The sequence below is a fragment of the Lentimicrobium sp. L6 genome, from assembly GCF_013166655.1.
Taxonomy (GTDB): domain Bacteria; phylum Bacteroidota; class Bacteroidia; order Bacteroidales; family UBA12170; genus UBA12170.
Map to the genome: position 1 here is coordinate 57,672 of NZ_JABKCA010000003.1, position 57,671 is coordinate 115,342.

Below are 57,671 nucleotides of genomic sequence, written 5' to 3' on the forward strand. Positions count from 1 at the left end.
ATGCTTCCTGTTTTCGATATTTCGGCAGGTGCTTCCAGAGGAAATTTCTTAGGAGCTGGCAATAAAATGTCAGCTGCCGATAATTCGTTTTATGTGACACCTTCGCTTTCTTGGGAACTCGATTTCTGGGGGAAGTATAGGCGGTTAAGCGAAGCTGCTCAGGCAGATCTGTTAGCCTCTGAATATGGAATGAGAAGTATGCAGATTTCTTTAATCTCTGATCTAAGTACTTTGTATTTTGAGCTATTGGATTATAGAAAACGCCTCGAAATTTCTAAGATTACCGTTGAACTCAGAAAGAATTCCTTAGATATAATTCAAATGAGGTTTGATGAGGGAATTGTTCCTGAAATCGATGTGAACCAAGCTGAAGCTCAATGGGCTGTGGCCTCTGCAGCGGTTCCTTCCTACGAAAGAGCAGTTATTCAAACTCAGTACGCATTAAGTGTTTTGGCTGGTGAAAATCCACGATTATTAGTTCAGTATACTAATTTAGAAGATCAGGCTTTACCTATTGAAATACCAACAGGGTTGCCTTCAGAACTGCTAAGAAGACGCCCTGATATTGCACAAGCTGAGGCTCAATTTAAATCACAAAATGCTCAAATTGGTGCAGCTATTGCTGCTCGCTTTCCAAGTATTAGCATTACTGGTTTATTTGGCGCAGCTAGTAACGACTTAGCATCTCTCACTACCGGAGGAATGGCCTGGTCAGCAGGAGCCAGCCTTTTGAGTCCTCTTTTTAATTTTGGAAAAAATAAAAGGAGAGTAGAGGTAGAGAGATATAAAGCTGAAGAAATGATACTCAACTACGAAAATGTAGTATTGTACGCTTTTAAAGAAGTAGAGGACGCATTAATTAATATTTCAAGCTATACTGATGAATTGGAAGCTAGGGAAATTCATTTTAAAGCTACTGCTAACGCTGCTAAATTGAGTGCACTTCGTTATGACAAAGGTGTGACGAGTTATTTGGAAGTTTTAGAGAATGAAAGATCTGCTTTTGAAGCAGAACTTAAATTAACTGAGATTAATCAAGAGCTTTTAAATTCTTATGTTGCGCTGTATAAATCACTTGGTGGAGGTTGGTTAAATAGTGAAGAAGAACAGGCTTATCAAGCTGAACAAGCAAAATAGTAATAAGACTTAGGTTAAAAAAAACCGACATTTTTATGTCGGTTTTTTTATGATTAAAATCTTTTTTCTTTTAGTTTTCTGTGTATGTACAGATGCAATCAGCACTGTTACCTTCAGATTCAAATCTATAAGAAGTCCAAGTGATGATTGAGCCTGTAAGTTTTCCATTTCCACTCACAGAATATCCGCCTCCAATATCTTGGCTTTCAACATAGATAGAGTTTCCAGCTATAACTGCTTCTGCTGAGTATCCTAAATTGGCGAAATTTGAAATGATGACTTGGGTAGAATTGAATTCGTCAAGTACAATATTCACTCCATAAGTTTGCTTGGAACATTGATCGTTTGCTGTCCAATCTCCAACATATTCTTCTCTCACATCTCCGTCGCCAAAAAGATCATTTTCTTTGGTGCATGATTGGAAAATCCAGATCGCAGATATTAAAAGGCTTAAAATGATAATCCCTTTTTTCATGTATTTAAATTTTTACAAGCTTTTCGGAAGCAATGATTTGGCTTTTATGCCTTATCTGAATGAAATATAAGCCTTCCGAATAGGCTTCAAGGTTTAATTTAATGATTTGTTGATGCGAATCAAGATATATGGGGAAGGAATTTAAAATTTGGCCACTAATATTGAGTAATTCTATTTTGAAAGACCCTGAGAATTCTACCTCTAAATATAGATTTGTATGCTGATTCACAGGATTTGGGCTTATTTCTATCCTGTTTCTTTGGTTGTTTAATTCTGATGTTCCAACACTGCAGTCATACAATTCAGCTCCTAAGCTAAGTAAAAGTGAATTGAGAGAATCGCGAGTTGGAAAAGCATTGGGACCGTAAAATTGACCTGCAATTTCTCCATCGGGCATAATCACTAAACAAGTAATATGAGAAGCTATCTCATAAAGCTCATTTACTTCATTCCCTGTCCCCTGAGTTCCACTTGCACAAGGGTATCCAACGGCATGAGCTGAAATAAAATCAGTGACACCAATATTATTTGCTCCCCAGTTGATTCCAAGGAAAAAAACATCGCCTTGATTACAACCGAAATCTTGGTGAGATAATACTATTTCAGGAGTATAAATATTGCATGAGCCGCAGGTGGTGGTGAAAAATGGAAGAACTACAATTTTCCCTTGTTCCAAATAGGAACTTAGAAAATGCATTTCTCCCGTTACATCTTTCACCGAAAAATCTTCAGCTTCACTTAAGCCAGATTGAGCATTTAGCTGAGAAAAGCTAAAAACCAAAAAGAGGATGATATAGTTTTGAAGATTCTTCATTTGTTATCTTACTTGATTAAATCAAATACTTTATTGGCTAAACGAGAAGCTCCGATTCTGAATAAATGATTGTTTAACCAGTCTTCTCCAAGTATTTCTTTCACTAATACGTAATAGTCGATAGCCACTTCTGGTTCTGAAATACCACCAGCAGGTTTTATCCCAATTTTCTTGCCAGTTTTTTCATAATACTCTTTTATAGTGTCGAGCATTACCAACATAGCTTCTAAAGTGGCAGCTACTGGTATTTTTCCTGTGGAGGTTTTAATGAAGTCACCACCACCTAAAATACTCAATTCGCTCGCTTTTCTAATATTCTCAACGGACTTTAACTCGCCTGTTTCGAGAATTACTTTTAAATGGGCAGCACCACAAACTTCTTTAATAGACTTTACTTCTTTTTGGACCTCCTCCAGCTTTCCTTCTAAGAATTTACCTCTTGAAAGCACCATGTCAATATCGTCAGCACCTTCTGTAACGGCATATTTAACCTCGGCTACTTTTATTTCGATTGGAGACATGCCGGCGGGAAAAGCACCTGCCACACTTGCTACGCCAATATTTTTATCTGTAAGGTTCTCTTTTACCACTTTCACTAAAGTAGGATATACACAAACTGCAGCCACATTGGGAATGTTCATTTCCGCATTGGCATAATTGCATGCCTGTTTGGCTAAATTGGCCGCCTTTTCGTTGGTGTCGGCGCCTTCTAAGGTAGTTAGGTCGATAAATGATAATATCTGACGATAGGCTTTTTGTTGATCAAAATCTTGTTTTCCTTTATTCAAGATGTTCTGAATTCTTTCTTGAATTTCTTCTGAAGTATATGAATAGGTATTGAACATGTGTTTCTTTTTTTTTGCAAAAATACAATATTTCCTTAATACCGTGTTTTATACACTTCAGACTGTTCTTATTCAAAATGAATCCGAATCTAGCTATTGACCTTTGAACACCGGTTTTCTTTTTTCTAAAAAAGCATTTCTTCCTTCAAGAAAATCTTCACTACTATAGGCTTGGTTTCTTAAATCGTTAATTTGTTCGAATACAACAGGATTCATAGGGCGAGATTTTCCCAAGGTATTCAATTGTTTTTTAATAATAGAGATAGCTAGAGGGGAGTTTAGTGATATTTCTTCGGCCATTTTAAATACAAAAGCTTCAAGGTCTTCCACATCAACTAGATGGTTGAGGATGCCTAAATTATAGGCTCTTTTTGCACTAATGGGTTTGGCAGTAAAAAACATTTCTTTGGCTACATTCATTTCCACCAGGTTTAAGAAATGGATAAGTCCGGCTGCATTATAGGGTACTCCAATTTTGGCAGGAGTAATAGCAAATGATGATTTTGGAGTCCCAATGAGAATATCAGAACTGAAAGCCAAATCACAGGCTCCTCCCCAAACTGAACCTTCTATCATGGCTATAACTGGACCAGAAAAGTCTTCAATTTTTCTCATGAGCATCTCTAAGGGATGATTAAAAGGAAGAGGATCTTTTCCGGGCTCAGGAAGCTCATTTATGGCTAGTCCAGCCGACCAAACTTTAGAGCCTTTATTGCTTCGTATGATAACCACTCTGAGTTGCTTTTCTTCAAATTCATCAAAGGCTTTGGTAAATTCTTCAAGTAATTCAACATTCAGTGAATTTCGCTTCGCATCATTATTAAATGTAATGATTCCTATTTGGTTTTGGATTGTTTTTAGAATATATGCCATCTTCAAGATTCTTTAGTGAATCTCAAATTTAGTGAAAACTCTGAATTAATACAATTGAAAAGGAAAATGTCTTTGTTGTCAATCTACCTATTCCACTCAAAGCTCTCAATAAGTCTCGCCATATCTTTTTCAATGAATTCGATAACAGGTTTTAATGAGTCGTTATTGGGGGAGAAGTTAAAGTATAGCGCTCCTCTAAGAAAATGGGAGGTGCTATCTGTTAAATAGAATTGATAGGGGGAGGCGGCTTCCGAACCTAATATTTGATAGGTGATTCCATAAACATCTAATTCCGGGTTCAAATACATTTGTTCATTAATGGCATTGGCTTTAGGAATATGTTTATTCATCATTTTATGAACATCATTTAAAAGAGTATCCAGATTATTAATGATGGGTTTGTAACTGATATGTAATTTTGCTTTGAACTTTGGGTAACTGATATTGATCCAATATTTTTCAGGATCAATTCTTGGCGGAATAATATTGGCATAGGTAGAAACATCGAAGCTATAGGGATAGTTAGTAGCCTGAAATCTTTGATATTTATTGGCAGGTAACTCTATTCTGAAATATCCCCTAGGTTTAGGCTGGTAGTCGTTTTGGCAATTCGAGAATACGAGTATAATAACCAATCCGATAATAATATTTCCAAATGCTTTCAATTTATTCCTCCTTATGCTCAATGAATACTTTAATCTTTTTTATTCTTTTGTAATCTAGTGTAATAACCTCAAAAGTATATTGATGGTGCATCACTTTCATTCCTTTCTTGGGAATGTTTCCATATAACTCCAAAACAAGCCCAGCTATTGTGTCGTAGTCACCTTCAACTTCATCAAAAATATCATCGTCAATCTTTAATACTTTACAAAAATCGTTGATAGAAGTTTTGGCTTCAAATACATAAGTGTAATCATCAATTTTTTCAAAGTCTACATCTGATTCTAAATCATCAAATTCATCATTGATTTCGCCCACTATTTCTTCTAGAATATCCTCTAAAGTTACTAAGCCTGAAGTTCCTCCATATTCGTCTACAACAATAGCAAGGTGGATCTTCTTTTGACGGAACTCTTGTAGCAATTCGTTTATTTTTTTGTTTTCAGGAACGAAGAATGCTGGTCTTATCAATTCTTGCCATTCAAAATTAGGTTTTTCATTTAAATATGGAAGTAGGTCTTTAATATAGAGGATGCCTTTAATCTGGTCTAGTGATTCTTTATAAACAGGAATTCTACTATATCCAGATTGTATCAGTAATTTCAATATGTCAGCATATTCATCTTCTAGATCTATGGCAGATATGTCAACTCTCGCTTTCATGATTTCAGAGGTTTCCATATCGGAGAATTTTACAATTCCCTTTAGCATGCTTTTTTCTTCTTCGTAGGTGATGTCACCACTTGTCAACTCAATAGCATCATCCAATTCGCTTTTGCTAATGTCATGACCTTTTTTTGAGATTCTTCGGTCAACTACAGAAGTGCTAAAAGCCAATATTCTGCTAAGTGGTTTTATGGCATTATGAATGATGTAGATAGGATTTGACACCTGAAGCGCAAATCGTATATTGTATTGATTGGCGTATACTTTTGGTGTGATTTCTCCCAATAGAAGTAAGAGAAAAGTAACAATGACCACTTCAATAATAAACCCAAGAATTGGAAAGCCAGAAAAATTAAATACCATACCAGTGATATAGGCAGATAAGATTACAATGGCCACATTTATAAAGTTATTGGCTATTAAGATGGTGGCTAGTAATTGTTTAGGTTTGTTTAGAAGTTTGATGATTCTTTGACTTTTGCTGTTGTCCATCACATATATTTCTTCTAATTGGCTACTGCTTAAAGAAAAGAATGCGGTTTCGCTACCCGAAATTAATGCGGAAATCATTAAAAGAAAAAACAGTCCCAGTAGGGCAAAATATAGGCTAAAGTCCGTGGGAGCGTGAAAAATAGAATTCAGTAGGATAAATAAACCCGGTAAAGGATCGTCAATTTGTTCCAATGTAATTGAGTGTTGATTATGAATGCAAAAATAAGTGTTTTTATATTAGATTTCTTAATGCAGGAAAAAAAATATGAATTCTTTTTTTTTAATGGGAGAAGTACCTATTTGCCTAGTACAAAGTAGGCTGTGGTAGTTAAGAAATCACGTAAATAGGGGATGCCAGATATTATAGCAGATTGTTTTCGAGCCTGTAGACCAAATTTATATTTATAATTGGGGTTGATCAGGTAAAACTGTTTTTTGAGTACTTTGAGTTGGGCTTTTTTTGAAATTCTATAAAATCTGTTGATGCTTATCTGGGTATCTTTCACTTCTAGTAATCCGTCAACAACTCCTTGTCTTTTATCACCCATCTTTAACATGGTTTTGTATATTGGCCGTGGTAAGATATGATAGTAAGGGAGTTTTGAAAGCCACTTGTTTTGTAACATCTGCTGGTGACCACCAAAAGGCATACACCAAGGTGGCATTCCTATAAAAATAATTCCATTTTCATTTAACAATGAAGCCAACTGCTTTAGCATTTTCTCCTGATCATGAACATGTTCTATCACATCTTTGAGAATAATTAAATCAAAACCTTGTCCCAATTCTTCTTTGGTGATATCATGAATGTCTTTATTGAAGAATCGTACTTTATTTTGAGAAATTTCCTCAGCCATAAACTCTTTGGCTAGTTTTACTCGTCCACTACTTAATTCTATACCTACGGCATGATGTCCAATTTCAGTAAAAGCCTTTAACACGCCAGCCTCCGCAGAACCTACTTCACAAATGCTTAATGGTTTCTTTTCTCCAAGAAACTCCTCCACAAAAGGAATGATATAATCTCTACTGTGCTCAAATTGCTGATTGAAATAAACTGCTTTCTTGGTATGGAAATCGAAGGCCATGATTCATTATTGTTTGCAGCAAAAGTAATCTTTATTTAGAATTTACAGTTAAGATAGACATGCCGAATTATTCAAAATCTTGTTAATTCTTATTAGAAAGAATAATAAATTCACTTTTTAGAAATTGAATCCGATTACAATAGGAGTAATTAATACCTCGAAAACAGTTTCTTCTATTGATTGTTGATGATTCCCATCGTTGTCGTATTCATTATGATAATCATAGTACATTACTCCATGAATTCTTAATCCAAACTGAAATCTTTTATAATGGTAAAATCCTGCTGCACTAAAGCCATAATTTAATCCAATAATATCATTGAAACCATCCATGGTTCCTAATGATATCTCAGGACCTATATCAATATGGAATTTTTCTGGAAATAAAAACCTGTATTGAATTTGTAATGTGATGAGGTCAATAATATCAAAATCAATATATGTGGAAATTGGAAATCGAAATCCTATACCCGTTTTTAATCGGGCACCTACTCCAAATTGTTCAGAAAATCTATAGGTGTAATCATATGAAACTGCTAATGGCTCTAATGAAAAACTATGTTGATTTTTTTGTGTGAAAAATGAATAATCTTTATCCTGTGAATAGAGGTTAATAGTAATGATACTAAACAGAATTAATAGTGTTTTTTTCATGTTATTCCTTTTCAATAATATCAAAAGTAGAGAAAAATGACGGGTTTGTTAAATCAGGGATGAATATTAATAAATTATTGGCTATTATCAGCTCAATGAAGTCATTTCTAGATTAGAAATTATTATTCGCGTTTTCAAGGCTTTTATATTAAATTTGCGCCCTTAAAATAGACTACAATCAGCTATTTAAATTTCTTAGTGCTTCTTTGTGCCTTAGTGCCTTAGTGGCAATAAAAGTAGATTAGCTAATAATAAAGATAATAACAGCATGGAGTATAACTTTAACGAAATAGAAAAAAAGTGGCAAGCCTATTGGGCAGAACACAAGACTTTTAAAGCAGAAATAAAAAAAGACAAGCCTAAGTTTTATGTCTTAGATATGTTTCCTTATCCTTCTGGTGCTGGACTACATGTGGGCCATCCTCTAGGATATATTGCCTCTGATATTTATTCTCGTTATAAAAGAAACAAAGGTTTCAATGTTTTGCATCCAATGGGATATGATGCTTATGGTCTTCCTGCTGAGCAATATGCCATTCAAACAGGAACACATCCTGCTGTTACTACAGAAAAGAATATTGCTCGTTATCGTCAGCAGTTAGACCAAATTGGTTTTTCTTTCGATTGGGATAGGGAAGTAAGAACATCCGACCCACAATATTACAAATGGACACAATGGACTTTCATTCAATTATTCCATTCCTATTTTAATAATGAGACCAATAAGGCTGATAAAATTGAAACTCTGGTTGCGAAATTTGAAGCTGAAGGAAATAACAATGTAAATGCAGCCACTTCTCAAGAAGAGATTTTTACTGCTGAAGATTGGAAAGCAAAATCAGAATTTGAGCAGCAAGAATTATTGATGAATTATCGTTTGGCTTATTTGGCCAATACAACTGTGAATTGGTGTCCAGCTTTAGGTACCGTACTTGCTAATGATGAAGTAAAAGAAGGATTATCAGAAAGAGGAGGTCATCCAGTTGAGAAACGAATGATGAAACAGTGGTTGCTACGAATTACTGCTTATTCTCAACGTTTGCTAGATGGTTTAAATACCATCGATTGGAGTGATTCTTTAAAAGAAACGCAACGCAACTGGATTGGTCGTTCCGAAGGAGCTTCTGTAGATTTTGAAGTAAAGGGAGTTGAGGAGAAGATAGAAGTATTTACTACTCGTCCTGATACTCTATTTGGAGCAACTTATATGGTTTTAGCTCCTGAACACGAATTGGTATCTCAAATCACCACTGATGAGCAAAAAGCAGAAGTAGAAGAATATGTGACCTGGGCTAAAAATCGTTCTGAAAGAGAGCGTATGTCAGAAGTAAAAACCGTAAGCGGGAAATTCACTGGTGGTTACGGAATCAATCCTCTAACAGGGCAAGAAATTCCAATTTGGGTAGCTGATTATGTATTGATGGGTTATGGAACGGGTGCTATTATGGCGGTTCCTGCACACGATACTCGCGATTTTGCTTTTGCTAAACATTTTGAATTACCTATTGTTCAAGTGGTGAGCCAAGAAGGAGAAGAACCAACTGACCCAGCAACTTGGGAAGATTCTTACGATTCTAAAGATGGAATTTCTATCAATTCTGGTTTCTTAACCGGAATGAAAACGAAAAAAGCCATTAAAGCTGCCATCCATAAAGTAAAAGAAATGGGAATTGGCGAAGGCACCATCAATTACAGATTGCGTGATGCTATTTTTAGTCGTCAAAGATATTGGGGAGAACCATTCCCAGTTTATTATAAAGATGGAATGCCTCAAACCTTAAATGAGGACCAACTTCCATTAGAATTACCAGAAGTAGATAAATATCTTCCTACAGAAAGCGGTGAGCCACCATTGGCCCGAGCTACCAATTGGAAAACTGAGGAGGGTTATCAGTTAGAGACCAATACTATGCCTGGTTTTGCTGGTTCTAGTGCCTACTATTATCGCTATATGGATCCTAATAATCAGAATGAGTATTTCTCAAAAGAAGCTATCGATTATTGGCAAAATGTAGATTTATATCTAGGTGGTGATGAGCATGCAACTGGACACTTATTATATTCTCGTTTCTGGGGAATGTTTCTTTTCGATTTAGGTTTAACTGTAAAAGCTGAGCCTTTCCAGAAATTGATTAATCAAGGGAAAATTCAAGGACGTTCAAGCTTTGTGTATAGAGTGAATGGTACCAATAAGTATGTCAGCTTTGGATTAAGAAAAGAATACCAAACTACTCGTTTACATGTAGATATCAGTTTTGTAAATAATGATGTGTTAGATACAGAGGCTTTCAAAGCATGGAGAGCAGAGTATGCCGATGCAGAATTTATTTTAGAGGATGGTAAATATGTTTGTGGTTGGGAAGTTGAGAAAATGTCCAAGTCCAAATATAATGTTCAGAATCCTGATGATTTAATTGAGAAGTATGGCGCTGATACTTTCCGTTTATATGAAATGTTCCTCGGGCCTCTAGAGAGTCATAAACCTTGGGATACCAATGGGATTGAAGGTGTCTTCCGCTTTATGCGTAAGTTCTGGAGATTATTCCACAATGAGCAAAACGAGTTTGAGGTGAGTGATGCTGAGCCAACCAAAGCTGAGTTGAAAATCCTTCACCAAACCATTAAGAAAGTAGCCGACGATATTGAGCGTTTCTCGTTTAATACCACAGTGAGTCAGTTTATGATTTGTACCAATGAGCTTACAGATTTAAAATGCAATAAGAAGGCTATTCTTGAACCACTTACCATTTTAATTGCAAGTTATGCGCCTCATATTGCTGAGGAATTATGGCAGAATTTTGGTCATCAAGAAAGTATTTCAGAAGCGGAATATCCAACATTTGTTGCAGAACATGTAGCTGAAAATAATTTCTCTTACCCTGTTTCCTTTAACGGAAAAATGAGATTTAAAATGGAATTAGCAGTGACCATGAACCCAAAACAAGTGGAGGAGGCTGTGTTAAATAGCCCAGAAGCTGAAAAGTGGTTACAAGGAAAAGCTCCTAAGAAAGTGATTGTGGTGCCTAAGCGTATTGTGAACATTGTGATTTAATTTGTTTTGCTCCCTGAGCTTGTCGAAGGGCGCAAAGCTATAAAGGCACAAAAAAAAAGAGATGTCATCGCAAAAGTCGATGGCATCTCTTTTTGCGTTTTATTACTTGAAACTGAGGGGTCAAAGTCTTGAGTAAAGCGAAAGGATTGAGGCCCTAGGATATGAAAGATAAAACCAAGGATGCTGCCCCTTCGTGTATTTCTACTAAGTTCAATGTAAACCTCAGGGCTATCACCCTTTACATCAAACTAAGGGATTAAAGCCTTGAATATGCGAAAGGAAGTTTTACCCTGAATTTAGGAATCTGAAAAGAAACAGTAGCTCGATATTTTGTTAGTATGTAATAAAAAACTTACTAATAAAAAACTTACTAATAAAAAACTTACTAATAAAAAACTTACATATATTACTTGATAATCCATGTTGAATGACCTATCTTTGTGATAAATATTTGATAGATGAAAATTCCTTTTGTATATGGTAAGTTAGCACTTTTTTCTGATTTCACTGACAGAGAAACGGAATTAGAAAGGCTTGTAAATAACTTTAAATCAGGCGTTAATACTATGCTTATTTCTCCTAGGCGATGGGGTAAGTCTTCTTTGGTGGTGAAGGCTGCAGATCGAGTTATTGCTAAAAACAAAAAAGTAAAGGTTTGTTTTATTGATGTGTTTGAGGTAAGAACTGAAGCTCAGTTTTATCAAGTTTTGGCAGAGGCCGTTATGAAGGTGACTACATCTAGAATTGATGAAATAGGGGGGTATTTGCAAAGATTCATGTCGAAACTACTTCCTAAAATTAGTTTCAGTCCGGATAATATGCAAGAAATATGCCTAGCATTCGATTGGAAAGATTTGCAAAAACATCCGTCAGAAGTTTTAGATCTAGCCGAAAAAATGGCCATTGAAAAGAAAATAGAAATAGTTTTGTGTTTTGATGAATTCCAAAATATAGCTGCTTTTGAACATCCTTTAGCATTTCAGAAGAAACTACGCTCTCATTGGCAAAAACATCAAAAAGTGAGTTATTGCTTATATGGTTCTAAGCGACATATGATGATGGATATATTTACTTCTCCCTCAATGCCATTTTATAAGTTTGGAGATGTCTTTTTTTTAGAAAAGATAAAAGAAGATAAATGGGTGCCTTTTATTCAAAGTAAATTTTTAGAAAGCAAAAAAAAGATACATGAAAAAGATGCTCGACTAATAGCACAATTAGTAGAGAACCATCCATACTATGTACAGCAATTGGCACAACTGACTTGGCTAAGAACCATAAACACCTGTAAATCTCCATCTATACACGATGCTCATGATACCTTGATGCTTCAATTATCGCTATTGTTTCAAAATATCACGGATTCATTGTCAATAATGCAGGTTCATTTTCTGAAGGCTTTGGTAAACGGAGAAACAAGATTAAGTTCAAAAAAAATTTTGGACACTTATGATTTAGGTTCCTCAGCAAATATCTCACAGCTTAAAAAAGCCTTAGCAAATCGTGAAATCATTGATATTGTTACAAACGAAGTGAATTTTACTGATCCCGTTTATAAAGCTTGGTTAAAGAAATATTATTTTAAAATAAAATAGGCAAGATTTAGTGATGGAATATATGGATTACTTGGAATTCCAAGGACACTATCTCTAGCTATAATCCAGTTGAACCAAAAGGGAATTGAGGCCTTAGTTTCCTATAACACTCATCAAAAATATCAAGGACGCTATCCCCTCATGCTTTAAGGTAACTTAAGGGATCAAAGTCCCAAAGGGGATTGAAGCCCTGGTATCAGGAAGACAAATCAAGGACACTATCCCATCGTACCTCAGGGCTATCATCCTTTAGTTAATACATATTAAAAAGAAAAAATCCACTCAACATAGGCTAAGTGGATTTTCTAGATTTAAAATGATGGTGTAATTAAAACAAACCGTCAATCAATTTCTCATCAGTAAAATTTGGTAGTGTAACCTTCAGGTCTGGATTTACATCCATGGCACGTTTAATAGCAAATACAGCTTCTTCGTTTCTGGCCCAGCTTCTTCTGCTGATTCCATTATTTACATCCCAGAAAAGCATGCTTTTTAATCTGCGCTCTGCATCGGAAGAACCATCTAATAGCATGCCAAAGCCACCGTTAATTACTTCTCCCCAGCCAACACCACCACCATTGTGGATGCTTACCCAAGTAGCTCCTCTGAAAGAATCGCCAATGACATTTTGAATCGCCATATCGGCAGTGAATGAAGAACCATCATAAATATTTGAAGTTTCGCGGAAAGGGCTATCCGTACCAGAAACATCATGGTGATCACGACCTAAAACTACAGGAGCTGTAATTCTACCTTCTTCAATTGCCTTGTTAAATGCAGCAGCAATTTTTATTCTTCCTTCTGCATCGGCATAAAGGATTCTAGCTTGAGAACCCACCACTAGTTTGTTTTCTTGTGCTCCTTTAATCCATTGAATATTATCAGCCATTTGGCCTTGGATTTCCTTAGGACTACTGGCCATGATTTCTGCTAGAACATCACTAGCAATCTGGTCAGTGATTTCTAAGTCTTTAGGGTCGTTTGAAGTACAAACCCAACGGAAAGGACCAAAACCATAATCAAAAAACATAGGTCCCATAATATCTTGAACGTAAGAAGGGTATTTGAAATCGATACCATTTTCTGCCATCACATCTGCTCCAGCGCGGCTAGCTTCTAGGAGGAAAGCATTACCGTAATCGAAGAAATAAGTTCCACGAGCGGTATGTTTGTTAACTGCAGCAGCATGACGGCGCAGCGTCTCTTGAATCTTTTCTTTGAAAAGCTCGGGCTGTTTGGCCATCATCTCGTTAGACTCTTCATAACTCATATCCACTGGATAATATCCTCCAGCCCATGGGTTGTGTAATGATGTTTGGTCTGAACCCAATTCAACAAAGACATCCTTCTCTGCAAATTTCTCCCAAACATCAACAATGTTTCCTTGGTAAGCAATGGAAACCACTTCTTTATTTTCTTTAGCCTTTTTTACTCGGCTTACTAATACATCTAAATCATCAATCAGCTCATCAACCCAACCTTGAGAATGACGAGTATGTGTTGCTTTAGGATTAACTTCTGCACAAACAGAAACCACTCCAGCAATATTTCCAGCTTTTGGTTGTGCACCAGACATACCACCTAAGCCAGCAGTTAAAAATAGTTTTCCTGCAAATGGATTTTCACCTTCTTTAGCTACTTTTCGAGCTCCATTCATTACGGTAATGGTAGTTCCGTGGACAATTCCTTGAGGACCAATATACATAAATGAACCTGCTGTCATTTGACCATATTGAGATACGCCTAAAGCATTGAATTTTTCCCAATCGTCTGGTTTGCTATAATTAGGAATCACCATTCCGTTCGTTACCACAACTCTTGGTGCATCTTTGTGGGATGGAAATAATCCCATGGGATGTCCGGAATACATGGTCAATGTTTGCTCATCAGTCATTGTGGCTAAATACTGCATAGTGAGCAGGTATTGAGCCCAGTTTTGGAAAACGGCACCGTTTCCACCATAAGTAATGAGCTCATGAGGATGTTGAGCAACTGCATAATCCAAATTGTTCATAATCATAAGCATGATAGAAGCTGCTTGTTTGCTTTGGTGCGGAAACTCATCGATATGACGGGCATGAATAGCATAATCAGGACGAAAACGGAACATATAAATACGACCATAATCTGTTAATTCTTCAGCAAATTCTGGAGCCAAAATAGCATGATGTTTTTCCGGGAAATAGCGTAATGCATTTTTTAATGCCAACTTCTTTTCTTCTGGACTTAGAATTTCTTTACGAATAGGAGCATGATTGATATCCTCGTCATACTTCTTTACAGAAGGTAATTGCTCAGGGATACCTTGTAATATTTGTTGCTTGAATGTTGCTATTTCCATGTCAATCTTGTTTTGAAAATTTTTGCAAAGGTAAGCAATCAACTTCTATTTGCCGATGTGAGAAATACCTAATTTGCTAATGGCGAAATAGTTGTTTTTAAAGAATATGTCTCAAATTTCATTTTTGAATATCTCAAATTTATTGTCTATATTTGAGTAAACCAAAATCCCCATGATATGAAAGGCATAGTATTTACAGAATTTATTGAATTTGTTGAAGATAAATTTGGTTTCGAAATTAGTAACGATATTATTATTGAGTCACAATTAAAATCAGGTGGCGTATATACTGCTGTAGGGACTTACGATTTCCAAGAAATGTTAAGCCTCTTGATGAGTCTTCACGCAAAAACTAAAATTCCAATTCCTGATTTATTAGAAGTTTTTGGTAAGCACTTGTTCTATCGGTTTGTAGATTTATATCCAGACTTTGTGCACAAATCATTAGGGTTGTTTGGCTTTATTGAGAAGATAGATGATTATATTCATGTGGAAGTAAAGAAGTTGTACCCTGATGCTGAGCTGCCCAAATTAACTGTGAAAGCAAAGACTAAAGATGCTATGGTGGTGTTATATAAATCGGAACGAAAGCTAGGGAATTTTGCTTTAGGTCTTTTGAAATCTGCAGCTGAGTTTTTTAATGAACCCTTGTCCATCAGTATGCAAACTTTAGAGGAGGATGGTTCTGTTGTTCAATTTACACTAAATAGATCCGATGGCTGAAGATCCTAAATATGATGCTATATTACAAACTCTGAAAAGAGAGCGATTGGCAAGGAAAGCTGCAGAAAGAGTCATTGAAGAGAAAAGCAGTGAGATTTTCCGAGTCAACCAGGAATTACTAGGCCTCAATCAGAACCTAGAAAGAAGAATAGAGGAGCGTACTAAAGACATTGAAAAGAGTAATAAAGAGCTCGGAATAGCCATGAAAATTGCTGAGGAAGCTACTGCTTCAAAGTCATTGTTTTTATCAAATATGAGTCACGAAATTAGAACTCCTCTTAATGGGATTATAGGAATTACTGAGTTGCTTCTTCAAGATAATCAGGATAGTAAGCTTCTAAAGATGCTAGATTCTATTAAATATTCAGCAGATAATTTAATTAAAATTATAAATGAGATTTTGGATTTTTCTAAAATTGAAGCAGGGAAAACAGATTTTGAGAGAATAGATTTTAACTTGAAAAGATTGTTGAACCAGCTGGTGAGTAATATGGAATTCGCTAGTAAAGGAAAACAGATTGATTTGAGATATGATATTGGCAAAGAAGTTCCCGATTTTGTAAATGGAGATCCTGTGAAACTGACTCAGGTTTTAACTAACTTAATTGGAAATGCCATAAAATTCACTGAAACTGGATATGTAAAACTCATAGTGAAAGCCCAGAGACCTTATGAATATGAGCATATTGAAGGAGTCTATTTTTCTGTTGTGGATACTGGAGTTGGGATACCTAGCAATAAACTCGATAGTATTTTCATTAGTTTCCAGCAAAGTGATTCAAGTACAACGCGGAAATTTGGAGGAACAGGATTAGGGCTGACCATCAGTAAAAACTTTGTAGAGTTGCAAGGAGGAAAAATGTATGTAGAGAGTGAGTTGGGTAAGGGATCTAATTTCCAGTTCATATATCCTTGTAAGCCATTGAAGAGGAAAGCCCAAGAGTATAATATGGCTGCTCAAGAATATAAATTCTCCAAACTCGATGTAAACATTCTTGTTGTAGAAGATAATAAACTAAATCAATTTGTAGCTTCTCAGTTTCTTAATAAATGGGGTGCTAGAGTTGATATTGCTAATAATGGATTGGAAGCGCTGCACTTATTGGCGAGGAAAAAATATCATATTGTATTAATGGATATTCAAATGCCAGAAATGAATGGCCTGGATGCCTCAAGAGAGATTCGAAAAGAAAACACTTCGGTTCTCCAAAGAGATATTCCAATTATCGCACTTACCGCAAACGCATTTCAGGATACCAAACGCGAGATATTTCTAGCAGGAATGAATGCTTTTGTGTCGAAACCCTTGATACCAAAAGACCTTCATTTAAATATTAAAAATTTGATTTAAAAGGAAGAATATGAAATTTGAAGAATTTGATCAAGAAGATATTTTGCATTTGTTCAATTGCATTTCACAAGAAGTGGATCAGTTATTCTTTTTGGTGGATCATGCATTTAGAGTTCAATACATCAATAAGGCTTTTAGTCAATATGTTAGAAAAAACATCTCCGAAATTATTGATAAGGAATTTGGGGATGCATTAGGATGCTCAAATATAGAAAAAGATGCTGCTAGATGTGCCTTCACCAGTTATTGTGGATTTTGTGAAATCAGATCCAATCTTCATCAAGTTTTTGACAAGAAATTAGAACGTGCAGAATTTGAATTGGTTAGAGAGTTTATGATTGTGGATGAAGTATTAGTGAGGCGTCTAAAGTTTAAAATTATTCCCATGCAATTGCATTCAAGCTCATTTGCTTTAATAATCATGGACGATATTGGCTCAAAAAAAGTGTAGTATTCATTTGATAGTTCAAAAAATAACTCAATTATATTTTAAGTAATTTCATTCCAAAGCATTTCTTATTTTTGTGGTCAAATATTCCAATAATGAAGTTTTTATATTTAGCCTTAGGAGGAAGTATTGGGGCAATACTTCGATATTTAGTCTCACTCTATTCCATTAAGTTTTTAGCTTGTGGTTTTCCCATTGGTACATTATTGGTGAATCTGATTGGGTCTTTTTTGATAGGTTTTGCCTTTGTGCTTTTAGGACGAGAGCAGATAGCGCCAAACTTAAAAATATTTCTTTTTATTGGTATCTTCGGAAGCTTTACCACTTTCAGTACTTATATGTTTGAGTCTTATGAGTTTTTTAAAATGGGCGATATAAAAATGGCCTTATCCTATATTGCCATTTCTAATATTTTAGGTTTGTTAATGGTGTATTTAGGTTTTGTATTGGCTGAGTATATTGAATAAATGAATGCTTAATGTTTTCTTTAGAACCTCACTATAATTGGCGGAAAGTATATACCGCAGAAGAAGACCCCAACTCTCCATTTTATGGTAGAGTTTATTCTGAGTTTGAATTTAGAAATGCCATTTATGATACTGTTATTCACCCTCAGTGGGATGAGTTTGGCTCTTTAACACTGTATACAAAGATTCTGTTTACAGATTATGATATGGGATTCGTTATTATGGAGTTTATTGGTGAATGGAACGATTTGCTCTATAATGATATTATGTATTTATATAGAAATGTGATTGAAGAATTGATAGAGCAAGGTATCAATAAGTATATTTTAATTGGTGAAAACGTTCATGCTTTTCATGCTGATGACGATGCCTATTATGAAGAGTGGTTTGATCAAATAGAAGATGGCTGGATGGTGGGGCTCAATTTCTTTGATCATAATATGTCGGAAATAGAACAAGCTCGTATTGACAATTATATTAGTTTTGAAGACGAGTCGGAATTTGAAAACTGGCGAACTTATCAGCCAAAGAAGCTATTTGAGAAAATAGATAAAATGATGACATATAGACTAGGTGAATAAATTTTTGATAAAATGAGAACACTACAGATTAAAGTATTAGGTCGAGTTCAAGGAGTTGGATTTAGATATTATACAAACAAACGAGCTAATGAGTTCAATCTAAAAGGTTATGTGAAAAATATGAGTGATGGTTCTGTTTACATTGAAGCCGAAGGAGAGAATTCTGTTATTAAGACATTTGTGTCCTGGTGTGAAAGAGGCCCAGCATGGTCTAGGGTTTCTGAATTAAAAATCTCTGAAATACCCTTTGTAGGGTACGAGAGCTTTGAGATTAAATAGTGTTCGTCTATAATGCCCAATTTCATCGTTATTGCTCAAAATTCAAATCCTCAAATACACTAGTATTCTGCGTTTTGAATTATTCACATGCCTAGAACCTGGACTTCATGGTTCAAACACTCTGCTTTGTTGATTTTAAATTGTTTGTCTTATTGCATTTAATATCTCCCTCTTCCCTGGAGGGCCTGGTTTTTTCTCAATCTTAAAGCCGCAAGATTTCAGAGCTCGTTTTACTATTCCCTTGGTACTATAGGTACTCAAAACACTTTCAGGTTTCATTGAACAATAGATTTTCTCAAACAATTCTGAGGTCCATAATTCAGGCTCCAAATCGGGATTGAAAGCATCAAAATATACCACATCATATTCTTCGTTAGGGAGATTAGAATCAATAATAGACTCCTCCATTTTTGTTAATGAGAAATTAGAATCTAATTCAAAAGTTTCATTCCATTTAGAATCATGAATTTTTGAAAATATTTCTTCTGATTCTGGCATGTTGACTTGGGCAGAATAATTGAGCTGATTCCAAATATCCTTTTCAACAGGATAGGCTTCAATAGCATGATAGTTTATTTTAAGTCCATTTTCTTTGGCATAAATCCAAGTGAGTAAAACGTTGAGCCCAGTTCCCATTCCAACTTCTAAAACAGATATGGTTTTGATGTTTTGTAATACTCGTTCCAAGCCGTTTTTGATATAAACATGATTAGATTCTTGAATGGCTCCATGGGTGGAATGATACTGCTCATTCTGGCCTATAAGTTCAATGGTATGTGAGCCATCTTCACTGGTAATGATTCTTTTCTGATACATTCGGCAAAATAACGAAATCATTTCTTTAAAAGGTACTCTGTTTTTCGATTCTTAACAGATTGTTTATTATAAATGAATTTGACAAGCTTGATTTGACTTGAGTTTTGCACTACATTTGCCAGATGATGTTAAAGAAAATTACAGCATTATTCTTTGTTTTGTTTTATTTGCTTATTTCGGTAGGTTTTACCGTGTCTCTGCATCATTGTATGGGTGAAACTACGGTGAATATTGGAGAAGCAAAGTCTTGTTGTTGTGATGGTGAGGAAGCTAATAACAGATGTTGTTCCGATGTGGAGAAACTAATTGTTTGGGATTCTGACCACCAACTATCATCTGCTTTTAATTTCGAAATGAATGTCTCATTTGAAATAAAGACCCCTTTCGTTTTTTCTTTTGAAGAGCCTATTTTGGATGAAGTGACTCATCTCTTTTTAGACCTACCACCTCCAAAACTCCAGAAAATATTTCTTTTAATTCAACGATTTACATTTTACGAATAATACTTTGTGCCATTTAATTTATGAATGGGTTTTTATCTATTTATAAGACTATGTGTGCAATAATAATTTTTAATAAATGTAAAAATGAAGAATATAATTTCAGTATTGGCTCTTACATTATTGGTATTAATGATGATTTCTCCTGCCGATATAAATGCTCAAAAACCTAGTTCCAAAACGATTATTACCGATAGCCTTTTTGTTAGAGGTGTTTGTAATAGTTGTAAAGAGCGCATAGAGAATGCCGCCTTAATTAAAGGAGTAAAGAAAGTTTCCTGGAATAAGAAAACTCAATATTTAACAGTTATCTATAAGCCTTCAAAAATAAGTCTCAATAAGATTGAAGATGAGGTGGGGTTGGCCGGGCATGATACAAAAGACAAAAAAGCATTAGACAAAAACTATAACAAATTACCTGCATGTTGCGCCTATAGGTCAGGTATTGCTCCTCATTAATGAGGATAATAGTATTTATTTGTTCGTTTTTCTTTGTGTTGGGATTATTTGCGCAACAAAATCCTGTACTAAAAGGAAAAGTTACCGAACAAAATAGTGAAGCCTTGGTTGGTGCTAATGTTTATTGGTTAGGGACTAATATTGGAGGAAGTTCTGATGTTAATGGTTTATTTGAAATTGAGGAGTCTGCAAAATCGAGGACTCTTATTATCAGTTTTACTGGTTTTGTTAATGATACCATCCTCATTCAAAATCAATCCTTTGTGGAGGTGGTTTTGCAGTCCTCTGTTGAGTTGAACGAGGTAGAAGTAGCTGCACGAGTGAAAACTACGAGTATCAATTTCATGGACCCCATAAAAGTAGAAACCATTGGAGAAGAAGAACTCTGCAAGGCTGCTTGTTGTAATTTGAGTGAGAGTTTTGAAACTAATCCTTCTGTTGATGCATCATTTACCGATGCTGTGACCGGAACAAGGCAAATTCAAATGCTGGGATTGGCTGGTCCATATACTCAAATCACTCGTGAAAACATCCCCGATATTAGAGGATTGTCGGCCATTTATGGCTTAGAATATACACCAGGCCCTTGGGTAGAAAGTATCAGTTTGATAAAAGGAACTGGAACGGTTGTAAATGGATATGAAAGTATTGCCGGTCAAATTGATGTTTCCTTGAGAAAGCCTCAAACCATGGATAGACTTTATGTGAATCTGTTTGCAAACCAAGATGGAAGACTAGAGGCTAATGTGAATTTAAAAACTGATTTGAACGATAAGTGGTCTACAGCCTTATTACTTCATGCCAAGAATAATTATAATCGACATGATAAAAATGAAGATGGCTTTTTAGATATGCCTTTAGGTCATAGTTTGATTGCTTTAAATAGATGGAACTATAATTATAATGGAGTAGTTTGGGATTTTGGAGTAAAAGCAACTATGATTGATCATATTGGAGGGCAGAATAATTTCTATAAAAGTGATATCGGCTCCAATGAAATTTGGGGAATGCATACCAATACAAAAAGGGTAGAAGCTTGGAGTAAATCAGGATTTGTATTTGCAAATCACCCCAATAAAAGTATGGGCTTGCAGTTGTCTGGAATTTATCATGACTTTACAAGCGATTTTGGCTTACGAGAATATGATGCCAAACAACAAAGCTTTTATGCCAATTATATATTCCAAAATACTTTGGAAAACGATGCTCACATGTATAAAATAGGAGCAAGCTTTGTTTATGATGATTATCAACAATCTTTGGCTCAAACTCCATTTAATCATACAGAAATAATTCCAGGTGCTTTTGCTGAATATACTTATAATTGGGAAGAAAGGTTGAATATTGTAGCGGGTTTGAGAGGAGACTATCATAATCATTATGGCTTTTTTATGACACCGCGTTTACACATGCGATACTTGTTGACAGATGATTTAGTCATACGAGCATCTGCCGGAAGAGGTCAAAGAACAGCACAAATAATTTCTGAGAACATTGGTGTTTTAGCTAGTAATAGAGCTGTTTTAGTAAGTGCTGTTGATAATGATAAGCCCTATGGATTAGATGCTGAAGTGGCCTGGAATTATGGTGTAAATCTGAGTTATGAATTTGAACTGGATTATAGAACTGCTGTAATTAGTTTTGACGTTTATAGAACACAATTTGAAAACCAAATCATTGTGGATTTAGACAGCGATGTTCGTCAAGTACAGTTTTATAATCTCTCCGGAAATTCCTTTTCCAATAGTTTACAAGCCCAATTTGATTATGAGTTAATAAACAGGTTCGATGTTCGTTTGGCCTATCGTTGGTACGATGTTAAGGCAACCTATGGAGGTGAACTTATGGATAAGCCATTTGTATCTACTCATCGTGCTTTTGCTAACCTAGCTTATGAAACTAGAAATAGCTGGAAGTTCGATGCGACCCTAAATTGGCAAGGGCAGAAGCGATTGCCTTCAACTATGGATAATCCTGTTGAGTATCAAAGAGCGAGTCAGTCTCCTGATTTCTACTTGCTCAATGCACAGATTACAAAGGTGTGGAACGATAAATTGGATATTTATCTTGGAATAGAGAATATTCTAGATTATAAACAAAATGATCCAATTGTAGCTGCTGACCAACCCTTTAGGGAGAATTTTGACGCTTCTATGGTTTGGGGACCAGTCTTTGGTAGAAATATATACATAGGTTTAAGATATAGAATTAAATAAAGTGGAGAAGTAAATTTGAAGGAGCTGAGCAATTTATTTTGTTCAGCTTTTTTAGTTTCTTAGGGCAACTATCTTCTTGAAAATTACGGTATCTCATACTAATAAAATTAGTAATTTAGCTGTGAAACACATTTATCTCGCAATAAATCAAATCTATATGAAAACTTACCCCCTAAAAACGATCATTGCACAAGCCAAAATGCTATCTCCATTTTATAGAGATTTATATAAAAATCTTAAAGACGATGGATTTTGGACATTGAAAGATTTACCTTTAACAAAGCAAAAGCCCTTTTGGCAAGCCAATCAAATAAAAGACAATCAACTCCTTACTGGTAAACTCCACGATGGAATCGTGTTTAAGAGTGGAGGAACCACTGGAGCCCCTAAGTTTTCAGCCTATACTAAAATGGAATGGGAAACCATGACCACTTCTTTTGGTCAGTATTTTGGTTCAAATGGTTTGAAAACAGGCGATAGAGTAGCAAACCTATTTTATGTAGGAGAGTTATACTCTAGTTTTATTTTCTTGAGCGATACTATAGAAAGGTGCCCTGTGGAGGTGACTATTTTTCCCATTTCTGGTGCAGCGCCAGCAGAATTCATTATCAATACCATGAAAGACTTTGATATTAATGTAATTCTTTGTGTTCCTACTACTATCATGGCCTTGGCCGATCATATTAAAGCCAATCATATAGAGGGTATAAAGCTGGACACCATATATTTTGGTGGAGAAACCATGTATGAGGATCAAAGATTTTATTTGAAGGAAGTTTTTCCAGGAGTAGAGATTCGTTCTGTTGGCTATGCTAGTGTAGATGCTGGCTTATTAGGTTTTGCTGATGATAGCTGTGCCTTTAATGAACACCGTCAATTTGATGATTATAATATTATCGAGATTATTGATGAGGACACTGGGCAGCCTATTGATGAAGTTGGGAAACATGGTAAAGTTTATAGTACTAATCTTAGTCGTTTGCTCATGCCTATTATCAGATATCCAGTTGGTGATAATGGCTTTTGGGTGGAAGAAAAGGGTAGTGTAAACAGAAAGTATAAAATTCTAGGACGTTCAGAAGAAGGAGCGAGAATAGGCCCTGTCACTTTTTATGTGGAGGATTTTCAGCATATCTTAAGTCAATTCGAAAGTGAGTTCTCTGTTTCTAATTCGCAAATGCTAATAGAACATTTCGATCACAAAGATTGCTTGACGCTAAAAATAGCCGTTCATGAAAAACCTAATGATATTCACCTGATGAATGAGGCTATCATACAAATGGTTTACAAGGAACGTCATATGTTTGAAGAGGAAATTGCTAAGAGAAAAATACAACCTATCAAGATAGAGTGGCTGGATTCAGATCAATTAGAAATCAATAAGCGAACTGGGAAGCTCATCCAGATTATTGACAAGCGATTCAAGTAGTATAAAGCATTAAAACCAAAACAGATGAGTGAAAATAATAAAGAATTAAAAGTGCCAGATCATTCTGCCTTATCAAAAGTGCAAGACTTATGCGATATTCCTCAACCTTATTTGCAGTCTGAGGAAATGGATACTCTGTTCCTAGATGCTATGAAACAAAGTGTAGAATGGCATAAAAGTAGAAATCCTTTCTATGACAAATTATTAAAATTAAATCAGATTCAATCTGAGGATTTAAAGAATCTTGAGGATTTACAAAAGCTTCCCTATATCCATGCTAATTTCTTTAAAACGCATGAAGTACCAACGGTTTCTAAAGAAGATGTTGCCATAACATTAACCTCCTCAGGGACCACTGGACAAAAAAGTCAGATGTTTTTCGATGATTGGTCCATCAATTCTGGACGGAGGATGGTAGATTTCGTTTATGATTATTATGGTTGGAATACTCCTGAAACTAAAACCAATTATATAGTTTCCAATTATGAGCCAGAACCAGATTCTACTCGTGGAACCACAAATACAAGTAAATTCTTAACCCATTATGCTCCTGCTAATGATATGTTTTATTTGCTTCGTTCCAATGGGCGAGGAGGTCATGAATTTGATGCCTTTGGAGCCATTGAAAAATTAAAGAAGTACGAGAAAGAAGGATTACCTGTTAGAGTGGTCGGATTTCCATCTTTCTTTTATTTTGTGATTAAGCAAATGATGGATTTAGGAATGCCTCCTCTAAAACTCAATCCAAAGTCATTGGTTTTTACCGCCGGTGGATGGAAAGGATATGCCGACCAGCAAATATCTAAAGCTGATTTTGCAGCATTAGTAGAACAGCAATTAGGAATTCCTGAGAGTCAATGCCGCGATGGATATGGTTCTGTTGAGCACTCAGTGCCTTATATCGAATGCCCAAAGCATCATCTGCATGTTCCAATATGGTCAAGAGCCTTTATTAGGGATACTAAAACGCATGAGGTTATCGGTTATAATAAACCTGGGTTTTTATGTTTCGTGACTCCTTATATCACATCTGTGCCTGCCATTAGTGTAATGATGGGTGATTTAGCTATGTTGCATCCAAGTGATGAATGTAGCTGTGGTATTGAAACTCCTTTTATTGAAATACTCGGTAGAGCAGGTGTTTCAAAGAATAAAAGTTGTGCAGTATCAGCATCAGAGTTATTAAAAAAGGAAAGTGTTTAATTCAAGAGGAAAAACAATGAAAAAAGAACATTTATATAGAGGAGAATGGATTTCTGAATCAGAATTAGCCACTTCATTGAATAGATTAGAGGAGGTCATATCTCAAGATTTATCTATTAAATTTAATCCACTAGTATTATTAAAAGCAGCAGAAAAAGTAAAATCAGATATTGAAAAGGAAGTGCCTCAAGAATGGATGGCTTCCTTAATGCTGTCTGGTCAGACTGAACAAGCTGCTCAGCAAACCATATCCGTGATTGCAAATTTCTTTAATCAAGACGATTTAAAGAAGAAATATATCAGAGAATTAGGAAGTTTAGAACCGTTTATTCCAAAGCGTTTTGATTTTAAGACCAACGTGTTCGAAGCTTGGGCTCCTCTGGGTGCTCTTGTTCATATTGTTCCAGGAAATGCTGCCACCGTTGCACCACTTAGTGTATTGGAAGGCCTAATGTCCGGAAATATAAATCTCTTGAAAAACTCCAGCAAAAATGGGAATTTCCCTCAATTGGTTTTAAAAGCATTAGTGGATGCTGATGGAACAGGACATCTTAAATCATTTGTTTATGCTTTTCAAATCTCATCAAAAGAGGAGGTGCTTTTAGGGAAATTATATCAAGTTGCCAACGGAATTGCAGCTTGGGGAGGAGAAGAGTCTGTTGCTGCTGTTAAGAAAATGGCTGCTCCATCTGTTAGAATTATTGATTGGGGGCATAAGATTAGTTTTAGTTATGTGGCGAAAAGTAAAAAAGATGATAGACCAAGTTTAGAGGCCATTGCTTATGATATCTGTGTGATTGAACAGCAAGCCTGCTCCAGTCCACAGTGTTTGTATTTAGATACTGATGATCAAACAGAACTGGATGAATTTGCCAATCATTTTTCTGAGATTTTAGAACAGGTTTCCAATACTTTTCCGCAAAAGAATCCAAGCATACAAGAGAGTGCTGAAATTTCTGGAATTACTCAAGTCGCTCGTACTTCTGAAGCTCTAGGTGAATCAAAAGTGATAGAATCAAATGATCATATTTGGAGAATTATTGTTGATTATAAATCCTCATTACGTCCCTCTCCTTTATACCGTACTATTTGGGTGAAACCTTTGTCCTCGAATAAAATAGTTTCTGTTCTAGAACCATTTAGAACCTATTTGCAATCGGCTGGATTGGCATGTCAGAGAGAAGAATTGTATGACTTGTCTACCAAATTGTTTCAAGCTGGAGTAACAAGAGTCATGCCTCCAGGTAAGATGCTCAATGGATATGCAGGGCAGCCACATGATGGAGTGTATGCCTTACAAAGATATTCCCGAAGAATAAGCTTAATGGCAGAGGAATTAACAAAGGATATTAGTGACTTTTCTGAATTAAAAACTCAAGATGTATTGCCTTTTTCAACAAATACAGCTGTGACTACCAAAGAGGATTATTTAGCCCATCATATTTCAGAAGAAAATGCTCAATTATTTTTCAAAAGTGGTGGTACTACAGGTAAGCCTAAAAAGGCAGTTTACACCTATGATGATTATCATGTGCAAATGAAAGCAGGTGCTGAAGCCTTGTTTTCGGCGGGCTTAAATCCTGAAACGGATAGATGTGCCAATCTGTTTTATTCAGGGCATATGTACGGTGGATTCATTAGCTTTTGGAGTATTTTGGAATTTCTCCAAGCCAAGCAATTTCCTATCACCGCTATCCCCGATTTTGATCAATTAACCGAAAGTATAATAGATAATAAAATTGATACCCTTTTGGGAATGCCGTTTTACTTATCGCAGCTGTTTGAGCATTCTTTTGAAGAACTGAAAGCTTATGGAGGTTTGGAAAAAATATTCTATGGAGGCGAACATTGGCCCGAAGAGCAATGTATAAAGTATCAGAAAGCTTTCGGAATAGAAATGTTTAAATCCGCTGTCTATGGTAGTAATGATGCTGGACCTTTGGGCTATGCTTGTTCTCATACGCAAGGAAGTGTGCATCACTTGCTCACCCAGACTCAATATTTAGAAATACTCGAATTAGATAGTTTAAAACCTGTTGAAAAAGGGGAGGTAGGAAGATTGATTTTTACTTCCAAATACAGAAAAGGACAGAACCTTAATAGATACGAAATTGGCGATTTGGGTAGGTGGATTGAAGGAGATTGTCCTTGTGGAAGAAAAGCACCTCGCTTTGAATTATTAGGTCGTTTTGGCGATATTTTCAAGATGGGACCACTATTTAATTATAATGAATTTGTGGCGGTTTTGGAGAAGGAGTTTCATTATGCTGGACAATTGCAACTTGTTCTTGATGTTGCAGATGATGGCCCTCAATCCATATTGATGAGGATAGAACAGAAATATAAATTGAAAGAAACTGATGTTCTAAATGCTATTAGAAGGGCATTTCCAACCATTGATGTAGTGAATGAGAATCAAGTTCTGATAGATTTAAAAGTTGATTTTATTGACGAAGAGCAATTTGAGCAAGTGTCCACCACTGGAAAATTAAAAAGGATTATTGATAAAAGAACTTTGTAATCATGTTGAGGGAAGTGAAAATACATATTCCAAATGCTGTAGAGAGTATTTCTATTAGTTCTGCCTCCATAAAAGAGTATGCGCACCTTGTTGGTTTTAGGAGGAGGGATGCTAATAAAATTACCCAAATCACGGAGGAGGTTTTGAAACAAATCATAAAGTGTTTTTATTTGGAAGAACAAGTGGACGAGATCATTGTGCACTTGGAGCACATTACAGAAGGTTTGAGAATTACAATCAACGATCATGGTATTCCAATGGATGTCGAGAAGATTCAATCTTGTGATGATCATGATCAACAAGGTTTTGGTATGGTCAGGAAAATGCTTCATCAATATATGAATGTGGTGAGTTTTGAGGCGAAAGGGTTTGCTGGGAATGAAACCATCTTTGAAAAGCATTTGAAACCAAAGAAGCAAATTTCAGAAACCGATGAACATTCTATTCTCCAAGAAGAATTAGAACATGAAACCCATAAGGATATTTCTGTTCGTTTATTAGACAAGGAAGAATCCAATGCCATCTCAAAGCTCGCATACATTGCCTACCATTACAGCTATCCATATGAATTAATCTACATTCCTAAGAAGGTACAGAAGGAAATAGAACGTAAACACATGTTTTCAGCAGTTGGTATCCTTGGAGATGATAATAAAATCATTTCACATACAGCTTTGGTCTTGTCTGACTCTAGTTCTAAAACTGCTGAAATAGGTATTGCTTTCACCGACCCTATGTATCGCGGTTATGGTTGTATGCAAAAGCTATGGACTTATTTAATTGATGATGTTGCAGCTAGCATGAAATTGTTTGGTGTTTTTGCTATGGCGGTTTGTTCTCATCCTTATTCACAAAAGGCTTGTCATAAGATGCAATTATTAGATACTGCTTTATTGGTTTCAAGGGCTCCAGTTTTAGGTTTTGAAAGCATAGAGGTGGAGGAAAAGCAAAGAGAAAGTTTAATGATTGCGTTTCGAGTTCTGAACCAACCTGAAAAGGTGACTTTCTATGTTCCAAAGCATCATAAGAAAATGGTTCTGGCTATTTCGAAGCAATTGGGATTGAATGCTGTTATTGCTAAACATCCTCTTTTTTCTTTTGATAGCAATCATACCTATTCTAACTTGGAGGTTTCTAATGATGATGTATTTAAAGTTTCAAATATTGTGCTTAATCATATAGGTAGAGATATAAAGCAGGTATTTGAAGAGAACCTACAAAAATTAAAAAACGCTCGATATGAATCTATTTATCTATTCTTAGATTTGGCAGATTATCATACTGAAAAATATACCTCTTATTTTGAAAGTAAAGGATTTTTCTTCGCAGGAATCATGCATAAAGAAAATAGGATGAATTTGGTTTTACAATATTTAAATAATCAGGATTATCATTTTGCTAGTTTACAAATTGCTTCTGATTTTGGTCAGGTGTTGGCAAATTATGTAGAGGCTGAATATGAAAAGAATAGAATTTAGAAATTTTTTAGTCTTAGTTAATAAAATAGAAAGCTGAATATGAAAAATTACCGCTAAATATTAAAATCTATTTAAAGAATTAGCGTGAATAATTATGATATGAAAATGTCATAAGCTGCTTTTGCTTGATGAAATAACCATTTTTCTCCTGAGATAAGTGTAAATTCTTTTTCTTTTTGGAAAGGGATAAATTGAGAATTTGGATAAATAGCATCCAAGATGATATGATGGTTTTGTAGATGTGAAGTTTGAATTAAGCTGAAAGGACTCGGAACAGTATTTATTATGAGATGAAACTCTTCAATATTGATGTTTTCTTTGGAATTCATTGAAAAATCTTCAGCAAGACTTTTGGCTTTAGAGTAGGTGCGATTAAGGATAGTAGTATTTACATCAATAGAATTCATGGCAAAGGCTGCTGCTCTAGCTGCACCACCTGCACCAATGATTAAACAATTTTGAATTTCTGAGACAGCGATTACTTCCTTAATGGAATTCAAAATCCCAAGATAATCAGTATTGTCTCCATACCATTGCATCTCTTTTTTGAACACGGTATTTACGGCTCCTATGCTTTTTGCCGAATCCGATAATTCATTAAGAAATGGAATGATGTTTAGTTTAAACGGAGCAGTTACATTAAAGCCATCATAAAGATGCTGTAGCTCCTTTAATTCTTCAATTTGCTCTAGCTCAATTTTCTCGTAAACTCCATTTATCCCATTCTCCTCAAAGAATTCTTTAAACAAAACAGGACTTTTTGAATGAGCGATTGGATTTCCTAAAACGGCTAATTTTATTGATTTCCCTCCTCTATAATTCATATAGGCCTTTTGAAAACCATCATAATCTAATTGACCTTTAGCAGTTGATTTACTTAAATCATAAGCTGTAAAAGTAAAGGCTCCTCCATTTAGAATACTTTTTATTCTACTTTCAGTTGCTAATTCACCCATGCCAAGACAAATGATATTTTGATGAGAATTCTGAGTCTTAATTAGTGTATCAATATCATCTGGACTATGAAGCAGTGTGGCAATCTTTATTAAATCGGCTTTAGAGGATGCCATTTTAGAAATCCTCTCATCTAGTATTTTTGGAGATGGAGTCTCATTATAATTATGGTAAGAGAGAATGAGTTGACAAGATGATTGAGAAAGAGGAGCATAAAGAGAAGGGAGCAATGTTCCATCATGTTCAAGATCGATGTCAATATAACTATAGTTTGATTCTATGGCCTTTAAATAGGCTTCTAATTGAATATCATCAGAAAAATTTCCGCCACGACACGTGAAAATTAGTGCATTATCTGTACTGCTTTTAATGGGTTCGATATCATCAATTCTTAGTTGACTCAAGTCGAATCGTAATTCTCCCAAACTTTTGATTTTCTCAACAACATCTATAGCTGCACTCAAATCATCTGTAAAAAAGCTTTCACAAACTCTTCCATCTAAACTTCTGTTCCTCATGCTGCAAATCTAGATACTTTTTGCTTTCCATTCCTCATTTTCTCGTATCCATAATTCCTTTATTCCTAAACGTCGAATCAGTTCTAAGGTATTTTGATATCCAAGGTCAATATCTGACAACTTGTGAACATCTGCATTCATCTGGAATTTTATATTTTTATTCTTGAGGATGTTCAAAAAGGAGAGGTGTGGGTAAGTAGTAGGTTGTTGTGATAATTTCAGTCCTTTAGTATTGATTTCAACAATCACATCTGATTGCTCCAATGTATTTGCAAAATCTTCCAATAGGTCTCCATACCATTTTTTGGATAAAATTGTGGGGTCATTTTTTAAGGCGTGGCTGATTATTTTATCTGGATGACCAATTACATCAGGAGCATCGTTTAGAATCATTTTTGTACTCAATTCAAAATAATGTTCCATAGCAGCTCTCAAATTATTATCGTAATGTTTGGCTAAACCATCAAGAAATTTTGAGTATGGGCCATCCATTTCAAATAATTCAGATATTGGGCCTTTGCCTATAAAGTGAATACTTCCCACTGTATAATCTAATAAATGTGCATAGGAGGAAGGACCTTGAACCTCATCAATAAAATCCACTTCAAGGCTTTTAAAGATTTCAATTCGACTGTTGTATTTTTCTTTAAGGCGATCTACTTCTTTCAAATATCCTTCGAGCATTTCAGCCTTCATATTCCAAACGCTTCCCCCAGGAATAGGAGCATGGGAGCTGAATCCATAAGATTGGTATCCTTTATCAATACAGGCGATAATATAATCTTCTAATTGATGAGCGCCATCACAATACTTGGAGTGGCTATGGTAATTATATGGAAAAGGAGAAGTCATATTTATCATATTTTAGAAGTAAAAAGGATTTGCTTAACTTTGACCGAAAATACGAAAAATGGAAGAACAGATTATAAAAAATGGAAAGTTACAGTGGGAGCCTGGAACTATGGTTTATCCCATTCCTGCTGTAATGCTGAGTTGTGGTGATCACAAGGATAATTATAATATCATTACCATCGCTTGGACCGGGACTTTGAATACCAACCCTCCCATGTTATATGCTTCCATTAGGAAGAATAGACATTCACATGAAATAGTTTCTAGAACTAAAGAATTTGTAATCAACTTAACCAATAAAGATTTGGCTTTTCAAACAGATTGGTGTGGTGTTAAAAGTGGAAAAGACTATGATAAATTTAAATCCATGAAGCTGACCCCTAGAAAAGGAGAAAAAGTAAATGCACCTATTATAGTGGAGTCTCCTGTAAATATTGAATGTAAGGTCACTGAAATAAGAGAACTGGGTACCCATGATATGTTTGTAGCTGAAGTAGTCAATATACAGGCAGATGAGAAATATTTAGATAAAAGAAGTGGCAGTTTTGAGCTATTCAGAGCAAATCCACTCGTCTACTCTCATGGCCATTATTATGAACTAGGCGATCATCTTGGTAAATTTGGTTTCTCGGTGATGAGCGAAAAGGCTAAAAAGAAACAGCCTCAGGTGAACTATAATAGGCGAAAATAATTATTAGCACAAATAATTGGTAGAATAGGTAGTATTGTGCAAAAGGCTTCAAGGTCGAAGTTTTTGCAGGTTTTAAATTCGGGAGTTTACAATAGTAAATGACTGGATTTGAAAGCAAAAAAGACGAAGAGATTGGCGCTTTTTGCAAATACTAAGAAAGCCTCCTCTAAAACGAATTAGAGGAGGCTTTTATATATTTAGAAATAAGTATTATTTCTTCTTCATTTGTTTAGGATCTAAACCTCTTTGTTTGGCCATATCTTCCATCTTTTGTTGGAATTTAGACTTCTTAACAGGCTTTTTCTTATTGGCTTGTAATTGTGCATGTATTTTATCCTCATTAATGGTCATTCTAATTAAGTACATTTGGAGGAAGGTGAACATATTAGCTAAGAAATAGTAATAACTCAAACCAGATGCATAGCTGTTAAACATTCCTAAGAACATAATAGGCATCATATACATCATGGTTTTCATACCTGGCATTTGATTAGAGCCAGTCCCCATCATATCATTATTTACTTTGGTGTAAATCAAAGTAGATATAGTCATTAATAATGTAAATAGACTTACGTGATCACCATAGAATGGGATTTCGAAGGGGAGATCTAAAATACTATCATAAGAAGATAAATCGTGAGCCCAAAGGAAAGATTTCTGTCTTAACTCAATAGAGGAAGGGAAGAAACGGAAAATTGCAAATAAGATAGGCATTTGCAATAGCATAGGAACACAACCCGCTAGAGGATTTACCCCCGCTTTTTTGTAAAGATCCATGGTGGCCTGTTGTTTCTTGACCGCATCTTTGTCTTTAAACTTCTCGTTTATCTCATCTATCTCTGGTTTTAAGACTCTCATCTTTGCAGAGGAGGTATAGGTTTTGTATGCGATTGGGAATAGTACCAGTTTCAATAAAAGCGTAAGAACTAAAATGACGATTCCATAATTCCATCCCCAGTGACCTAACCAGTCGAATACATTAATTACAATGTATTCATTAATCCATGCCAATAAGAAGAAACTCCATCCAATTGGGATTTGCTTTTCAAGTTCAAGGTCAAATGACTTTAATCTCTTAAACTCATTGGGACCCATATAAATCTGCATACCAAAATCCATATCCCTAGTATTACTCACCGGAATACCAAGAACAGTAGACATGGTCATTTCATATTTAGGATCGTTTGATGGCATATAATACTGATTGATCTCGCCATTCATGAAAGCCTTGTCAGCAATAATACTAAGACTAAAGAATCGTTGTTTAAAACTGACCCACTTTACCTTACTGGCTAATTTTTCTGCTTCTTCTTCATTGTCAGAAAGCCAATCTACATCATCCTGAAAGTATTTATAATAAATAGCAGAACCATTAAAGCGGTCTACAATTTTTTCTTGATTTCTAACATTGGCACTCCAGTTGAAGTCTATATATCCACTTCTACTATCCACCAAAGTTTCCATGTTCTTCATTCTTACATTGAAGGAATACATGTATTTGTTTCCATAGATGGTATAAGCATACTCAATATATTGGTGTTGATTATATCCTTGATTGGCATCGGGAAATAAGCGCATACTTATAGTTACACTATCGTCACCAGAAACTTCAACTTTTTGTCCTTGGTAAGGTCTGCCATCAATAAATGCTTGAAAATTATGATCTTGAGTGTGTATTAGACGATTGGCAGCAGAAAACACAAATCCAAATGTGGCAGTATCGCCTTTGAATAGAACTAAAGGAAGGCTGTCGTTGGTTTGATAATTTATTAACTCAGCTTGTCTCACTCTACCTCCCAATGACTGGAAGTCGAGTTTCATCACTTCATTTTCTACATTGATGATTTGATTCTCCCCAACTGAGGAATTAGCAAAAGCCCCAAATTTCTGTTGTAATTGCTCTTGAACTACACCATTATCAATTACTTGAGTATCCTCAAGTTGAGTAGGATTAATTTGGTTTTCCTGATTATACTGTACTCGATTTATAGAGTCCTGATAGCGAAGTTCAGTTTTAACTAAAGCTATAGAATCCATTCTGTTTTGATAGGCTAGTTTTTCTTCTTCTGATGGAGCGTTCCACCAAGAAAAGCCAAAAAAGATGGCAAATATTAATACTAAACCTATGATTGAATTTCTATCCATGTTGCATTTTCATTTTAGGGTGCAAATGTACGTTTTTCTATTTGATTGACATAACGTAAAAATGTTAGGGATTTAAGCAAAAAAATAGCCGAAAGAATTATGATTACTTCCGGCTATATTGATGATATGTGTTAAGACAATTACTTACGAGTCGTATTCTCTAATGATTGTGCATGACGAGTTCTGATATTTTTTTGTGTTTGAGATTTTATGTTTAATGTTTCTGGAGTTTCATGTTTTTTCTTGAAATCTCTGTTTGAAATAATACCTGATTTTTTTAAATCACTTTCTACCAATATTCCTTGGTTCAAAGTCCATGGGAAATTAAACTCTTTTCCTTGTTCCCAATAGGCATCCGTATTAGTGCCTACTATACTTGCATACACATTGGAATTATTTAGGGCGTCGTAATATCCAAAGTAGTATTCATATCCATCGTTTGGAATATTTACATCTTCGTCGAATTGGTATTCAGTGTCATAATTAATACTCCAATTGTTTAAATCATGTGCTCCATAATTCTGTGCACTTAAGAAGAAGAAGTCTTCACTGATATTTAAATAAAAGACTGGGGAGTCTTCATTGCTGAGATTTATTGTTTCTTGCCAAGTTAAAGTAAGACCCAATTGTTGGAAGTTTACTGTTTCACCTTTAGTTTCGGCTTGATAGGTTATTGCTCCCGGATTTGATGGGAATATATAATTAATTCTATCTAAAACTGGAATTTGAAGCCATTCGAAACCTGGAACTTTTATATCAATAATAGTATAAGTTGGATTAAAGAAGCTTACTGAATATACCCCAACTTCCATATCTACCTCAACACTGGCATCTCCACCGTTTGAGGTAATGTTCACCACACCAGAATATAAATCATTCGACAATCCAGATCTGTCAGCAATCACCCAAACTCTATCTTCTTGTCCTGGGGAAAGGTTTCCAGAGTTTTGAGAAAAGCTCATCCAGCTTGATGAGGTAGTCAAATTATATTCTAACATACCTTCGCCATCATTGCTAATGGTAATGTAATCTCTATCAGAATTAGCTGCTATTTTTATATAGTCTATATCCCACCAAAGAGCTGGTGGATCTGGATAGGGATTTAATATGGTTACTTCTACAAAACTACTTCCACCATTACTTTGTATGTTTATGGAACCAGTATGCAAACCATAATCTAACCCTGAAGTTTCTGCATTTACTTGTATTTTTGCCAATTGATTAAATCCAATGCTGCCAGATGATGGGCTAACGCTCAAGAAATCGTCGTTTGTTGATACTTGGTAATCCATGGTAGCATTTCCCATATTTGTGATTCCAAAGAATTGAATAGTTTCATTCTTTTTAAAAATGATTTCTTGACTATCTGTATATAATTGAGCTGGTCTGTCATCTTTTCTACATGAAGCAAAAAGAAGAACAAATACGCTGCTTAAAATGATAAAAGATATGATTCGAGTTTTCATGAGCTTTTTTTTCTGATGATTATGTTAATAGACTAACCAATATCGTACCAAAGTTTTAAAAACAGAAGGATATTATTTCTAATGACTTGAAATTATTCTTCTAGTTGCTTTGTTTGCATTATAAAAGAGGCATAAAAAAACCGTCCCTAAAATAGAGACGGTTTATTATTTAGATAAAAACTCTAAGAATTATTTCTTCTTCAAATTTTTAATTTCATCTTCGAATTTGCTGATGATTTTTTTAGCTTCTGATTTTAAGTTTTTCAACTCTTTTTCAGCTTCTTTACGAGCTTTCTTTGCCACTTTCTTCGCTTCTTTTTCAACAACATCAAACTCAGCACTAACAGCATTACCAATATTTTTGGCACTACCTTTTAGAGCTTCTTTTGTAGCGTCAGCATCCCAAGCACCTTGCTTAATGTTAGCATGAGCAGCAGCTAAACGAGCGATTGGTACACGGAAAGGAGAACAAGAAACATAACCGAATCCTAAAGTATTACAGAACTCAACAGAACTTGGCTCTCCACCATGCTCTCCACAAATACCAATCTTGATATTTGGACGAGTTTTTCTACCTTTTTCAACAGCAATCTTCATTAGGCTACCAACACCTGTTTGGTCAATAACTTGGAATGGATCTGCATCAAGAATTCCTTTGTCAAGATAAACAGGTAAGAATTTACCAGCATCATCTCTTGAATAACCAAAAGTCATCTGAGTTAAGTCATTAGTTCCGAAAGAGAAGAATTCTGCAGTTTCAGCAATTTCGTCAGCAGTTAAAGCAGCTCTAGGAATTTCAATCATAGTTCCAACTAAATAATCGATTCTATCATTTCTTTCTTCGAATACTTTTTCAGCAATAGATCTCACAATCTCTTCTTGCATCTTCAATTCAGCTTTAGTACCGATAAGAGGAATCATAATTTCTGGTTTAGCAGTAATTCCTTTAGCTTTTAGGTTTAAAGCAGCTTCGATGATAGCACGAGTTTGCATTTCTGTAATTTCAGGATAGGTATTTCCTAATCGACAACCACGGTGACCTAACATGGGGTTGAATTCGTGAAGATCTTCAACTTTTTGTTTGATATCTTCAACAGTAAGTCCCATTTCGTCAGCCATCTCTTTTTGGTTTTCTTCCTCGTGAGGAATAAACTCATGCAATGGTGGGTCGAGTAAACGAACAGTTACAGGAAGATCGTGCATCGCTTGGAAAATACCTTCGAAATCTTCTCTTTGAAGTGGTAATAATTTAGCAAGAGCTTCTCTTCTACCTGCTTCATCTTCTGAAAGAATCATCTCACGCATAGCTTTAATCTTATCACCTTCGAAGAACATATGTTCTGTACGGCAAAGACCAATTCCTTGTGCACCAAAGTCACGAGCTACTTTAGAGTCGTTAGGAGTTTCTGCATTAGTTCTAACTAACATTACAGAATGTTTGTCAGCTAATTTCATTAACTCACCAAAATCACCACTCAACTCAGGCTTGATAGTAGCAATTTTTCCTTCTAAGATTTCACCTGTTGTTCCGTTTAATGACAACCAGTCTCCTTCCTTGAAAACTTTACCATCAACAGTCATAGTTCTCTTCTTATAGTCGATACGAAGACTACCAGCGCCAGAAACACAACATTTACCCATACCACGAGCAACAACAGCAGCGTGAGATGTCATACCACCACGAGCAGTTAAAATACCATTGGCAACATTCATTCCTTCAAGATCTTCAGGAGAAGTTTCAATTCTAACTAAAACAGCGTTTTCATATTTTTCACATTCGTCAGCAAAGAAAACAATCTGTCCAGTAGAAGCGCCAGGAGAAGCTGGTAAACCTTTGGTAACAACAGTTCCGCTAGCAAGAGCATCTTTGTCAAATACAGGGTGAAGTAACTCATCTAATTTGTTAGCTTCAACTTCTAATAAAGCTTCTTTTTCAGAAATCATACCTTCTTTAAGCTTGTCCATGGCAATTTTAACCATAGCTGCACCAGTACGTTTTCCATTTCTTGTTTGTAGCATCCAAAGTTTACCATCTTGTACGGTGAACTCAAGATCCTGCATGTCTTTATAATGTTGTTCTAGTTTGTTTTGCAACTCATCTAGTTCCTTATAAATTACAGGCATTGCTTCTTCTAATGAAGGGAAGTTAGCAGCTCTGTCTTCTTCAGAAACACTAGCAAGAACAGCCCATCTCATTGAACCTTCTTTTGTAATTTGCTGAGGAGTACGGATACCAGCAACAACATCTTCACCTTGAGCATCAATTAAGTACTCGCCGTTGAAAAGGTTTTCACCTGTACCAGCATCTCTTGTAAAGGCAACACCAGTAGCTGAATTAGCACCCATGTTACCAAATACCATGGCCTGAACGTTAACAGCAGTTCCCCATTCAGCAGGAATATCATTTAATTTTCTATAGTAGATAGCTCTTTTTGTCATCCAGCTATCAAAAACAGCCATTACAGAACCCCATAGTTGTTCCCATGGATCATCTGGAAAATCTTGACCAGTTTGAGCTTTAACGGCAGCTTTGAAACGCTTAACCATTTCTCTCAAATCGTCAACGCTTAAGTCTTTATCGTCTTCAACGCCTTTTTCTTCCTTAATAGCTTCAATAATTTCTTCGAAAGGATCGATGTCTTCTTTAGATTCAGGTTTCATTCCCATAACTACGTCACCGTACATTTGTACGAAACGACGGTAAGAATCCCAAGCAAAACGATCGTTTCCAGATTTTTTTGCGATACCTTCAACAGCAGCATCGTTCAAACCTAGGTTTAAAACTGTATCCATCATTCCTGGCATAGAAGCACGAGCTCCAGAACGAACTGAAAGTAAACATGGGTTTTCTTTGTCACCAAATTTTGTACCCATCATTTCTTCTACTGCTTTAACAGCAGTCTCAACTTCTTCTTTGATTAGACTAACTACGTAATCACGACCTTTGTCGTTATAAAGGGTACAAACTTCGGTAGTAATAGTGAAACCAGGAGGAACTGGAACACCAATTAAATTCATTTCGCAAAGGTTAGCACCTTTACCACCTAATAGGTTTTTCATGGTAGCATCACCATCGGCTTTTTTATCTCCCCAGAGATAAACGTTTTTTTGATTTTTTTCTTTACCCATTATTATGTATTTTAAAATATATAAATTTCGTTTTTAGGACTGCAAATTTACAAAATTTATGCTTTCATTTGCGTTAAAATTTCATAAGGCAAATGATATTTTCGATTACTGAATTTCAAACGATTGCGGTGGTTTTTTGTGTTCTTATTTCATTTCTTTTTGATTCTATTGTTATCATTACTAATAAACACCACTACTTGTTCTATTGGTGGATGAAAAAAACACCGAATTTCATGTTTAGAGAGAAGGAAATAGTCAGTTGATTTGTGTGTTTAAGCCAAGAAATATTGTTCGGTGAACTTTTTTAAGCATATTGTTTTATTGGTTTATTCATATTTATGTGTTGAAAAGTAGCAATCTTTGAATTGTTCTATGAGTTGATTATTTGTATCTTGATGTACTTTTAAAAACCATTTCTATGATAACGAATATTAATGTTTTAGCCATATTTTTAATCGTTTTAATTACGATTTTGATCGTCTATTTGCTATTTCAATATAGGAAAATCAAGCAACTTCAAGAGGAGAAAGATCAAATCTTAAAAAGTGTAAATTCTACTAAAATGGAATTTTGGTCTTCCATTTCTCATGAGATTAGAACTCCAATGAATGGTATTTTGGGTTTAGTAGATTTATTGAAGAAAACAAAACTAGATAAAGAACAGGATGAATATTTGGTGGATCTTAATACCAGTGGAAGTAACCTATTAACAGCAGTTAATTCTCTTCTTGATAGAGCTCGTTTGGCTTCAGATACCATAGACTTGGATGAAGTACCATTTAATATTAATGATATTGTACACGGTGTTGCAGAGTATGTTCAACCGGAGATTAAAGAGAAAGAGATTGAATTGGTTGTTTATCTTGAACCTGGGATTCCTGAATTGATGTTGGGGGATCCTGTTAGACTTAAAGAGATTCTACTGAATTTTGTAAGGAATGCTGTAAACTATACTGTAAAAGGTGAAATAGTTATCTATGTGGAAACAGAATCGAGTCAACTAGATACGGTGACTTTAAAGTTTAGAGTAGAAGATACTGGTATGGGAATGAGTCCTGTTAAGCAAGAAGCGCTTTATAATACGGTAACCAAAATAGACAAAAAGCGATTCCTCGATTATAATGGCCCTGGATTAAGTTTGGCAGTTTCTAAGCGAATGAGTGAACTGATGGGTGGTGAAATGGGATTCAAGAGTGAGGAGGGTAAGGGAAGTAATTTTTGGTTTACTGCCCTATTTGTGAAAACCACAAACAAGATGGCTTTTAGTCATAGTAATTCTGGAATTACTTTTAGCGGATTGAAAGCCATAGTTATTGAAAAACATGAAATTAGCAGAAAGATACTCAAAGAATACCTACAAACCTTAAGTATAGAAGTCTTAGCTTTTACAAGTACTGGTGAGGTTATTGAGTATATGGAGAATAATAAGATTAGTGATGTTTTTGATTTGATATTACTAGAAAGACATTTTCAGGAAGTTACAGATAGGATGGAGATTAGAAGGTTGAAAGGAATGAGACCCTTAAATAGAGCTGAAATTATTTTAATATCAGCCTCAGCAAACCTTTATCATAAAGAAACTTTGCGTGAGGCAGGCTATTCAGGTTATCTAAACAAACCAATTGTCTTGTCGCATCTGGCCAATGAAATTGGAGCTGTTATTCCTGCAAAGTATAAGAAAGATATACTAATCACATCAAAGGGTTCAAAGGATTCTAAACTGAGGATTCTATTAGTTGAAGATAACCTGATAAATGAAAAAGTAGCTAAAGTCAGTTTAGACCGAATAGGTCATGAGGTAGAAGTAGCACGAGAAGGTAAAACAGCCATAGCTAAATATAGAGTTAAGGATTATGATCTCATTCTTCTCGATATTAAGATGCCGGGTATGGATGGTTTCGAAGTTGCAACGGAGATTAGGAACATCGAGAAAAACAATCCAAAGAAATCGGAAGTTAGAATTATTGCATTAACAGCTGAAGATTTTGAGGGTATAAAGACTAAATGTTATAAAGTTGGAATGAATGGTATGCTGCGTAAACCATTTAATTTTGCTGAGCTGTCTAATATTTTGAAGCAATAACTTAAAGCTTGCCTTGCTCTATTAACTGAACAATATATTCTAACTCTTTATCTCGTCCTTCTGGGTCGTAACGATCTTTTAAATTGAAGCCAAATAATCTGGCAGAACTTTGGTAGAATGTGGCCTTAAAACCTCCTCTCATATCTTTTACCAATTCATAACCCGATGTGTTAGTTTCTCTATCAATGAGTTTTAATAAGATTTCGCCTTGCATATAGGTGAGTTGCTTCAATTCATTTTCAAACTCCTCTTTTAATTCTTGCTCGGCTCGACGCATAATCTTTTTTCGATCTCGTTTCTTATCTGTTTTTTCGAGTATGGCTTCGTATTCTCTCATTTTTATTCCAGCTACTTTTGCATAAGGATATACCTTTTTTACATATCGAACGACTCTACTATATCGTTTAGCATTTCTTTTACTATCGAAAACCAATGGAGCTTTGACTTCAACTTCATTCAGAAACTCCACGTATATGGTATCTCCATTTTCAATATATGCAGGAATAACTCCATTTGTTTGAGAAAACAAATGAGAGTATCCAATGCTGAGAACGATAATAATGATAGCTCGAATCATAATTATTATTAATTGAAAACAAAACTAATCAAATTTTATACCATAAAAAAAGCTGCTTTCGTGTTAAAAGCAGCTTTTTGATAGTGTAAAATGATTTTTAGGCCACTTTATGTTTACTTATTCCATTTTCATTCAGCATGTCTTCAGCATACTTTTTTGTGATTTTAAGTTTGCTTTTGTCTTTTGAAGATGGAGCTTCAAACATGGCCTCTGTCATTATTGCTTCAATAATAGAACGCAAACCACGAGCTCCAATTTTGAACTCAATGGCTTTGTCAACTATATATTCTATAGCATCTTGGGCAAAACTAAGTTCAATGTCATCCATCTCAAAAAGTTTACCGAACTGTTTAGTCAAGGCATTTTTGGGTTCAGTAAGAATTCTTTTCAGTGCATCTTTATCCAAAGGATTTAAATAAGTAAGTATTGGCATTCTTCCAATAATTTCAGGAATAAGACCAAACTTCTTTAAATCTGTTGGAGAAACGTACTGTAAAAGGTTTTTCATATCAATTTGCTCTTTCCCTTTTTTAGCACCGTAGCCCAGCATATTGGTCCTTAATCGAGAGCCAATATGACGTTCGATTCCATTGAAGGCACCTCCGGCAATAAATAAGATGTTTCGAGTGTTGATTTTTACCATTTTCTGCTCAGGGTGTTTACGACCACCTTGTGGAGGAACGTTCACATCTGTTCCTTCGAGTAATTTTAGCAAGGCTTGTTGAACTCCTTCGCCAGATACATCTCTAGTGATAGAAGGGTTATCACTCTTGCGAGCAATTTTGTCCAACTCATCAATAAAGATGATGCCTTTTTCGGTAGAAGCTACATCGTAATCAGCGGCTTGTAGTAATTTTGATAGGATGCTTTCTACATCTTCTCCAACATAACCAGCTTCAGTTAATACTGTTGCATCAACAATGGCAAATGGAACTTTAAGGATTTTGGCAATAGTTCTAGCTAAAAGTGTTTTTCCTGTTCCTGTTTCGCCTACCAGCACGATGTTTGATTTTTCAATCTCAACATCTTTGTACTTCTTGCTTTCGGGCTGACCTATTCTCTTATAGTGATTATAAACCGCTACCGAAAGGATTTTCTTTGCTTCGTCCTGACCAATGACATATTCATCAAGAAACCCTTTGATTTCTTTAGGAGTAGGTATTTCTTCAGTAGGAATACCATTGTGGTCTCCTTTTACTTCCTCCTTAACTATAATATGTGCCTGTTCAACACAACTATCGCAAATATGACCTGAGAATCCAGCAATAAGAATACTAGTTTCTTCTTTTGGTCTTCCACAGAATGAGCACTTCTCTTCTGTTTTTTCTTTCTTTCCCATAATAAAAACTACCTTCCCAAAATTTCATCAATCATACCATATTCCTTGGCTTCCGCTGAAGTTAGCCAGTAATCTCGGTCGCCATCTTTTTCTATTTTCTTAATGGTTTGACCGCTATGACTGCTGATGATTTGGTAAAGTTCTTTCTTAAGTTTCAGGATTTCTTTAGCTGTGATTTCTATATCGCTAGCTTGTCCTTGTGCACCACCCATTGGCTGATGAATAAGAACTCTACTATGCTTTAAGGCTGTTCTCTTGCCTTTTTCACCTGCACATAATAGTACAGCTCCCATACTAGCAGCCATGCCTGTACAGATAGTAGCTACTTGAGGTTGGATATATTGCATGGTATCATAAATACCTAATCCAGCATAAACTGATCCCCCAGGGGTGTTTAAGTATATCTGTATATCTTTTTCAGCATCGGCACTTTCTAGAAATAGAAGTTGAGCTTGAATAATATTAGATACATAATCGTCAATAGGGACACCTAAAAAGATGATTCTATCCATCATTAACCTGGAAAAAACATCCATTTGGGCAACATTTAATTGGCGCTCCTCAATAATAGTAGGAGAGATATAATTCTGAACCATTGAAGTATAGCGATCCATGGTTAGGCTGCTAATACCCATATGGCCAGTGGCATATTTTCTAAATTCGTTTGGATTCATTCTCGTTGGTTTTTATGCCTGAGGAACTTCACTAGCTTTTTTAATGAAGTCTTCAAGAGGCATGGTTTCTATATCTAAAGATAATGATTCTTTAAATAGATTCAAAATTTTATTGTCGTAAAGTTGATCGTAGATTTTCTTTACTTCATCTTGATTTTTCAAGACATTATCAACAATACCATTCAATGAGCTTTCGAAAGCTTCGTTTTGTTCCATTCCGCCAAAATATTGACCACTAATGAAACCTCTAACATGATTTCTTATTTCCTCCTCACTAACCTGTAGATTATTGTCTGTAATGAGTTTGTTCTGAAGGATTTGCCATTTCAAAGAATTAGCATAGCTGTCATACTGAACTTCTAATTGTTCTGCAGTAAGCTCACCTTCGTTGTTTTCTAAAATCCAACGCTTCATGAACTCATCTGGTAATTTCATGCCAGCTTTTTCTATCAAAACATCCACAGCTTTTCCCATGAATAGTTTGTCACTTTCACCTGCAAATTGCTTTGAAGCATCTTCTTTAATGCGGTTTCTTAAATCTTCTTCAGTTTTAAGCTCTGCACTAGGATATGCTTTTTTAAATAATTCCTCGTTAAGTTCAGCAGGAGTAATATTAACTATTTCTTTTATTTCAACTTCAAATTCTGCTTTTAAATCTTCAACCATTAATTTAGCAACTTTAAGCATAGCTGCAACCTTGTTGGCATCTTTAAGAGCTCTCATGGGGTCTAACTTTACTGTTTCGCCAACAGCTTTTCCAACTAATAATTTAGTGATGGTTTTAAGTTTAATATCTTCTACAGCAAATGTAGCATCTTCAGAAGCTATTCCGCCTTCTATTGCATTTCCTTCTTCATCTAATTGTTTAAATGAAGCTGTAATTTTACTGTTTTCCTCTACATTTTCTGGATGAGTTTGTTCGCCAAAACGCTCGCGAATATCTGTCATATAATCATCCACCATGTTATCTGCTACCTCAATTTCACTGTACCCAACATGTATGTCTTTGTTTAACTCTAAATTGATTTCAGGAGAAAAACCAATATCAAAATGAAAAACAAAATCTTTTTGAGTATCAAAATTGATTTCGTCCTTTTGGTCAACACTTGGAAGGGGTTGTCCTAAAATATTTAGTTTGTTCTCAGTAATGTAATTGTTCAATGATTCGCCCAACATTTTGTTAACCTCATCTGCCAAAACTGATTTGCCATACATTTTATTCACAACGCCAAAAGGAACTTTTCCGGCTCTAAACCCAGGGATATTGGCTTTTTTTCTTAAGTCACCTAATGCTTTTTTTACGTTCTCTGCGTAGTCAAGCTCTGCAATTTCTACTTTAAGAACTGCTGTCAAATCTCCTGTGTTTTCTCTTGAGATATTCATGAATTTTCTTTTTATAAGTGTTTTATTTTCTTCAAATTAATTCAAAACAATACCTTCTTTATTTATTGTTTTGAAAGAGATCAAAGTCTCATCGATTTTTAGGGCTGCAAATATATAAAAAAAATCAATGTGGTATTGATGAAATTCGGTGTGTTTGACCTACTTAGCTAATTCTTTTTTTTATTCAGTAGGATTTAATGAGTTGTGAACATTTATTTATCATTTTTCGGATTTTTTTTTATCTTTATGAATGAAAAATTTAGATACTTTTGCCGCCGAAATAGTTCTTATCATAGAAAAAATGCCATGCTAAATAGAAGACATATCAGAATCAAGGTACTACAAGCCCTTTATGCTGCCATTCAATCTGACCAAACCGATGTATATAATGGACAAAAAAAACTAATGAGTAAGTTTGATAAATTATATGACTTGGCCATTTATCAAATGAGTTTTATGCTTGAAGTTAGAGACTTTTCTGAAAACCGTCTAGAAGAAGCCAAAAAGAAACATTTTCCTACAGAGGAGAATAAAAACCCAAACACTAGGTTTATTAATAATCCTGTTTTACTCCAGATTCGCGATAATGCAGATTTTAATCGCAGAGTTGATAATTTGGCCGTGAACTGGTCAACTGAGCCCGAAATGATTAGAAAAGTATTTATGAATCTTTTGGAAACTGAGTTTTATAACGATTATCTTCAGCTCAAAGATTCGAATTATAAGCAGGACAAAGAATTTGTTATTCGCTTTTTTGAAGAAGTAGTATTACCCCACGAAAGTCTTCATTCTTTATTTGCGGAGAAAAATTTGGATTGGACTGATGATTATAATTTAGCTGCAGAAGTGGTGATGATGATTATATCTAATTACAAACAAGGTTGGACTGAAGAAAGAAGACTTCCTCCCTTGTTTAAAGATGATAAAGAGGAGGGTAGAAGTCAAGATAGATCTTTCGCAAGAGATTTGTATAAGGAAGTTTTGGACAAGCAATTTGAGTATGATGAGTTGATTAAACCAAATATTAAAAACTGGGAAATTGAAAGATTAGCAACTATTGATAAAATTCTGATAAAGATGGCTTTAGCTGAGATACTTGAAATGCCAACTATCCCAATTAAAGTTTCTATGAATGAATACATTGACCTGAGTAAATACTTTAGTACCCCAAAGAGTAAAGTGTTTATCAATGGAATTTTAGATCACCTTATTGCTGAACTAAAAGAGCAAGGTAAAATTAAAAAGATAGGTAGAGGTTTAGTAAATTAAACTCTTTTCATAAATAAAAAAATGCCATCACTTTAATTAGTGATGGCATTTTTTTATGAGTAAAATTATACTAATCCTTGTAGATAGGCATCTTTACAATCTGAGCCTTTACTAAGCTTTTTCTAACTCTAATGTAAATTTCGCTACCAAATTTTGCATGAGCAGTAGCAATATATCCCATACCAATTCCTTTTTTCATCATTGGAGATTGAGTGCCAGAAGTTACTTCACCAATTACATTACCTTCTGCATCACAAATTTCGTAATGCTGTCGTGGAATACCTTTTTCTAACATTTCGAATCCACGTAATCTTCTGGTTACGCCATCGTCTTTCTGCTTTTGCATATAGTCACGATCGATGAAATCTTTGCCTTCAACAAATTTTGTAATCCAACCTAAACCTGCTTCAATAGGAGAAGTAGTATCGTTAATATCGTTTCCATAAAGACAGAATCCTTTTTCTAAACGTAGGGTGTCTCTAGCACCTAGACCAATTGGTTTGATACCATAATCTTCTCCGGCTTCAAAAATGGCTTTCCATAACTGGTCGGCATCTTTATTTGGAATATAGATTTCGCATCCACCAGAACCAGTATAACCGGTAGTGGATAAAATGACATTTGGAATGCCAGCAAACTCTATAACTTGGAAAGTATAGTATTCCATATCTACGATATTTACAGAAGTTAATTTCTGCATAGCCTCTAAAGCTTTAGGACCTTGAACCGCTAACTGCGCAATATTATCAGATGCATTTGTGATGTCTTTTCCAGCTTCTAAGCCCATGAGCTCTGCTTGTTTGGTACACCATTCCCAATCTTTGTCAATATTGGCAGCGTTAACCACTAATAAATATTTTTCAGCTTCAAAACGGTAAACCAAAAGGTCATCTACGATTCCGCCTTTTCCATTAGGAAAGCAACTATATTGGACTTTACCATCTTCTAAAGCAGCTACGTTATTCGACGTTATCTTTTGTAAATAATCAAGAGCTTTAGGTCCGTAAACCCAAAATTCTCCCATATGTGATACATCAAAAACACCAACAGAATTTCTCACTGTTTCGTGCTCAGTATTTAGCCCTTCGTATTGAATAGGCATTTTATAGCCTGCAAACTCCACCATTTTGGCGCCTAAACTCTCGTGGATGTGGGTGAAAGCTGTATTTCTCATTTTTAATATTTTTGAGTAGACATTATTTTATGCCGCGAAATTAATGATAATATAATTACAAATTTTCCATTTTGGTAATATTCAGTAAGCATGTCTCTTATTTAAACCAATTATAAAGTTGGATATTTAAAATTAGACATTTATATTATTCATGTATATTTGGAAACTCGAAAACACCTCAATGAAAGATTGGATTTTAAAATATAAAGTACCCCGCTGGACTGTATTTATTATTGATACGCTTATTATCGTTTTTTCTATTTTAACAGCCTATATGTTAAGGTTTAATTTCCGTATACCCGGAAGTGAAATAGCATATTTTAATATGGCTTTTGTCATTATTTTTACAGTTCGTGTATTCAGCTTTTTTGTGGCGAAAATGCATGCCGGAGTTATACAGTATACCAGTACTCGAGATGCCAGTCGGATTTTTATTATTTTGAGCAGCGGAAGTATTCTATTTGCAATCGCAAATATGATAAGTGTTCGTAGTTCTTTACAAATTCATTTAATCCCTTATAGTATTATTATATTGGAGTTTATTACTTCTCTTTTGTTCTTGGTAAGTTATCGTGTTTTTGTGAAGATAGCTTATATCGAGTTGTCAAAACCTCACTCTGGGTTTACAAAGGTAATGATATTTGGAGCTGGTGAGGCAGGTGTGATTACCAGCCGTGCGCTAGAGGCAGAGATTAATTCCAAAGTAAAAATCATCGGTTTTTTCGATGATGATAAATCTAAAGCTAAAAAAAGGTTGGGTGGAACTAAAGTCTATTCTGGCGATGATATTCGAAAGATACTTGAGGAAAAAAATATAGAGCAACTGATATTAGCAGTGCAAAGCCTACCTAATAACAGGAAACAGGAATTGATAGATATTTGTATGGAATTGAATGTGGTAGTTTTAAACGTTCCACCCGTGCAAACCTGGATTAACGGTGAATTGAGCTTGAAGCAAATTCGTAGTGTTAGAATAGAAGATTTATTGGGAAGGGATGAGATAAAACTTTCAGAAGCTAAGGTTAAAGGGGATTTACGCGATAAAGTGGTTCTGATAAGTGGAGCTGCAGGAAGTATAGGAAGTGAATTGGTAAGACAAGTGAGTCGGTTCAAGCCCAAAAAGCTCCTTTTGGTAGACCAAGCGGAGAGTCCTTTATTTCAACTAGAAATAGAGCAAAGTGCAACATTCCCAAACGTAGAAGCCCGTTATATATTAGCTGATGTAGCAAATACGGATAGAATGAAAGCTGTATTTGCTCGATTTAAACCCCATTATGTTTTTCATGCTGCGGCTTATAAACATGTCCCCATGATGGAAAAAAATCCTATGGAAGCCATTAGAGTGAATGTGCTCGGAACAAGGAATATGGCCAATCTTTCTGTGGAGCATAAAGTGAGCAAGTTTGTGATGATATCCACTGATAAAGCTGTAAACCCAACCAATGTAATGGGAGCCAGCAAGCGATTTGCTGAAGTTTATGTACGTTCCTTAGCATCAAGTTCTAAAACTCAGTTTATCACCACTCGCTTTGGAAACGTTTTGGGATCTAATGGTTCTGTTATTCCTTTGTTTGAAAAGCAAATAGCAAATGGGGGGCCTGTTACTGTAACTCATAAAGACATTACTCGCTTCTTTATGACTATTCCAGAAGCCTGTAGATTAGTTTTAGAAGCAGGCAGTATGGGGAAAGGAGGGGAGATATTTGTCTTTGATATGGGGAAATCAGTAAGAATTGTTGACTTAGCTAAAAAGATGATACGCCTTTCTGGTCTTGAGCTTAATAAAGATATTGCTATTGAATTTACTGGTTTACGACCCGGTGAAAAACTTTATGAAGAATTGTTGGCTGAAGAAGAAAATACAAAACCAACTCATCATGAAAAAATATTGATCGCCAATGTGCAGGAGTCTCAAATAGAGGAGATTAATAACACGGTCATGGCTTTTCAAGAAGCTTTAGCTCAACAAGATGTATTTGAGTTGGTTAAGCTCCTCAAAAAGATGATTCCAGAATATAAGAGTGAGAATTCCGAGTTTTCAGTTCTCGACTAAATCAATCCAATTGGTTATAAGACAATTGCTCAGGACAATGTTTCATAGCCATTTTATATAGTTTATGATTAAGCACCTCTTTTTTAAAAGGCTTACTCACCAAATCATTCATGCCTTGGTCAACCACTTTCTTTTTTGTTTCGGGAAAAGCATCAGCAGTTAGCGCAATGATTGGAATTCTGATATTGTTGATTCCGGCATTACCTTGCCTTATTCTTTTGGTGGTTTCATAACCATCCATTACTGGCATTTGTAAATCCATCAAAACTATATCAAAGGATTCTTTGGCCATTTTACCGATTCCAATCAAACCATTATCAGCCAATTGAAATTTACAACCCCATTTCAGTAGAATTTGAGATATTACTTTTTGATTGATCAGGTTATCTTCAAAAACCAGAATGTTTAAACCTGCTAAACATTTTTCTGAATAGTTGATGGCATCAAATTCTTTTGTGGCTGACTTGCTGATGGTGAAATCCAAATCGAAGAAAAATTTAGATCCTTTTTCTAATTCACTCGTTAACTGTATTTGGCCTCCCATAAGCTGGATGAGCTGTTTAGTGATGGAAAGTCCCAAACCTGTGCCTCCGAATTGTCTGGTGATATTAACGTCGGCTTGTGTAAAGCTCTCGAAAATTTCTTTTTGGCGATCCTCCGAAATTCCAATTCCAGAGTCCTCAACAGAAAAGTGAATACTGACTTGGTCTCCCACTTTTCTGTTTAATTTCACTTTAATATCCACATGACCTTTGTCGGTGAATTTTATGGAATTGCTGCAAAGGTTCAGGATGATTTGATTTAGGCGAAATGGGTCACCCAATAAAAACTCAGGAATATCACTATCAATAATTAAATTAAAGTCTAAATGCTTCTGTTGGGCTTTGAAAATCATGGTCTTTTCAATATGCTCCAATTGATAGATAAAGTTAAAGCTCGTTTTCTCAATTTTTACTTTTCCAGCTTCAATTTTAGAAAAGTCTAAAATGTCATTGATTACAACCAATAAATTATCGGCAGAATGTTTTATGGTTTTTAAATTATCTTTCACTAACTCAGTTAGAGGCTCTTGCAAAACGATGTCGGTTAAGCCAATAATCGCATTCATTGGAGTTCTGATCTCATGACTCATATTAGAGAGGAACTCTGCTTTAATTTCCAAAGCTTTTTCGGCTACTTCTTTGGCATTGGCAGATTCTTCTTCTACTTTCTTGAGATTAGAGATATTAATAGTTGTTCCAATAATTTCTTTTACATGTCCATTTTTATGTCTACTGAAAATAGAATCTTTATTGAAAAACCAAACCCAGTCTCCTTTGGAATTCTTCAATCTGAACTCCAGTTCGGAATTTTGATAATCGGGATTTTCAGCAATTTCCTGCATATATTTAAAAGCAGCTTGAGCATCTTCTTTATTCATTTGCTCAATAATAGATTGATAGCCTGAAACCTCATCCTCAGAAATTTCAAAACCCAAGTCATTTAAAATATTTCTATTGGCATAGGTGAATTCTCTTTGTTCCATATTAAAAATATAGATGATGTTAGGAGAGGACTGGGTAATGCCTTGGAGAAATAGTTTGTGCTTTTGTAGTGATTTCTCTACTTGTGATTTTTCATTTTGGATTTCATTATATTGCAATATTGAATTAATTTTTTTCCTCAATTGCTCAGCTCTCACCTCTGACTTTGGGAAATAGTCAAAAGCGCCTTCCTTCATTATCTCCACAGCTAGTTTTTCATCTCCGTGGGAGGTGATTACGCTTACAGGAATAGATATGTCTAATTCATTTATTTGTCTTAGTAATTGTAAGCCATCAACACCTGGTAATAGGTAATCAATGAAGATACAATCATAGTTTGTTTTATGCTCAGTAAGGTGAATTAGGGCTTCTTTGGCATAAGTAAAGGAGGTGATGGAATGTGAAATTTCAGCTTTTTTAAGTGCTCTCTTAAAAGCCATAATATCAATCTCATCATCGTCTACCAATAATATTCTTATTTGTTCGGCGTCTTTCATTTGGTTTAATTTGGTGGGAATTCGCAAAGCTTCCAATAACTCTTTAAAGTGGAGACAGCGTGGATAAACTGATTCATTGAAAGAGGTTTAAGTATATAGCCTGCAACATTTAGGTTAAAGGCTTTTAGTTTATCACTTTCCTCATTACTGGTAGTCATAATAAAAACGGAGATGGTTTTAAGCTTCTCGTCTTTTCGCATTTCCTCTAGAAACTCTAATCCTCCCATACGTGGCATATTTAAATCTAGTAGGATAATGCGAGGAAAATGGATTTTTTGTTCGTGGGTTCCCCTGAGTTTTTCTAATGCTTCCACTCCATCGTGGGCTATGTATAGTGGATTCTCAATATTGTTTTTTTTGAATGCTCTTTTCACATTCATGATGTCCACTTCATCATCTTCTATAAGTAGGATGTTAATAATTGTATCTGTCATGCGTTAAAATATTTCGTTTTTTATAATAATGGGCCAGCTAAATTTGAAAGTACTTCCTTTCCCAATTTCACTGTTTACAGTAATTTCTCCACCTTTGTCTTCAACTATCTTCTTTACTATGGCTAAGCCTACACCGGTGCTTTCAATTTTATCACGGGCTTGGAGTGTTTGGAAAATAACAAATATTTTCTCCAAATACTCTTCAGCTATTCCGGGGCCATTATCTGTTACACTAAAATAGTAAAATGGAGGATTGATTTCAAATCTAATTTTTACTTTAATCGATTCGCTGATGTTGTATTTGATGGCATTGCTAATGAAGTTTTGTAGGACTTGATATAAAGTGACCCGCTCAGTATGAATGGTTGGCATATTCTGAGGAATGTCAAATTCAATATGTTTCTTGGTTTGGTTGGCTTCTTTTAATTCATGGAAAAACCGATTGAGTTCTACATGTGAAATTTTTGCTTTGATCCTACCCACCCGGCTGTATTCTAGTATTCCATTAATAAGGCCTTCCATTCTTGTAACACGCGAGCGTAATAAGTTCATGTTGTTCTTCGTATCTTCATCCATGGCCTCTTCCATGTCTTCTTCAATCCATTCCGAAAGATTATTAATGGCACGTAAAGGTGCTTTTAGATCGTGTGAAACCACATAGGCAAATTGGTCTAATTCTTTGTTGATTTTCTCCAGGTTTTTAGCATAAGCCATGGTTTCTTGTTCAGCATCTTTAATCTTTGAAATATCAATTTTAAAGGTGATATATTTTGTGGGTTTACCAGCTGAATTTAAAAATGGAACAATGGTGGTATCTGTCCAAAAGTATTTACCGTCTTTTGTAATATCTCTAATTTCACCTTTCCAAACATTCCCGTTAATAACGGTTTTAGCCATTTCGTCATAAAATACAGAGCCATGATAATTGCTATTGAACTTCTGATTTCTTTGGCCAAATAATTCACTCTTATCATATCCTATAGCTTCAATAAAGTTATCATTTGCAAAGGTGATGACTCCGTGAAAATCGGTAATAAAAACCATAGATGTTTTGCTAATAGCATTTTTGAAATCGCTTAATTCTTTAAAGGATTCTTTAGCACTAATTTCTAAGGTTCGTTCTAATTGCTGATAATCTGAATCAAAATTTTTATAGGCGGTATTTACTGCTTCAATAAAATCATCGAGCAGACCTGATTCATTCAGATCTGCTGACAATGTTTTTTTGATTTGTCTTTTTAATAAACGGTGCATTGAGTAATTTGAGTTTTATGGGTTCTATTCAGCAAAAGTGGTAATGGTCATGGTTTGGTTGTGAAGCTCACATTTTGCACCTTCGAGGAAAGGGGCCATTTCTCCATAGGAATAAAAACCTGTGAGGATGGCGTTTTCGCCAACTACTTCTTGAACAGCTTCTACTTCTTCTTCTACCATTTGCTTAAGAACAAGTTTTCGCCCAACACAACTAATTAATATAGCCAATTGTGCTGTTTTATCAGTCAATGGATTTACGCTCACCTCAGCAGCATTTTCTGCACCATTGATGAGTCTGTCAATATTGGCTTTCATTAGTTTAATAAAGGATCCTTCAGGAATATCACCAGCAAAAGTCAGACTTTGTTTTTCTTCATCAACGGCAAGTATGGTTCTTACAACAGGCTCAGCCCCAGCCTCAGTTCGCATGCTGAGTGGAAAGAGTAGGCCAGAAGCAGGTAAGTCTTTCGCTTTTTCACCTAAGAAAGATTTGTATAACTCTAAAGCTGGAAGATTGTCAATTTCGTATAAAATATTTCCATCCGATTTGGTCACTGAACGTTCGATTCCAAAGCTATCCCAGCCCCCGAGGCTTCCATAACCTATTTGAATGTCTTTCCCATAAAATCCGATGGCAGTAATCAGACCGCTTTTAACTTCACCGGAATTTGAAACCACTACAGTTTTTTCAAATAAAGCACCATCTCCAGCCAAGCCTCCTGTGGTATTTATGCCTTCTGGTAATCCGGCTCTTACTCCATTTACTAATTCTGTCCCGTTTACTTGCAAACCTTCAGATAATACAAATACATGCTTCAAGTCTTCGGCTACTAGTCCTTGAACTAAATGGGTGCCAGCCTCAGCAGAACTCTTGAAGTCGCCAATATTTACCTCGCTATATTTTAGTTTTGTTTTATCAAATTTAATTGCAGTTGCAGTCAGACTATTGTCATTTACATTGACTCCATTAATTTCACCACTAGTGCTACAACCAGTGATGATAGCTTTTGGATAAGCTTTTTTGAGCATATTCACCAATGGAGTATCAGCAAACATGGACCTACTGGCAAAGATTAAAATCAGATCAGGGTAGAAATTAAATTTTTGAATATTGCATTTGGCTTCTTGTCGTGGGAAGTAAATAAATTGTTGAGTCTTCATTTTATGTCATTTTATATCATATCATCTATCTAGATTGTATGACTGTGGTTATAGGTGAATAACTTGTTTAATAATTGTGGATCTAATATAAGGTTTTCTGTTTTAGTAAGCAAGGAGTATAAATGCATTTAACACTTAAGGCAGTATTCTGAACATAAAAAAAGCCGACTTCATAGTGAATTCGGCTTTCAAAATATATTATTTCTGGTTTTATCCAACCACTTCTTTTACCAATCGAGCAGCATCTTCTAAAGCAATAGCTGAAGATACTTTTAATCCTGATTTGTCGATGAGTGCTTTACCTTCGGTAGCATTAGTTCCTTGTAATCTTACAATGATAGGAACTTTAATATCACCAATATTGGCATAAGCATCAACAATACCTTGGGCTACTCTGTCGCAACGAACAATTCCACCAAAGATATTAACCAAAATAGCTTCTACATTGGGGTCTTTTAAAATGATACGGAATGCTTCTTCAACACGTTTTGCATTTGCGGTTCCTCCAACATCAAGGAAATTGGCAGGGTCACCACCGCTCATTTTAATCATATCCATAGTAGCCATTGCTAGTCCAGCTCCATTTACCATACAACCTACGTTACCATCTAGTTTCACATAGTTAAGGTCGAATCGGCGCGCTTCTACTTCAATAGGATCCTCCTCTGTTTCATCGCGTAGTTCTTTAAAATCTTTATGACGGAATAATGCATTATCATCTAGAGTTACCTTAGCATCAACAGCAAGAATTAAATTATCTGAAGTCTTTAAAACAGGATTGATTTCAAACATGCTAGAATCAGTTCCTTCGTAAGCAGCATATAATGCATATACAAATTTCACCATTTCTTTAACGGCACCACCAGTGAGGCCTAAATTAAAAGCAATTTTTCTAGCTTGAAAAGCTTGAAGACCAACTTTAGGATCAATTTCTTCTTTAAAAATAAGATGAGGAGTCTTTTCAGCAACACCTTCAATGTCAACACCACCTTCTGGGCTGTACATGATGATATTTCTTCCAGTATCTCTATTGAGTAATACGCCCATATAATACTCTTGAGTTTCAAATTCTCCAGGATAATAAACATCTTGGCCCACTAAAACTTTTAAAACTTTTTTGCCCTTTGGACCAGTTTGGTGTGTGACCAACTGCATTCCTAGTATTTGATCTGCAATTTGTTTAACCTCATCTAGGTTTTTAGCAAGTTTCACTCCACCGCCTTTACCACGGCCACCTGCATGAATTTGAGCTTTAATCACCCACCAGCTAGTTCCTGTTTGCTTTTGTAATTCTTTGGCGGCTTCTACTGCTTTGTCGGGAGTAGCAGCTACAATACCTTCTTGTATTCTAACGCCAAAACTTTTCAGAATTTTTTTTCCTTGATACTCGTGTATATTCATTTGTTAGGTTTTTTTGATACTTGTATAGAAATACGACTCCAAAATTAAAAATATATTCGCAGAAAAGATAGTTTCTTAAAAAATATTATGTTTAGAGAGTTTAAATCTAAATAATGATAAAAATGTGTTAATATATAAGTGTTTATTGAGATTCTATATACTTTTGTGTGAATAAAATAACAATGATGGTCGCAGAAATATTTGTAGAAAACGTAAAGTGTAATGGTTGTAAAAATACCATTATAAAAGAGGTGAAGAAGCAAGAAAAGGTGAGCCAAGTTGATGTGGAAATTGAAACTGGCAAAATCACTCTTGAGTTTGAAGGGAAAGATACTGTAGCGCGAATTAAGTCGAAGTTAAAGAGAAAAGGTTATCCTGAAAAAGGAAAAAATAATATAAAAAGCACTGTGGTTTCTTACGCAAGCTGTGCCATTGGAAGAATAAATGGTCCTACCAAATATCAGGTTAAGAATTTTGATGTGGCAGAGGATTAGAACATATATTATTTAATCCGCTTTTCTGATTCATAGTTCTATTAGATTTTTAGAATCTTAAAGATTTCTGAATGACCCTCTTTATTATTAAGCTGAATCATATAAACTCCATTTTCTTGAGGAAGTTCAAGCTTTACTAATTCTTGATTAGTAAGCTGAATGTTTGAAATAAATTGACCATTGGAATGGTAAATATCGATTTGCTCCCAATTTTGATTATTCTCAATAAAGACATAGCCTTGGCTTGGATTAGGGTAGAACTTGGGGAGGTTTTCCAACTTATTTATAGTAGTTTCAAGACTGATAATTTCTTTTGTTCCCATTAAAACTGGACTTTTATCTGAAGCTTCATACATTCCTTCAAATAGGTCAATATCTTCACTGCTTTCATTAAACATATCTTCCAGCCATTTGGAGCCTACCGTTTGATAATAAACTTTTGCCGTGACCTTTAATTGGCCTTGATATTGCTGGGTTGGAATATGGTATTTAATCAAATCTCCACCTTGTTCTGAAGGGTTGAATGTTTCATCTGAAGCTGCAAGACCAGCAATAATAGTCGTATCGTAGCTGGGGTGACTGGTGCTAAAGCCCATTGGAGGAAGTCGATTGTCCTTTAATGGATATGCGGCATGAAGCAAGGTTGTAGTTACCTCATCTTCTACATTGGCCATTACGGTTTGATAGATTTGTACTTGGTTTTCATTATTGATCATGGAATAATGAGGTTCATATTCCTCATCTTCGTTTATTATTTGGAAGTTCTCGTCTAAGCCACCACTCAAGAAAATAGTTTCAAAGGCTTCATTTTGTACCTCCAATTGCACAAATACTTGTCGACTCGGATAACCACTTGGGACTTTATGACCAGCATAATTGAGGATTCTTAAAGATAAGTATAGGCTATCTTGGTCACGCTCCTCTATATTTAATTCTAATTGTAGGCTGAGTTCTTGAAGTTGATGGAGGGTACGAGAAATACTAGCATCAAAATCTTCTGCTCCTGCTGTGAGTTCTAGCTCATCAATATTATCGCGCAAAAGGCGAAGCATAAAAACATTTCCACCAACTAATTCATGCTTTCCAAAAGGTGTTTGCCCAGTTAGCCATGGAGGCATAGTGCTGATCACAATGGACTCATCAATCTCTGGTAAATGACAGTCTTGGCAACTGACACCATTGGTAAAGGACTCCGAATTTTTCCATTCTTGATAAACCGATTGTTCTACAAATTCACCTCCTGTAAGCTGACCATTTAAATCTACGGTAGGAGTGAGGAGGGTGTGGCAATTAGCACAGAGCTCCGAATCTTTAATATGAGTGCTATAAGTAGGGGTATAGCCAGTCGTATTAATCATGGGATTTGGGAAGATATCAGAATATGGGCCGTATATTTCATGTGCGCTATTAAATTGAATGTTTCCACTGAAATTG

Annotated in this window: 47 protein-coding genes (2 of these 47 cut by a window edge); 21 read left to right on the forward strand and 26 right to left on the reverse strand. The window is 35.3% G+C overall.

Annotated elements, in window-relative coordinates; translation table 11 throughout:
* Window positions 1-1,137: the 3' portion of an efflux transporter outer membrane subunit gene (locus HNS38_RS01440; protein ID WP_172277965.1), read on the forward strand. It extends 282 nt beyond the left edge of the window; only the last 1,137 of its 1,419 coding nucleotides appear in the window; its start codon lies beyond the left edge, outside the window; its stop codon occupies window positions 1,135-1,137.
* A 70-nt stretch (window positions 1,138-1,207) separates the two neighbouring features.
* Here HNS38_RS01440 and HNS38_RS01445 read toward each other — a convergent pair whose 3' ends face one another.
* The 8 genes from HNS38_RS01445 to HNS38_RS01480 form a co-directional block, all read right to left on the reverse strand.
* Window positions 1,208-1,612 (reverse strand): hypothetical protein, encoded by a 405-nt coding sequence (locus tag HNS38_RS01445; protein WP_172277963.1) that lies wholly within the window; start codon window positions 1,610-1,612, stop codon window positions 1,208-1,210.
* Between the two features lie 4 nt (window positions 1,613-1,616).
* Window positions 1,617-2,426: a T9SS type A sorting domain-containing protein gene (locus HNS38_RS01450; protein WP_172277961.1), complete on the reverse strand. Its 810-nt coding sequence runs from the start codon at window positions 2,424-2,426 to the stop codon at window positions 1,617-1,619.
* 8 nt (window positions 2,427-2,434) lie between these two features.
* Window positions 2,435-3,271: a deoxyribose-phosphate aldolase gene (deoC, locus tag HNS38_RS01455; RefSeq protein ID WP_172345863.1), complete on the reverse strand. Its 837-nt coding sequence runs from the start codon at window positions 3,269-3,271 to the stop codon at window positions 2,435-2,437.
* A 93-nt stretch (window positions 3,272-3,364) separates the two neighbouring features.
* Entirely contained in the window at window positions 3,365-4,144 is a 780-nt protein-coding gene (gene scpB / locus HNS38_RS01460) for a methylmalonyl-CoA decarboxylase (RefSeq protein ID WP_172277957.1), read from the reverse strand.
* Between the two features lie 83 nt (window positions 4,145-4,227).
* Window positions 4,228-4,809 (reverse strand): gliding motility lipoprotein GldD, encoded by a 582-nt coding sequence (gldD, locus tag HNS38_RS01465; protein ID WP_172277955.1) that lies wholly within the window; start codon window positions 4,807-4,809, stop codon window positions 4,228-4,230.
* Window position 4,810: 1 nt separating this feature from the next.
* Window positions 4,811-6,157, reverse strand: a complete 1,347-nt coding sequence (gene gldE, locus HNS38_RS01470; RefSeq protein WP_216663610.1) for a gliding motility-associated protein GldE — start codon at window positions 6,155-6,157, stop codon at window positions 4,811-4,813.
* Window positions 6,158-6,261: 104 nt separating this feature from the next.
* A complete protein-coding gene (locus tag HNS38_RS01475) occupies window positions 6,262-7,053 on the reverse strand; it encodes a bifunctional 2-polyprenyl-6-hydroxyphenol methylase/3-demethylubiquinol 3-O-methyltransferase UbiG (RefSeq protein WP_172277953.1) in 792 nt (263 codons plus the stop codon).
* A 117-nt stretch (window positions 7,054-7,170) separates the two neighbouring features.
* A complete protein-coding gene (locus HNS38_RS01480) occupies window positions 7,171-7,707 on the reverse strand; it encodes a hypothetical protein (RefSeq protein WP_172277951.1) in 537 nt (178 codons plus the stop codon).
* A 268-nt stretch (window positions 7,708-7,975) separates the two neighbouring features.
* Between HNS38_RS01480 and leuS the strand changes: the two genes are divergently transcribed.
* Window positions 7,976-10,759: a leucine--tRNA ligase gene (gene leuS / locus HNS38_RS01485; protein WP_172277949.1), complete on the forward strand. Its 2,784-nt coding sequence runs from the start codon at window positions 7,976-7,978 to the stop codon at window positions 10,757-10,759.
* A 458-nt stretch (window positions 10,760-11,217) separates the two neighbouring features.
* Complete coding sequence (locus HNS38_RS01490) at window positions 11,218-12,354, forward strand: ATP-binding protein (protein WP_172345864.1); 1,137 nt, start codon at window positions 11,218-11,220, stop codon at window positions 12,352-12,354.
* 328 nt (window positions 12,355-12,682) lie between these two features.
* On the opposite strand, the gene HNS38_RS01495 is transcribed toward HNS38_RS01490, so the two are convergent.
* Window positions 12,683-14,695 (reverse strand): urocanate hydratase, encoded by a 2,013-nt coding sequence (locus HNS38_RS01495; RefSeq protein WP_172277945.1) that lies wholly within the window; start codon window positions 14,693-14,695, stop codon window positions 12,683-12,685.
* 177 nt (window positions 14,696-14,872) lie between these two features.
* Here HNS38_RS01495 and HNS38_RS01500 point away from each other — a divergent pair, with 177 nt between their 5' ends.
* The 6 genes from HNS38_RS01500 to HNS38_RS01525 all read left to right on the forward strand — a co-directional run bounded on the left by HNS38_RS01500 (window position 14,873) and on the right by HNS38_RS01525 (window position 18,544).
* Window positions 14,873-15,418, forward strand: a complete 546-nt coding sequence (locus HNS38_RS01500; RefSeq protein ID WP_172277943.1) for a heme NO-binding domain-containing protein — start codon at window positions 14,873-14,875, stop codon at window positions 15,416-15,418.
* On the forward strand, window positions 15,411-16,769 hold the full coding sequence (locus tag HNS38_RS01505) for a response regulator (protein WP_172277941.1): 1,359 nt from the start codon (window positions 15,411-15,413) through the stop codon (window positions 16,767-16,769). Before HNS38_RS01500 ends, HNS38_RS01505 begins: the two co-directional genes overlap by 8 nt.
* 10 nt (window positions 16,770-16,779) lie before the next feature.
* On the forward strand, window positions 16,780-17,220 hold the full coding sequence (locus HNS38_RS01510) for a hypothetical protein (RefSeq protein ID WP_172277938.1): 441 nt from the start codon (window positions 16,780-16,782) through the stop codon (window positions 17,218-17,220).
* A 92-nt stretch (window positions 17,221-17,312) separates the two neighbouring features.
* Entirely contained in the window at window positions 17,313-17,684 is a 372-nt protein-coding gene (crcB, locus tag HNS38_RS01515) for a fluoride efflux transporter CrcB (protein WP_172277936.1), read from the forward strand.
* A gap of 11 nt (window positions 17,685-17,695) precedes the next feature.
* On the forward strand, window positions 17,696-18,265 hold the full coding sequence (locus HNS38_RS01520; protein ID WP_172277934.1) for a hypothetical protein: 570 nt from the start codon (window positions 17,696-17,698) through the stop codon (window positions 18,263-18,265).
* A 12-nt stretch (window positions 18,266-18,277) separates the two neighbouring features.
* Window positions 18,278-18,544, forward strand: a complete 267-nt coding sequence (locus HNS38_RS01525) for an acylphosphatase (protein WP_172277932.1) — start codon at window positions 18,278-18,280, stop codon at window positions 18,542-18,544.
* Window positions 18,545-18,679: 135 nt separating this feature from the next.
* Here HNS38_RS01525 and mnmD read toward each other — a convergent pair whose 3' ends face one another.
* Entirely contained in the window at window positions 18,680-19,381 is a 702-nt protein-coding gene (gene mnmD, locus HNS38_RS01530; protein WP_172277930.1) for a tRNA (5-methylaminomethyl-2-thiouridine)(34)-methyltransferase MnmD, read from the reverse strand.
* Between the two features lie 101 nt (window positions 19,382-19,482).
* On the opposite strand from mnmD, the gene HNS38_RS01535 reads away from it, so the two are divergent.
* From HNS38_RS01535 to HNS38_RS01565, 7 genes are all read left to right on the forward strand, one after another.
* Window positions 19,483-19,863, forward strand: a complete 381-nt coding sequence (locus HNS38_RS01535) for a hypothetical protein (RefSeq protein ID WP_172345865.1) — start codon at window positions 19,483-19,485, stop codon at window positions 19,861-19,863.
* 84 nt (window positions 19,864-19,947) lie between these two features.
* Window positions 19,948-20,319: a heavy-metal-associated domain-containing protein gene (locus HNS38_RS01540; RefSeq protein WP_172345866.1), complete on the forward strand. Its 372-nt coding sequence runs from the start codon at window positions 19,948-19,950 to the stop codon at window positions 20,317-20,319.
* Entirely contained in the window at window positions 20,319-22,535 is a 2,217-nt protein-coding gene (locus HNS38_RS01545; protein WP_172277924.1) for a TonB-dependent receptor, read from the forward strand. The genes HNS38_RS01540 and HNS38_RS01545 overlap by 1 nt, the downstream gene beginning before the upstream one ends.
* Before the next feature lie 157 nt (window positions 22,536-22,692).
* Entirely contained in the window at window positions 22,693-23,964 is a 1,272-nt protein-coding gene (locus HNS38_RS01550; protein WP_172277922.1) for a phenylacetate--CoA ligase family protein, read from the forward strand.
* Between the two features lie 24 nt (window positions 23,965-23,988).
* Window positions 23,989-25,167, forward strand: a complete 1,179-nt coding sequence (locus HNS38_RS01555) for an acyl-protein synthase (protein WP_172277920.1) — start codon at window positions 23,989-23,991, stop codon at window positions 25,165-25,167.
* Between the two features lie 16 nt (window positions 25,168-25,183).
* The gene (locus HNS38_RS01560) at window positions 25,184-27,688 is read left to right on the forward strand and encodes an acyl-CoA reductase (RefSeq protein WP_172277918.1); all 2,505 of its coding nucleotides are present in this window, start codon (window positions 25,184-25,186) and stop codon (window positions 27,686-27,688) included.
* A 2-nt stretch (window positions 27,689-27,690) separates the two neighbouring features.
* Entirely contained in the window at window positions 27,691-29,166 is a 1,476-nt protein-coding gene (locus HNS38_RS01565; protein ID WP_172277916.1) for an ATP-binding protein, read from the forward strand.
* 92 nt (window positions 29,167-29,258) lie between these two features.
* Here the strand turns inward: HNS38_RS01565 and HNS38_RS01570 are convergent, their stop codons facing one another.
* Both HNS38_RS01570 and HNS38_RS01575 read right to left on the reverse strand, forming a co-directional pair.
* On the reverse strand, window positions 29,259-30,638 hold the full coding sequence (locus tag HNS38_RS01570) for a bifunctional type I 3-dehydroquinate dehydratase/shikimate dehydrogenase (RefSeq protein ID WP_172277914.1): 1,380 nt from the start codon (window positions 30,636-30,638) through the stop codon (window positions 29,259-29,261).
* A gap of 9 nt (window positions 30,639-30,647) precedes the next feature.
* Entirely contained in the window at window positions 30,648-31,490 is an 843-nt protein-coding gene (locus tag HNS38_RS01575) for a histidinol-phosphatase (RefSeq protein WP_172277912.1), read from the reverse strand.
* Between the two features lie 58 nt (window positions 31,491-31,548).
* Here HNS38_RS01575 and HNS38_RS01580 point away from each other — a divergent pair, with 58 nt between their 5' ends.
* On the forward strand, window positions 31,549-32,181 hold the full coding sequence (locus tag HNS38_RS01580) for a flavin reductase family protein (protein WP_172277910.1): 633 nt from the start codon (window positions 31,549-31,551) through the stop codon (window positions 32,179-32,181).
* Window positions 32,182-32,391: 210 nt separating this feature from the next.
* Here the strand turns inward: HNS38_RS01580 and yidC are convergent, their stop codons facing one another.
* The 3 genes from yidC to ppdK all read right to left on the reverse strand — a co-directional run bounded on the left by yidC (window position 32,392) and on the right by ppdK (window position 38,921).
* Entirely contained in the window at window positions 32,392-34,326 is a 1,935-nt protein-coding gene (yidC, locus tag HNS38_RS01585) for a membrane protein insertase YidC (protein WP_172277908.1), read from the reverse strand.
* Between the two features lie 140 nt (window positions 34,327-34,466).
* Complete coding sequence (locus HNS38_RS01590) at window positions 34,467-35,792, reverse strand: hypothetical protein (protein ID WP_172277906.1); 1,326 nt, start codon at window positions 35,790-35,792, stop codon at window positions 34,467-34,469.
* A gap of 189 nt (window positions 35,793-35,981) precedes the next feature.
* Window positions 35,982-38,921 (reverse strand): pyruvate, phosphate dikinase, encoded by a 2,940-nt coding sequence (gene ppdK, locus HNS38_RS01595; protein WP_172277904.1) that lies wholly within the window; start codon window positions 38,919-38,921, stop codon window positions 35,982-35,984.
* A 418-nt stretch (window positions 38,922-39,339) separates the two neighbouring features.
* Between ppdK and HNS38_RS01600 the strand changes: the two genes are divergently transcribed.
* Window positions 39,340-41,004 carry a response regulator gene (locus tag HNS38_RS01600; RefSeq protein WP_172277901.1) on the forward strand — a complete coding sequence of 555 codons (1,665 nt, stop codon included), beginning with the start codon at window positions 39,340-39,342 and terminating at the stop codon, window positions 41,002-41,004.
* Window position 41,005: 1 nt separating this feature from the next.
* On the opposite strand, the gene HNS38_RS01605 is transcribed toward HNS38_RS01600, so the two are convergent.
* The 4 genes from HNS38_RS01605 to tig form a co-directional block, all read right to left on the reverse strand.
* Window positions 41,006-41,581 (reverse strand): DUF4294 domain-containing protein, encoded by a 576-nt coding sequence (locus HNS38_RS01605; protein ID WP_172277899.1) that lies wholly within the window; start codon window positions 41,579-41,581, stop codon window positions 41,006-41,008.
* Between the two features lie 97 nt (window positions 41,582-41,678).
* A complete protein-coding gene (gene clpX / locus HNS38_RS01610) occupies window positions 41,679-42,920 on the reverse strand; it encodes an ATP-dependent Clp protease ATP-binding subunit ClpX (protein WP_172277897.1) in 1,242 nt (413 codons plus the stop codon).
* Between the two features lie 8 nt (window positions 42,921-42,928).
* Window positions 42,929-43,594 carry an ATP-dependent Clp endopeptidase proteolytic subunit ClpP gene (gene clpP / locus HNS38_RS01615; protein WP_172277895.1) on the reverse strand — a complete coding sequence of 222 codons (666 nt, stop codon included), beginning with the start codon at window positions 43,592-43,594 and terminating at the stop codon, window positions 42,929-42,931.
* Window positions 43,595-43,606: 12 nt separating this feature from the next.
* On the reverse strand, window positions 43,607-44,977 hold the full coding sequence (gene tig, locus HNS38_RS01620; RefSeq protein WP_172277893.1) for a trigger factor: 1,371 nt from the start codon (window positions 44,975-44,977) through the stop codon (window positions 43,607-43,609).
* A 306-nt stretch (window positions 44,978-45,283) separates the two neighbouring features.
* On the opposite strand from tig, the gene nusB reads away from it, so the two are divergent.
* Entirely contained in the window at window positions 45,284-46,246 is a 963-nt protein-coding gene (gene nusB, locus HNS38_RS01625) for a transcription antitermination factor NusB (protein WP_172277891.1), read from the forward strand.
* Window positions 46,247-46,316: 70 nt separating this feature from the next.
* Here nusB and gcvT read toward each other — a convergent pair whose 3' ends face one another.
* Window positions 46,317-47,420 (reverse strand): glycine cleavage system aminomethyltransferase GcvT, encoded by a 1,104-nt coding sequence (gene gcvT / locus HNS38_RS01630; protein WP_172345867.1) that lies wholly within the window; start codon window positions 47,418-47,420, stop codon window positions 46,317-46,319.
* A gap of 181 nt (window positions 47,421-47,601) precedes the next feature.
* Between gcvT and HNS38_RS01635 the strand changes: the two genes are divergently transcribed.
* Entirely contained in the window at window positions 47,602-49,473 is a 1,872-nt protein-coding gene (locus HNS38_RS01635; protein ID WP_172277887.1) for a nucleoside-diphosphate sugar epimerase/dehydratase, read from the forward strand.
* Window position 49,474: 1 nt separating this feature from the next.
* On the opposite strand, the gene HNS38_RS01640 is transcribed toward HNS38_RS01635, so the two are convergent.
* The 5 genes from HNS38_RS01640 to sucC form a co-directional block, all read right to left on the reverse strand.
* Window positions 49,475-51,493: a response regulator gene (locus HNS38_RS01640; protein WP_172277885.1), complete on the reverse strand. Its 2,019-nt coding sequence runs from the start codon at window positions 51,491-51,493 to the stop codon at window positions 49,475-49,477.
* Window positions 51,494-51,498: 5 nt separating this feature from the next.
* Complete coding sequence (locus HNS38_RS01645) at window positions 51,499-51,927, reverse strand: response regulator (protein ID WP_172277881.1); 429 nt, start codon at window positions 51,925-51,927, stop codon at window positions 51,499-51,501.
* A 3-nt stretch (window positions 51,928-51,930) separates the two neighbouring features.
* Window positions 51,931-53,145 carry an ATP-binding protein gene (locus HNS38_RS01650; protein WP_172277879.1) on the reverse strand — a complete coding sequence of 405 codons (1,215 nt, stop codon included), beginning with the start codon at window positions 53,143-53,145 and terminating at the stop codon, window positions 51,931-51,933.
* 60 nt (window positions 53,146-53,205) lie between these two features.
* On the reverse strand, window positions 53,206-54,342 hold the full coding sequence (locus HNS38_RS01655) for an FIST signal transduction protein (protein WP_172277877.1): 1,137 nt from the start codon (window positions 54,340-54,342) through the stop codon (window positions 53,206-53,208).
* Window positions 54,343-54,552: 210 nt separating this feature from the next.
* On the reverse strand, window positions 54,553-55,743 hold the full coding sequence (sucC, locus tag HNS38_RS01660) for an ADP-forming succinate--CoA ligase subunit beta (protein ID WP_172345868.1): 1,191 nt from the start codon (window positions 55,741-55,743) through the stop codon (window positions 54,553-54,555).
* Window positions 55,744-55,910: 167 nt separating this feature from the next.
* Between sucC and HNS38_RS01665 the strand changes: the two genes are divergently transcribed.
* Entirely contained in the window at window positions 55,911-56,237 is a 327-nt protein-coding gene (locus HNS38_RS01665; protein ID WP_172345869.1) for a heavy-metal-associated domain-containing protein, read from the forward strand.
* A 41-nt stretch (window positions 56,238-56,278) separates the two neighbouring features.
* Here HNS38_RS01665 and HNS38_RS01670 read toward each other — a convergent pair whose 3' ends face one another.
* On the reverse strand, window positions 56,279-57,671 hold the 3' portion of the coding sequence (locus tag HNS38_RS01670; protein WP_172345870.1) for a T9SS type A sorting domain-containing protein. It continues 485 nt past the right edge of the window; 1,393 of the gene's 1,878 nt are visible here — the last part of the coding sequence; its start codon lies off the right edge, out of view; its stop codon occupies window positions 56,279-56,281.

What these genes read in the sequence shown, in the direction of transcription:
- HNS38_RS01555 (WP_172277920.1), top strand. Translation starts at nt 23,989, where the DNA reads ATGAGTGAAAATAATAAAGAATTAAAAGTGCCAGATCATTCTGCCTTA.
- HNS38_RS01565 (WP_172277916.1), top strand. Translation starts at nt 27,691, where the DNA reads ATGTTGAGGGAAGTGAAAATACATATTCCAAATGCTGTAGAGAGTATT.
- HNS38_RS01600 (WP_172277901.1), top strand. Translation starts at nt 39,340, where the DNA reads ATGATAACGAATATTAATGTTTTAGCCATATTTTTAATCGTTTTAATT.
- HNS38_RS01535 (WP_172345865.1), top strand. Translation starts at nt 19,483, where the DNA reads ATGATGTTAAAGAAAATTACAGCATTATTCTTTGTTTTGTTTTATTTG.
- tig (WP_172277893.1), bottom strand. Translation starts at nt 44,977, where the DNA reads ATGAATATCTCAAGAGAAAACACAGGAGATTTGACAGCAGTTCTTAAA.
- crcB (WP_172277936.1), top strand. Translation starts at nt 17,313, where the DNA reads ATGAAGTTTTTATATTTAGCCTTAGGAGGAAGTATTGGGGCAATACTT.
- HNS38_RS01490 (WP_172345864.1), top strand. Translation starts at nt 11,218, where the DNA reads ATGAAAATTCCTTTTGTATATGGTAAGTTAGCACTTTTTTCTGATTTC.
- deoC (WP_172345863.1), bottom strand. Translation starts at nt 3,271, where the DNA reads ATGTTCAATACCTATTCATATACTTCAGAAGAAATTCAAGAAAGAATT.
- leuS (WP_172277949.1), top strand. Translation starts at nt 7,976, where the DNA reads ATGGAGTATAACTTTAACGAAATAGAAAAAAAGTGGCAAGCCTATTGG.
- HNS38_RS01505 (WP_172277941.1), top strand. Translation starts at nt 15,411, where the DNA reads ATGGCTGAAGATCCTAAATATGATGCTATATTACAAACTCTGAAAAGA.
- HNS38_RS01590 (WP_172277906.1), bottom strand. Translation starts at nt 35,792, where the DNA reads ATGAAAACTCGAATCATATCTTTTATCATTTTAAGCAGCGTATTTGTT.
- HNS38_RS01580 (WP_172277910.1), top strand. Translation starts at nt 31,549, where the DNA reads ATGGAAGAACAGATTATAAAAAATGGAAAGTTACAGTGGGAGCCTGGA.
- HNS38_RS01645 (WP_172277881.1), bottom strand. Translation starts at nt 51,927, where the DNA reads ATGACAGATACAATTATTAACATCCTACTTATAGAAGATGATGAAGTG.
- nusB (WP_172277891.1), top strand. Translation starts at nt 45,284, where the DNA reads ATGCTAAATAGAAGACATATCAGAATCAAGGTACTACAAGCCCTTTAT.
- HNS38_RS01605 (WP_172277899.1), bottom strand. Translation starts at nt 41,581, where the DNA reads ATGATTCGAGCTATCATTATTATCGTTCTCAGCATTGGATACTCTCAT.
- HNS38_RS01510 (WP_172277938.1), top strand. Translation starts at nt 16,780, where the DNA reads ATGAAATTTGAAGAATTTGATCAAGAAGATATTTTGCATTTGTTCAAT.
- HNS38_RS01445 (WP_172277963.1), bottom strand. Translation starts at nt 1,612, where the DNA reads ATGAAAAAAGGGATTATCATTTTAAGCCTTTTAATATCTGCGATCTGG.
- HNS38_RS01520 (WP_172277934.1), top strand. Translation starts at nt 17,696, where the DNA reads ATGTTTTCTTTAGAACCTCACTATAATTGGCGGAAAGTATATACCGCA.
- HNS38_RS01575 (WP_172277912.1), bottom strand. Translation starts at nt 31,490, where the DNA reads ATGACTTCTCCTTTTCCATATAATTACCATAGCCACTCCAAGTATTGT.
- HNS38_RS01475 (WP_172277953.1), bottom strand. Translation starts at nt 7,053, where the DNA reads ATGGCCTTCGATTTCCATACCAAGAAAGCAGTTTATTTCAATCAGCAA.
- HNS38_RS01480 (WP_172277951.1), bottom strand. Translation starts at nt 7,707, where the DNA reads ATGAAAAAAACACTATTAATTCTGTTTAGTATCATTACTATTAACCTC.
- HNS38_RS01640 (WP_172277885.1), bottom strand. Translation starts at nt 51,493, where the DNA reads ATGAAAGACGCCGAACAAATAAGAATATTATTGGTAGACGATGATGAG.
- HNS38_RS01550 (WP_172277922.1), top strand. Translation starts at nt 22,693, where the DNA reads ATGAAAACTTACCCCCTAAAAACGATCATTGCACAAGCCAAAATGCTA.
- mnmD (WP_172277930.1), bottom strand. Translation starts at nt 19,381, where the DNA reads ATGATTTCGTTATTTTGCCGAATGTATCAGAAAAGAATCATTACCAGT.
- clpP (WP_172277895.1), bottom strand. Translation starts at nt 43,594, where the DNA reads ATGAATCCAAACGAATTTAGAAAATATGCCACTGGCCATATGGGTATT.
- HNS38_RS01655 (WP_172277877.1), bottom strand. Translation starts at nt 54,342, where the DNA reads ATGAAGACTCAACAATTTATTTACTTCCCACGACAAGAAGCCAAATGC.
- sucC (WP_172345868.1), bottom strand. Translation starts at nt 55,743, where the DNA reads ATGAATATACACGAGTATCAAGGAAAAAAAATTCTGAAAAGTTTTGGC.
- HNS38_RS01495 (WP_172277945.1), bottom strand. Translation starts at nt 14,695, where the DNA reads ATGGAAATAGCAACATTCAAGCAACAAATATTACAAGGTATCCCTGAG.
- yidC (WP_172277908.1), bottom strand. Translation starts at nt 34,326, where the DNA reads ATGGATAGAAATTCAATCATAGGTTTAGTATTAATATTTGCCATCTTT.
- HNS38_RS01545 (WP_172277924.1), top strand. Translation starts at nt 20,319, where the DNA reads ATGAGGATAATAGTATTTATTTGTTCGTTTTTCTTTGTGTTGGGATTA.
- clpX (WP_172277897.1), bottom strand. Translation starts at nt 42,920, where the DNA reads ATGGGAAAGAAAGAAAAAACAGAAGAGAAGTGCTCATTCTGTGGAAGA.
- gcvT (WP_172345867.1), bottom strand. Translation starts at nt 47,420, where the DNA reads ATGAGAAATACAGCTTTCACCCACATCCACGAGAGTTTAGGCGCCAAA.
- HNS38_RS01540 (WP_172345866.1), top strand. Translation starts at nt 19,948, where the DNA reads ATGAAGAATATAATTTCAGTATTGGCTCTTACATTATTGGTATTAATG.
- scpB (WP_172277957.1), bottom strand. Translation starts at nt 4,144, where the DNA reads ATGGCATATATTCTAAAAACAATCCAAAACCAAATAGGAATCATTACA.
- HNS38_RS01570 (WP_172277914.1), bottom strand. Translation starts at nt 30,638, where the DNA reads ATGAGGAACAGAAGTTTAGATGGAAGAGTTTGTGAAAGCTTTTTTACA.
- HNS38_RS01560 (WP_172277918.1), top strand. Translation starts at nt 25,184, where the DNA reads ATGAAAAAAGAACATTTATATAGAGGAGAATGGATTTCTGAATCAGAA.
- HNS38_RS01450 (WP_172277961.1), bottom strand. Translation starts at nt 2,426, where the DNA reads ATGAAGAATCTTCAAAACTATATCATCCTCTTTTTGGTTTTTAGCTTT.
- HNS38_RS01635 (WP_172277887.1), top strand. Translation starts at nt 47,602, where the DNA reads ATGAAAGATTGGATTTTAAAATATAAAGTACCCCGCTGGACTGTATTT.
- HNS38_RS01500 (WP_172277943.1), top strand. Translation starts at nt 14,873, where the DNA reads ATGAAAGGCATAGTATTTACAGAATTTATTGAATTTGTTGAAGATAAA.
- ppdK (WP_172277904.1), bottom strand. Translation starts at nt 38,921, where the DNA reads ATGGGTAAAGAAAAAAATCAAAAAAACGTTTATCTCTGGGGAGATAAA.
- HNS38_RS01525 (WP_172277932.1), top strand. Translation starts at nt 18,278, where the DNA reads ATGAGAACACTACAGATTAAAGTATTAGGTCGAGTTCAAGGAGTTGGA.